The sequence below is a fragment of the Salinisphaera orenii subsp. halophila YIM 95161 genome, from assembly GCF_003732545.1.
Lineage (GTDB): Bacteria > Pseudomonadota > Gammaproteobacteria > Nevskiales > Salinisphaeraceae > Salinisphaera > Salinisphaera orenii_A.
This window is the reverse complement of the sequence record NZ_AYKF01000132.1, coordinates 56,951-109,936: the sequence shown is the minus strand read 5'-3', so window position 1 is coordinate 109,936 and position 52,986 is coordinate 56,951. Positions and strand designations below refer to the sequence as shown.

Below are 52,986 nucleotides of genomic sequence, written 5' to 3'. Positions count from 1 at the left end.
GACACGCCGGACACGCCGGACACGCCGGACACGCCGGACACGCCGGACACGCCGGACACGCCGGACACGCCCGAGCCGTCCGAGCCGTCCGAGCCGTCCGAGCCGTCCGAGCCGTCCGAGCCGTCCGAGTCGCCCGAGTCGCCCGCGCCTTCGGATGACGATGCGGAGCTCGGGCCTCAGGCCGAGGCATCGCCGCGGGCATCGTCGGAAACCCCCGGCGGGGCGGGCGACGACGGCCTGCAACTGGACACCAGCGCGGACGATATCGGCGGCTACGACTGGCAGGCGCCCGAGGTGGCGGCGGGCGAGGCGCGCCAGCACGATCGCGGCGCCGACCCGGGGCTGTCCTTCGAGCTGGATACCTCGGATTCACCCGACAGCGAACCGCGGCCAGTGGCCGATGAGGGCGCGTCGCTGCCGCCGATCGACACCAGCGAGTTCGATCTGGACGATAACGGCGAGGCTGAAGACGGCGCTGCCGACACCGAAGACGATCGAATCGACATCCGTCTGGATCTGGCGCGCATGTATCTGGACATGGACGATCCGGAGGCGGCGCGCGAGCTGCTCGAAGAGGCGGCCGCGGACGGCAACGCCGACCAGCGCGAAACCGCGCGCGAGCTCATGCAGCGGCTGGGCTAGGCGGTGCCGATGGCTCGTGAGACACCACGCCGTGTGGTTGAAGGCACGGCTCGCCGATGAGCAGCGACGGAAACCATCACACCGCGTCGCGCGCTCCGAACGCTGCGCCGGAACCGGTGACGCCGATCGGCCGCATGGCCACCGCAGCCATTGCCTCGGCGGCGGCGCGACGCAGCGGCCGGGGCTGACATGCGCTGGGCGGCCTGCATCGAATACGACGGCAGCGACTACTCGGGCTGGCAGAGCCAGCCGCATGCGCCGAGCGTGCAGGACACGCTGGAGGCCGCGCTGTCGCGGGTGGCCGATACCTTCGTGCGCACGGTCTGCAGCGGGCGCACGGATTCCGGCGTCCACGCCCAGGGCCAGATCGTGCATTTCGACACCACGGTCGAGCGTCGCGAGCGGGCCTGGGTGCTGGGCACGAACCGGTATCTGCCCGACGATATCGCGGTGCAGTGGTGCCGGCCCGTGCCCGACACCTTTCACGCCCGCTTCGGCGCCTTCGCCCGCGAATACCGCTACTGGATCCTCGACCGCACCGCGCCGAGCGCGCTGTGGCGCAACCGGGCCTTTCACAGCCATTATCGGCTCGACGCCGACGCCATGCACGCCGCCGCCGCCCAGCTCGTGGGCGAGCACGATTTCAGCGCTTTTCGCGCTGCGGCCTGCCAGGCCCGCAGCCCGTGGCGGACGATCGAGTGGCTCACCGTCACCCGCACGGGCGACTGGCTGCGCCTGGACGTGCGCGCCAACGCCTTTCTACACCACATGGTGCGCAATATCGTCGGCAGCCTGCTGCCGATCGGCCGCGGCGAGCGTGATCCGGCGTGGCTGACGAGACTGCTGGCCGGTCGCGATCGGCGGGTCGCCGGCATGACCGCCCCGGCGCAGGGGCTGTCGCTGCGACGGGTGTTCCACGACCCGGCATTCGGCCTGCCGCCCCCGGCGCTGGACGATGGCGGCTGGTAGAATAAGGAATCGTTCCAACGCACGAGGCGTGCGCAGCAGCCGATGAAACGGGTTCGCGTCAAGATCTGTGGCATCACGCGTGAAGCCGACGCGCGCGCGGCGGTGGCCGCCGGCGCGGATGCGATCGGTTTCGTCTTCTACGCCGACAGCCCCCGTCACGTGGATCTCGACGAGGCGCTGGCGATCTCCCGCAGCATGCCCCCGTTCGTGGCCCGCGTCGCGCTCTTTCTCGACGCCGCGGCCGCCGACGTGCAGGCCGTGATCGACCGGCTGCGCCCCTCCATGCTGCAGTTCCACGGCCGCGAGACGCCGGAATACTGCCGCGCCTTCGATATGCCCTATATCAAGACCGTACCCATGGGCGAGGCCGACGCCGACCCCGCGGCCTGGGCCGGGGCCTATCCCGACGCGCACGGGCTGCTGCTGGACGCCAACCGCGCCGGCGCTGCGGGCGGGCAGGGCCAGCGCTTCGAGTGGCACAATGACACCTCGCTGCCCGACATGCCGCTGGTGATCGCCGGCGGCCTCGATGCCGACAACGTCGGTGCAGCCATTCGGCGTTTCTCGCCGTATGCAGTGGATGTGAGCAGCGGCGTGGAAAGCGCGCCGGGCGTCAAGGACCCAGAGCGCATGCACGCCTTCGTGGATGCGGTAACCAGAGCAGGATGAGCATGGCCACGATCGATCCCCAGCACGCCGCCGACCCCGCCACGCTGGCGCAGGCCTGGCGCGAGATGCCGGATGCCCGCGGCCATTTCGGGCCCTATGGCGGGCGTTTCGTCGCGGAAACGCTGATGGCGCCGCTCGAGGAGCTCGCCGCCGCCTACGAATCCGCGCGCAACGACCCGGCCTTCATCGCCGCGCTCGACGCCGACATGGCCGATTACGTCGGCCGGCCGACGCCGATCTACCACGCCGAACGGCTGTCGAAGAAGGCCGGCGGCGCGCAGATCTGGTTCAAGCGCGAGGATCTCAACCACACCGGCGCGCACAAGATCAACAACACCATCGGCCAGGCGCTGCTGGCCGACCGCATGGGCAAGACCCGCATCATCGCCGAGACCGGCGCCGGCCAGCACGGCGTGGCCACGGCCACCGTGGCGGCGCGCCTCGGGCTGGAATGCGTGATCTTCATGGGCAGCGAGGACATGCGCCGCCAGGCCACCAACGTCTATCGCATGCGTCTGCTGGGCGCCGAGGTCCGGCCGGTCGAGTCCGGCTCCCGGACGCTCAAGGACGCCATGAACGAGGCGCTGCGCGACTGGGTGGCGAACGTCGACGACACCTTCTACATCATCGGCACCGTCGCCGGACCGCATCCGTACCCGGCCATGGTCCGTGACTTCCAGGCCGTGATCGGACGCGAGTCGCGCCGCCAGATGCTCGAGCGCTGCGACCGCCTGCCCGACGCCATCGTCGCCTGCGTGGGCGGCGGCTCGAACGCCATCGGTCTGTTCCACCCGTTCCTCGACGACGCGTCGGTCGAGATCTACGGCGTGGAGGCCGGCGGTGACGGGGTGGCCACCGGCCGCCACGCCGCGCCGCTGTCGGCGGGGCGCTCGGGCGTGCTGCATGGCAACCGCACCTATCTGATGCAGGACGACAACGGCCAGATCAGCGCGACCCACTCGGTCTCGGCGGGTCTGGACTACCCCGGCGTCGGGCCCGAGCACTCCTGGCTCAAGGACATCGGCCGTGCCCATTACGTCGCCGTCGACGACAACGACGCGCTCGCCGCCTTCCATGAATGCACCCGCATCGAGGGCATCATGCCGGCGCTGGAATCCGCCCACGCGGTCGCCTACGCGCAGAAGCTCGCGGCCACCATGGCGCCGGACCGGATCGTGCTGGTCAACATGTCCGGTCGCGGCGACAAGGACATGGCGAGCGTCGCCGAGGCCGCGGGGGAAAGACTGTGAGCCGTCTGGACACGCGATTCTCGGCCCTGCGCGAGGCCGGCCGCACGGCGCTCATTCCGTATCTGACGGCCGGCGATCCGCGGCCGGACGCCACCGTCGGCTTCATGCACGCGCTGGTCGCGGCCGGCGCCGACGTGATCGAGGTCGGCGTGCCGTTCACCGATCCGATGGCCGACGGCCCGGTCATCCAGGCCGCCTGCGAGCGTGCCCTCGTACACGGCACCAGCCTGTCGCAGGTGCTCGACATGGTCGCCGAATTCCGGCGTGACGACGGCGATACGCCGGTCGTGCTCATGGGGTATCTCAACCCCATCGACCGGCTCGGTCTGGCCGGGTTCGCCGAGCGGGCCGCCGCGGTCGGCGTCGACGGCGTGCTGATCGTGGACATGACCGCCGAGGAGGCGCCGGAGATTATGCCCACGCTGAACGCCCACGGCCTGGACGCGGTCTGCCTGATCGCACCCACCACCAGCGAATCGCGCATGGCGCGCATCTGCGAGAACGCCGGCGGCTTCGTCTACTATGTGTCGTTCAAGGGCGTGACCGGGTCGTCCAGTCTGGATGTGTCCTCTTTGGGCGGCCAGATCGAGCGCATCCGCGGTTACAGTCGGCTGCCCGTGGCGGTCGGCTTCGGCGTGCGCACCGCGGCCAACGCGGCCGACGTGGCGCGGGTGGCGGACGCGGTGGTGGTCGGCAGCACGCTGGTGCGCTGCATCGCTGACGGCGGCGACGATCTGGCGGCCACGCGCGAGGCGCTGGGCACGACGCTGGCCGGGATGCGCTCGGCCATCGACGCACAGGATTCGAACAACAGAGAGGAACGCCGCGCATGAGCTGGCTCGAAAAGATCATGCCGTCGCAGATGCGAAACGACTCGGCGGCCAAGAAGAACGCGGTGCCGGAAGGGCTCTGGACCAAGTGCAACGACTGCGGCGCGGTGCTCTACAGCGCCGAGATGGAGCGCTCGCTGGAGGTCTGTCCCAAGTGCAACGCGCATCAGCGGCTGCGCGGGCGCAAGCGGCTGGACCTCTTCCTGGACGCCGACGGCCGCGAGGAGATCGCCACCGGCCTGGAGCCGAAGGACCCGCTGAAGTTCCGCGACAGCAAGAAGTATCGCGACCGTCTCGCCCAGGCCCAGAAGGATTCGGGCGAGCGCGAGGCGGTGCTGGTCATGCGCGGCTCGCTCAAGCAGATGCCGATCGTGGCCGGGACGCTGGATTTCGGCTTCATGGGCGGGTCGATGGGCAGCGTCGTCGGCGAGGCCTTCGTGCGCGGCGTCGACGCCGCTGTCGACAACGGCAGCCCCTTCGTATTCTTCTCCGCCAGCGGCGGCGCACGCATGCAGGAGGGTCTGTTCTCGCTGCTGCAGATGGGCAAGACGAGCGCGGCGCTCACACGACTGGCGGAGCGGCGCCTGCCGTTCGTCTCCGTGCTCACGCATCCGACGATGGGCGGCGTGGCCGCCAGCTACGCCATGCTCGGCGACATCAACGTCGCCGAACCGGAGGCGCTGATCGGCTTCGCCGGCCCGCGCGTGATTGAGCAGACCGTCAAGCAGACGCTGCCCGAGGGTTTCCAGCGCAGCGAGTTCCTGCTCGAGCACGGCGCGATCGACATGATCGTCGAGCGTCGGCATCTGCGTGACCGCATCCACCGCGTGCTCTCGGTACTCACGCACAGCCCGCAGCCGGCCCCGAACGACGCCGCCGACGCGTGAGCGCGGCGGCGCCGATCGGCGGCAGCGTCGACGATTGGCTGAACTGGCAGCTCGCGCTGCACGACACCGAAATCGAGCTCGGCCTCGACCGCGTGGCGGCCGTGGCGCGCACGCTGGAGGTGCTGCCGCCGCCTGGACGATCGGTCGTCGTGGCCGGCACCAACGGCAAGGGCAGCTGCGTGGCGCTGATCGAATCCCTGCTGTCGCACCACGGCCGGGTGGGCAGCTACACCTCGCCGCATCTCTGGCGCTACAACGAACGCATCCGGATCGACGGGGCGCCCGTGGCCGACGCGGATCTGTGCGCGGCGTTCGCCGCGGTGGAAGCCGCGCGGGGCGGGGTGGCGCTGACCTTCTTCGAGTTCGGCACGCTCGCGGCCCTGTGGCTGTTCGCCCGCGCCGCACTGGATTTCGTGGTCCTGGAAGTCGGGCTCGGCGGCCGGCTCGATGCCGTCAACGTCGTGGACGGCGACGTCGCGCTGGTGACCAACATCGGCCTCGATCACGTGGCCTGGCTGGGCGACGATCGCGAACAGATCGGCTTCGAGAAGGCCGGCATCTTCCGCGCCGGCCGGCCGGCGGTCTGTGCCGATCGCGACATGCCGGCGTCGATCGCCGAGCGGGCCGAGGCAAAGGGAACGCCGCTGGCGGTCATCGGCCGTGATTTCGACCTGCAGGTGCAGGACGATCGCTGGTGCTGGCGAGACGGTGACGCCGCGCTGGACATCCCGGCGCAGGCAGGCGTGCTCGTCGAGAATCTGGCCGCGGCGCTGAGTGTGGTGCGGCGGCTCGGCGTGGCCGTGCGCGGCGAGCACGTGATCGCCGCCGCGCGCGTCCAGGCGGCGCTGCCGGGACGGCGAGAACGGGTCGTCGACGGCGATGTGACGATCATCTACGATGTCGGGCACAACGCCGAGGCCATTGCCGTGCTCGTCGACGATCTGGCCCGCCAGCCGGTTCCCGGGCGCACGCATGTGGTGCTCGGGATGCTCGCCGACAAGCCGGTGGAGACCGCGGGCGGGCGGCTGCGCGACCTGGCCGATGCGCTCTACATCGCGGGTCTGGATACGGTCACCGATCGCGGCCTGCCCGCGGCCGCGCTCGCGAAGCGGCTGGCAAGCGATGCGCCCTGCCATCCGGATCCGGCAACGGCACTGGCGGCGGCACGCGCGGTCGGTGCCGCCGGTGATCACATCGTGGTCTGTGGTTCCTTCTTCACCGTGGCCAACGCCCGGAGGCAGACGCTGTCATGCAGGACGTGATGAAAAAACGCATCGTCGGTGCGGTGGTGCTCGTGATCATCGGCGTGCTCATTCCGCTTCTGCTGGCCCGCTGCCTGAACGGCGGCGACGGGGCCACGCAATCGATGCGCGTCTACGAGATCACGCCGGAGGGCGAGGCGCGTCGCGCCGGCGAGGGCGAAGGGCAGCAGGCGGACGCCGCGGACGAGGCCCGCGGCGCCGGCGGAGACGCGACGGGCGATGGCTCCGGCGACGCGCAATCGGCGCCGCCCCCGGAGCCGGTATCGCCGGAGTCCGATGCGGATGCGACGGCCGCCGGCGAAGCCGAGCCCGACGAGCCGCAGCCCGAGTCGACGCCGACGCCGGAGTTGCCGCCCGAACCGGCGGCCGACACTCAGACCGCGTCGGCGCCGGATGGCCCGTCCGACGCGGCGCCCGAAGCCGAGGCCGACTCCGAACCCGAACCGCCGCAGGCCGGGGCCGCGGACGCCGAGTCCACCGCCTCCGAGGGCGGCGCGCTGCGCCGCGACAGTGCCCCGGCCGGCGGCGGCTGGGTCGTGCAGGTGGCCAGCTTCCGACAGGAATCGAACGCACAGGGCGTGGCCGACGCGCTGTCGGGCGACTTCGACGCCTACTACCGCGCCGGCGACGTCGACGGCACCACTTATTATCGCGTGCGAATCGGCCCGTTCGAGAGCGAGGACGCCGCCCGGGCCGCGGCCTCGACACTGCGTTCGCAGGGACGATCGGCGCTCGTGCAGCGCAACAGGTGACGGCCACGCAGCGGCCGATCGCGCCGGCGGTCGCGGGGTTTGCTAGACTGTCCGCGCGCGCAGGGCACGAGCGAGTGCGATGATCTGGGTCGATGTGGCTATTCTCGCGGTGATCGCGCTGTCGGCGATCATCGGCTTCTTTCGCGGATTCCTGCGGGAGGCTTTGGGTCTGGCAACCTGGATTCTGGCGCTCTATCTCGCCTTCACCTTCGCGGAAGTCGGCGCCCGCTTTCTGCAGAACTGGATCTCGGTCGACTCCGCGCGCCTGGCGGTCGCCTTCGGTGTCGTCTTCGTCGCGGTGCTCGTGCTCGGTGCGATCGTCAACTACATCATCGGGCGGCTGGTCAGCGAGACCGGTTTCGCGGGCACGGACCGAGCGCTCGGCGGCGCCTTCGGCGTGCTGCGCGGCGTGGCCGTGCTGGTACTGCTGGTGCTGCTCGCGGGGGTCACGCCCGTGCCGCGCGACGCCTGGTGGCAGCGTTCGATGTTCATCGGCCATCTCGAGGACGGCGCGCTCTGGGCGCGGGACTTCCTGCCGCCGGATCTGGCCGGCGCGGTGACCTACCCGGACGCGCCGCCCGCGGACGCCTCGGCGGCGCCCTGATCACTCATTCACTCCAAGCGGTCTCGCTATGTGCGGCATTGTTGGCATCGTCTCCCACTCCCCGGTCAACCAGGAAATCTATGACGCGTTGACCGTCCTCCAGCACCGCGGCCAGGACGCTGCCGGCATCGTCACCACGCACGAGGGCCGGCTGTTCCTGCGCAAGGACAACGGTCTGGTGCGCGACGTGTTCCGGACCGACCACATGCTGCGACTGCAGGGCAACGCCGGGGTGGGGCACGTGCGCTATCCCACCGCGGGCGTGGAGAGCAGCGCCGAGGCGCAGCCGTTCTACGTCAACACGCCCTACGGGATCTGCCTGTCGCACAACGGCAATCTCACCAACGCCGAACAGCTCGCCGAAGACCTGTTCCGGACCGACCGCCGGCATCTGAACACCGACTCGGATTCCGAGATCCTGCTCAACGTGTTCGCCCACGAACTGATGCGCACCGAGGCGCTGCAACTCTCGCCGGGCGATATCTTCCGGGCGGTGACCGGCCTGCATCGCCGCTGCAGCGGTGGTTATGCGGCGACCGCGCTGATCACCGGCTACGGACTCGTCGGCTTTCGCGATCCGCACGGCATCCGCCCGGTGGTCTACGGCAAGCGCGAGACCGAGGCCGGCACCGACTACATGATCGCCTCCGAGTCGGTGGCGCTGGACGCGCTGGGCTACGAGATCATCGACGACATCAACCCCGGCGAGTGCGTGGTCATCACCCTGGACGGCGAGATCCACGTCCAGCAGTGCGCCGACCAGCCCAGCTACGCGCCGTGCATCTTCGAGTATGTCTATCTCTCGCGCCCGGACTCGGTCATCGACGACGTCTACGTCTACAAGGCGCGCCTGCGCATGGGCACGTATCTGGCGGACAAGATCCGCCGCGACTGGCCCGATCACGACATCGATGTCGTCATCCCGATCCCGTCGACCAGCCGCACGGCGGCGGTCGAACTGGCCAGCCAGCTCGACGTGAAGTACCGCGAGGGCTTCATCAAGAACCGGTACATCGGCCGCACCTTCATCATGCCCGGTCAGCAGCAGCGGGCGAAGTCCGTGCGCCAGAAACTCAATCCCATCGACCTGGAGTTCGCCGACAAGAACGTGCTGCTGGTCGACGACTCGATCGTGCGCGGCACGACCTCGCGCCAGATCATCGAGATGGCGCGCGAGGCCGGGGCGCGCAAGGTCTATTTCGCCTCGGCTGCGCCGCCGGTGCGCTATCCCAACGTGTACGGCATCGACATGCCCAGCGCGACCGAGCTCGTGGCCCACGGCCATACCGAGGAAGAGGTCGCCCAGGTCATCGGCGCCGACAAGCTCATCTATCAGGACATGGCCGACCTCGAGCGCGCGGTCAGCGCCGGCAACGCCGAACTGACCGCGTTCGAGGACTCGGTGTTTTCGGGCCAGTACATCACCGCAGACGTCAGCGCCGACTATCTCGAGCAGCTCGAGCTCTTCCGTGCCGATGCCAAGCGGGAGGAGCGGCGCAATCAGGACAATGCGGTGCTCGAACTGCACAACGCCGAGTAGATGCGGTATGCCGGGCCGTGCGGAGCGGTTGATCGCCTCGCGCGGCCGCTGCATACTGCCCGCGCGCCGATTTGAAACAGCTTGCGGGCGCCCCAGGGCCGGACCACGGCACGCACAGCGTGAACCGGCCTGAAATTCCGCTAAACGGGTCGAGGGTGGCAGGCCTGCTTTCGCATGCGCGACAGCGGGTTTTTTTGTGCCCGGACCCAGCCAGGAGACAGCCATGAGCGACGATTTCGACCCCGACTGGGGAACCGCCACCCGCGGCGTGCGCGCCGGGACGCACCGTACGCCCGAAGGCGAACACAGCGGCGCCATCTACATGACGTCCAGCTTCGTGTTCGAGTCCGCCGACGAGGCCGCGGCGCGCTTTGCCGGCGATGCACCCGGCAACATCTATTCACGCTTCACCAACCCCACGGTCGACGCGTTCTCGAAGCGTCTGGCGGCCATGGAGGGCGGCGAGTGCTGCGTGGCCACCGCATCGGGCATGTCGGCGATTCTGGCGACCTGTCTGGCCACGCTGGAATCCGGCGACCATATCGTGGCCGCGCACACGCTGTTCGGCTCCACCATCGGCCTGTTCAACAACTATCTCGGCAAGCTCGGCATCACCACCAGTTATGTGGCGCCGGACGATCTCGACGCCTGGCGGGCGGCGATCACTCCGGTGACGCGCATGCTGTTCGTGGAGACGCCGTCGAACCCGCTGACCGAGGTCGTCGACATGGCGGCGCTGGCCGAACTGGCCGATGACAACGACGCACTGCTGGTGGTCGACAACTGTTTCTGCACGCCCGCGCTGCAGCGGCCGCTGGATTTCGGCGCCCACGTGGTCGTCCATTCGGCGACCAAGTTCCTCGACGGCCAGGGGCGGGCGCTCGGCGGCGCGGTGATCGGCGACGCGGACGTCGTCGGCGATCGGGTGTTCCGTTTCCTGCGCACCTGCGGGCCCACCATGAGCCCGTTCAACGCGTGGATATTCCACAAGGCGCTGGAGACGCTGGAAGTGCGCATGCGCGCGCACAGCGCGGCCGGCCAGCGAGTGGCGGAATGGCTGGCCGACCAGCCGGCGGTCGAGCACGTCTACTACCCCGGACTGGCCTCGCACCCGCAGCACGAGCTCGCCGCGCGCCAGCAGCCCGGCGGCTTCGGCGGCATTCTCTCGCTGCGTCTGGCCGGCGGGCGCGAGGCCGCCTTCCGGCTGATCAATGCGACGAACATGATCTCGATCACCGCCAATCTGGGCGACACGCGAACCACCATCGTGCACCCGGCGAGCACCACCCACGCCCGCATCTCCGCCGAGGAGCGCGCGCGGGCCGGCATCACCGACGGTGTGGTGCGCATAGCCGTGGGACTGGAGAACGTGGAGGACATCATCGCCGACCTCGAGCCGGGGCTGACCTGATGCACCCGGACGATGTCCACGCCGCGCTCATGACCCGCGACCCGGCGGCCAAGTGCGCGGCGGCACGCGCGCTCCACGCCGCCGACAGTGCGCCGCTGGCCGCGGCCGGCGACACGCCCGTGGATGTCCCCGTGCCCGGCCGGCCGGAGCGGCCCGCGCTCGTGCATCCGGCGAAGCTGTCCAAACGCGGGCTCGGCAGCCCGGAAGGCCGGGCGGCACTCATCCACGCCATCGCCCATATCGAGTTCAACGCCATCAACCTGGGATTGGACGCCGCCTACCGCTTTCGCGGCATGCCGGTAGCATTCTATGCCGACTGGCTGCGGGTGGCCGCCGACGAGGCCCGCCACTTCGAACTGCTCGACGCGCGCCTGGCCGATCACGGCTTCGCCTACGGCGACTTCGATGCCCACAACGGCCTCTGGGAGATGGCGGTCAAGACCGCGCACGACGTCATGATCCGCATGGCGCTGGTGCCGCGCGTGCTCGAAGCGCGCGGACTGGACGTCACGCCCGGCATGATCGACAAGCTGAGCCAGGCCGGCGACGACGAGACGGTGGCGATCTTCGAGATCATCCTCGAAGAGGAGGTGCCGCACGTGGAGATCGGCACGCGCTGGTTCCGCCACTGCGCCGAGCCGCGCGGCCTGGACCCGGATACCACCTTCACCCGTCTGCTCGACGAATACATGAACGGCGGCCCGCCCGGACCCTACAACTTTCCCGCGCGCCGCGAGGCGCGGTTTTCGGAACCGGAACTGGACTGGCTCGCCGAGCGCGAACGCCGTTGATCCCGGGTCCGCTGTGAGATCGACAACGGCTCGCGCCCCGGTCTGGCTCGCGTGACGCACTGCGACGTGGCGGTGTCAGCAGTAGATCGGGAAGGAACGGGGCGGTCGGCGCCACAGGCGGACCAACGGGCTCGCCTGGCGTGATGGTGATCGCCCAGAGCCTATTAGTACCTCAGAGCCCCCGAGCCAAACGCTTCCAAGAATCGACTACGGGCGGCAAGACGAGGCGTCGTGCGCGCCGTTCGGTCATTCTGCGTCAGCATTCGGCGGCAACGCTGGATTGCCACCAACGAGACTTGTCCCGAAGGCTTGGGCCGCGCAAGAAACAACCATGGGCGCGCTGCGGCATTGCACGTCTTGATCGTGACGTGCCACGACCCGCGACTCGCGCCTTGACGCGCACGATGTGCGATCTCCAACGCAGCGTTCGAATGAAGTGCTGAGGCCCAAGCTCAAGGACAGGACCCCGGCGCGACGCGCGCCGGGGTGTCATCCGATGACGGTGCGGGCCGTGATCAGGCCTGCACCGCACCTGCGGCCGAATCATCGCGCCGACGGCGGAAACCGACGACGGCGATGGCGGCCATTGCCAGTGCGGACAACGGCCAGATCGCGGGCTCGGAGATCGCGCGTGGCGGATCGTTCGGTACCGGCGACGGGAAGTCGCCGTCGAGCAGCGGCTGATGCACTTCCCCGCGCTGCGTGAAGCCGGCGGCGACGACGCTGCCGTTGAGGCTGTTGCGGTTGGTCAGCTGGGCGTCCGGGGCAAGTATGGAGCCCCAGAATTCGGTGCCGAAATCGATCGCGCCGATGTCGCCGAAGTTCCAGATCACGTTCGAGGCGATGGTCGATGTCGGCGCAAGGAAGTTGGCCGAGAGCGACAGAATGCTGCCACTGGCCAGCGACGATCCGTCGACGTTGATCAGGATGTGGTCGTCGGTGCCGAGCGAGAAGCCGATCTCGCGGCTGCTCGAGAGCAGGTCGGCGCCGATCGAGAACACCGACAGATCGGAACCGCCGGCAGTGAAGCGGATACCCTGGCTGTTCTGGCTGAACGTGGTGTTGCTGGCCTGGCCGCCGAGCGAACCGGAATAGTCCTGGAAGACGGTTCCGAAGTTGGGAATCGTGACTGCGGCACCGGTCTGCTTCGAGCCGTTGACGTTGCCGGTGACCGTGCCGCCGATGCGCGCACTGCCGCCGTTCAGATTCATGTTCTCGACGTTGCCGCCGACCACGACGTTGCCGCCGCCGTTGATGTTCTTGTAGCCGCCGGTGATGTTGCCGCCCACGGTGACCGCGTCGTAGCTCGAGGCCGGTGCCTGGCTGCCGCGGGTGTAGTAGGTCGACGAGGAACCGCCGAGATTGCCACCGACATAGGTGCGACCCTCGACCTCGGAGGTCGAATCCAGATCGCCCAGCACGATCAGATTGAACTGCTGCATCAGCGCGTCGCCGGTGATCGGCGCGGCCGAAGCGCCGCCCGCAGTTGCCAGAAACACGCCCCCGGCCAAGGCTGCGGCCAGCGAACCAAACTTGCCTTTCATGGATGTCCCCTCGTTGCCAAGCCATCGCCGGCACGACATGCGCCGACCCGTTGGTAACGCGCGTATTAGAAGCCGTCCTTTTGCAGAAAGCAACCGTCCAGCGCGGGGACCGATTCAAGTGTCGATATAGTTGACAATTGCTGTTATCAGCCGGGGTCGTCGCGGCGGAATAAGGTCATCGCGGCCTGTCGTCCGGCCACGGGAAATCCGTTCTGTCATGAGCGGTTGAGGGCGCCCGATGGCCGTGGTTCTGCGCCAGACGCTGCAGGGAGGATCATCGCCGGCGAGACGCGATATGGACGCGGGGCCGAGCGGCTCGATCAGTGTAATGCGCACCGACAGTCCCGGTGGCGACCACGCGTCGCGGCTTGCGCAAAAACCGGTGTCGCCGGCCGGTCGACGCGCCGGTCGAGGACTGCACCGAAGCAGGCACGGCTCGGGCGCAGGCGCGGCCGCCTGCGCCGGGGGCCGTCTCGAACGGGGCCGACCGGCGGCTGGGCCAGGGTGCAAGCCAGCCGGGCAGACGGTCGGCGTCGCTCTGTCGCGCGAGCGGCTGCCGACAGGCGCGCTCGGCGCGATCCGCGGCGATGCACCACGGTGCGTGCCTTCGGAGGCCCGCTTCTTGTGGGTCGATGTGTCGCCTTGGCGTCAGCCCGTGGCGTCGGCCGGGCGCCGGGCGTGCTCGGCATCGAGCAGCGAATGCCGGTGGACACCGCGCGCATCGACTGTCATCACCTCCGCCTGATCCGCGCGCCAGTCGGCGATCACGTGGCGCGCTCCGGCCTCGCCGTCCAGATCGACGTGGTGCGAGGCCGGCCGATGCGTGTGGCCGTGGATCAGGCGTGCGACCCCGTGGCGGCGCATCGCCTCGACCATGGCATCGGCGTTGACGTCCATGATGCGGGCCGCCTTGCGGGCCTTGCCCGCCGCGCTGCGCCGCCGCGCCCGCACGGCGATCAGACGCCGCAGCCAGAGTGGGATGCGCAGCATCCGCGCCCGCCAGGCGGGATCGGTGTATTTCGCCCGGAACGCCTGATGCGCGTGGTCGTCGGTGCACAGGCCGTCGCCGTGGGTGAGCAGCGTCGGGGTGCCATGGAGGTCGACGACGGTGGGGTCGTCGAGGATGCGCAGGCCGGTGGCCTCGGCAAACGCCGCGCCGACGGCGAAGTCGCGGTTGCCGCGCATGAAGGCGGCCGGCACGCCGGCGGCGGTCAGCTCGGCAAAGGCGGCGACGGTGGCGCGATGGCGGGGCAGCGAGCCGTCGTCACCGATCCAGACGTCGAACAGATCGCCGAGGACGTAGAGGGCGTCCGCGGCCCGCGCCGGCCCGGCCAGATAGGCCGCGAGCCGATGCGCGTTGACGTCGTCGTCGCCCTGCAGATGCAGGTCGGCGATGAAGTGCGTGGCCACGCCGTCCTGTCAGTCGGCGACGATCTCGGCGGATTCGATGACGACCGGCTGCTGCGGTGCGTCCTGCCGGAACGGCCCGGCCGAGCCGGTCGGCACATCCGCGATCTCGTCGACCACGTCCATGCCCGAGGTCACCTCCGCGAACACGGCGTAGCCGGCCCGGTCCCGGCCCGCGTTCAGCGGTGGGTTGTCGGACAGGTTGATGAAGAACTGCGAGGTGGCGGAGTCCGGGTCGTTGGTGCGCGCCATCGACAGGGTGGCGCGGTCGTTGTTCAGACCGTTGTCGGACTCGTTCTCGATCGGGTCGCGAGTCTTCTTGCGGTCATAGTCCTTGGTGAAACCGCCGCCCTGGATCACGAAGCCGGGGATCACGCGATGGAAGATGGTGCCGTCATAGAAGCCGTCGCGGACGTATTTGAGGAAATTCTCGGCGGTGACGGGCGCCTTGTCCTCATGAACGGCGATCTCGATGTCGCCGCGATTGGTGTGCATGACAACCATGGGGTCTTCCTTGTTTTTGGACTGGGACGTGGTGTCGTCGGCCAGCACGACCGACGGTGCGGCGACGGTGACGGCTGCGAGCAGAATCAGGGCGAACGGGCGGAGTCGGTGGCGCATCAGGCGGGGGCCTCTTCGAATTCGGGTTCGACCCGCGCCAGCGCGCGGTCGACGACGGACAGGTCGGCTTCGGGGCGGTGCCCCTCCTCGGACAGCACGCGCCGCCAGGCCCGGCCGCCCGGGCGGCCATGATACAACCCCAGCATGTGCCGGGTGACGTCCTTCAGGGCGCCACCGGCGGCTAGGTGACGGCCGATGTAGTCGCGCATGCCGGCCACGATCTCCGCCCGCGTCGGCGCGGTTGCGTCACGGCCGAACAATCGTCGATCGACGTCGGCCATGACGTAGGGGTTGCGGTAGGCCTCGCGGCCGATCATCACGCTGTCGACGTGTTCGAGCTGCGCGGCCGCGGATTCCAGTGTGGTCACGCCGCCGTTCAGGCCGATCGGCCAACCCGCGAATTCCGCCGCCAGGCGATGGACGCGGTCGTAATCCAGCGGCGGCACCTCGCGGTTCTCCTTCGGGCTCAGGCCGGACAGCCATGCCTTGCGCGCATGCACGGTCAGGTGATCCGCGCCCGCGGCGCGCACGGCCGCGGCGAAGGTCTGCAGAAAGGCGTAACTGTCCTGGTTGTCGATGCCGATCCGGGTCTTGACCGTGACCGGGATCGCAACCCGGGCCTTCATCGCCGCCACGCAGTCGGCCACGCGGGCCGGCTCGGCCATCAGACAGGCGCCGAAGGCGCCGTTCTGCACGCGGTCGCTCGGGCAGCCGACGTTGATGTTGACTTCGTCATAGCCGGCGGCCTCGGCCAGCGCCGCGCAGTGGGCCATGTCGCCGGGTTCGCTGCCGCCGAGCTGCAGGGCCACGGGGTGTTCGTCGGCGTTGAAGGCCAGCAGGCGTGCGGTATCGCCGTGAATGAGCGCACCCGTGGTGACCATCTCGGTGTAGAGTAGGGCATCGCGCGTGATGCGCCGCATGAAGTAGCGCTGGGCCGGTGTGGTCCAGGCCATCATCGGCGCCACCGAGACCCGGGCGCCGGGCGTGCGTCGGATGGAATTCGGGGCTGCGGAGACCGTCATGGCGGGCATTATCGCAGACCCGGCGCCGGCTTTGGGCCGGCCGCGCGCCGCCGGCCCGGAACTTCGCACGCCACGACCACCGCATCCGAGGAGAGGCCGAATGTACGCGCTGCTTCGCCCCGCACTGTTCAACCTCGAGCCCGAGCGCGCCCACCATCTCACGCTGACGGCGCTCGGCCGCGGCCGGGCGGTCGCGCGTCGCTGCTTCGGTGATCGCGTGCCCGAGGCGCCGGTCGAGGTCATGGGGCTGCGGCTGCCGAATCCGATCGGCCTCGCCGCCGGCCTGGACAAGGACGGCACCTGCATCGACGGCCTCGCCGCGCTCGGTTTCGGGTTCGTCGAGGTGGGGACGGTCACCCCGGTCGCCCAGGCCGGCAACGAACGGCCGCGGCTGTTCCGTCTGACCGAGCAGCGCGGCCTGCTCAACCGCTTCGGCTTCAACAACGCGGGCGTCGAGGCGCTGGTCGCGCGTATCCGAGCGGCGGACTACGACGGCGTGCTGGGCGTGAACATCGGCCGCAACGCGGCCACGCCGCCGGAGCGCGCGATCGACGACTACCGGGCCGGCCTGCGCGCGGTCCACGAGGTCGCCTCCTACGTCACGATCAACGTGTCGTCGCCCAACACCGCCGGGCTGCGCGACATGCAGGGTGGCGCCGGGCTGGATGCGCTGCTGGCGGCGCTGGTGGCCGAGCGCGACAGCCTCGCCGCCGAGCACGGCCGGCGGCTGCCGCTGGCGATCAAGGTGGCGCCGGACCTGGACGCGGCCGCACTCGACGCATTCGCCGAGCGCGTGCGCCAGCACGGCATCGACGCGGTGATCGCGACCAACACGACCACCGCCCGGGACGGCCTGCCGCCGCGCTGGCGCGATCAGGCCGGTGGGGTCAGCGGGGTGCCGCTGCGCGAGCGGGCCACCGAGGTGATCGCCGCGCTTCACCGGCGGCTCGGCGACGACATCCCCATCATCGGCGTCGGTGGCATCCAGAGTGCCCGCGACGCCGAGGCCAAGCTCGCGGCCGGGGCGCGCGCGCTCCAGCTCTACACCGGACTGATCTATCGCGGCCCGCGCCTGATCCGCGACTGCGTCGAGGCGGCCCGGGTCCATACCGCCCGCGAGCGCATCCGGGCCCAGGCCGCGGTGGTCAGCGGTGACCGAGCGCGCGCTCGAGCTGGCGCTGGAACAGCGCACCGATAAGGTCGAGCGAATCGGCCAGACGATGGCCGTCGTCCACGATGTGCAGCGCCGCGCTGCGGGCACGGGCGAAATCCAGGCTGGCGGACAGCGGCACGATGTCATCGTGCCAGCCGTGGACCACGACGGTATCCGCCGGGCAGTCGCGCGGTTCGCCCGGGTAGCCCTCGAGATACAGCGCCGGCGCCATCAGCAGCAGCGCCGCCGGCCGCAGGGCCGCGCAGGCCATCGCCGAGACATAGCCGCCCATGCTGGAGCCCACGAGCAGCAGCGGCGTACCCGCGGGCGCGAGCGTCTCCAGATGACGCAGGCGCTCGAGCGGATCCATCATCGCGCTGTAGTCGGGGCTGTCGACGGCGCAGCCCGCGGCCTCGGCGATCGCCGCCAGGTGGCGGATCTTGCTGCCCCAGGGGCCGCTTTCCTTGCCGTGCGCGAACACGACGCGGGGGGCGTGCTCTGCCTGATTCATGCATCGACCTCGCAGGGGAACGCGGCGTACTATGCCATGCAAGACACGGCGCGCGTGGCGAATCCGAGGTGACGTTCTGAAGATCCTGTCGTTTCTGAATTGGCTCGTGCTGGGCAGCAGCGCGGTGCTGGCGCTGCTCTATGCCGTGGTCTGCCTGATGATGCTGCCGTATCCCGAGCTCGTGGCCGACGCGGGCGGCGGCCTGGCCGAAACCGTGCGTCTGACGCTCGTGCTGGCCGCGTTCACCGCGGTGGCGGCCGTGGCGACCTGGCTGCTGCAGAAGCGTCACCGTCGCTGGCCGCAGGGCCAGGCCGCGCTCGTGCTGGCCGTGATCGGGCTGCTCGTGTTCGTCGTGGCGACCCGCTAGCGTGGCCAACCCGGACGACCAGCGCATGCGGCGACAGCCGCGCTGGTTTATCGCGGCGCTGCTGCCGCTGGCGGTCGGCATCCTTTGGCTCAACCTCGGCTGGTCCGCGGGCCCGCTCGCCGGGCTCATCGCGACCCTGCCGGGGGCGATCCTCGCCGCCGCCGGCGGTGCCTTGCTGCTCTGGCCCGGCGATCGTCAGATCAGCCGCTACCTGGCGCTCGCGGCGGTGATCAGTCTGCCGCTGGCGTTATTCCTGTGGCCGACGTTCGGCGGGGCCGCCGCGCTGTTGCTGATCGCCGGCGGCGTCGCCGCGTTTCTGGTCGCGGGTCTCGCGGCACTGTTCCAGAATCCGGTGCCGCGTGCCGTGCCGATGCCGGTCGTCTCGGCGACACTAGCCCGCAAGGCGGCCACCGACGAGGCCCTGCTGGGCTGGTTCGTGAACAGTGCGCGCATCCCGCGCGGCCGCATGGTGGCCCGCGACCACGTCGAGATCGAGGCCGCGGAGACGGCCGCCCGCAGGCACGGCTGGCGGGCGCAGCCGCAGACGCTGCACACGGCCCCGCCTGCGCCGCGACATTTCGATCTGCAGAGTGCACGCGGCGGGCGGCTGGTCTTCGAGTGGCTGACCTTCGACAGCGCCTTCCGGCCGCATCCGGCGCTGCCGGGCGGGGCGCGCTGGCACGGGCACGCGGCCAACCGCACGATGCGCGCCCGCGTGCTGCGTCATCCCGGCGCACCGCGGCCGTGGGTCGTGTGCGTGCACGGCTATCGCATGGGGCTGGACTGGCTCGATCTGCCGCTGTTCGACGTCGCGCATCTGCATCACCGGCTGGGCCTGAACCTGATCATGCCGACGCTGCCGCTGCACGGGGCGCGGACCTCGACCCGCCTAACCGGCGGGCTGTATCTGGACGGCCCGCTCGTGGATCTGCTGCACGCGCAGTCGCAGGCGCTCTGGGACCTGCGCCGCTGCATCGCCTGGGTGCGCGCGCAGCAGGGCGAGGACACGCCCATCGGCGTTCTCGGCTACAGCCTGGGCGGCTACAACGCCGCGCTGCTGGCGGCCTTCGAGCCAACGCTGGCCTGCGTGATCGCCGGTATTCCGCTGACCGATATCCCCGGGGCGCTGTGGCACCACATGCCGGGGTTGCATCTGCGCTTCATCGAGGCCCAGGGGATCACGCAGGCGCGGCTGTCGGAGCTGCTGGCGCCGGTCTCGCCGCTGGCGCTGACGGCCGCGGTGCCGTGGCAGCGACGCTATCTGTTCGCCGCCAGCGCGGACCAGCTCGTGCCGCCGGCGCAGCCGCTGCGTCTGTGGACGCACTGGGACCGGCCGACGATGCACTGGTATCACGGCTCGCATCTGTCGGTGCGCCACGAGCGCTCGCTGCGACCGTTCGTCACGCGCGCTCTGCGCGAGAGCGGGCTGGCCGCTGATGCCTGAATCGCGGTGGGACGCGGCCTGCGCGGCGGGCGGTTGTGGCGCCCGCGCCTGCGCGAGAGAATGCCGGCGATGCGTTTCGCGTCGTCGCCAAAGCAAGGGGAAACACGGTGAGTAATGTCGTCCTGTCCGCCTCCGGGCTGTACACGCCGCCCGAGGCGATCTCCAACGAGGAGCTCGTCGAGGCCTACAACGCCTACGTCGAGAAATACAACGCGGCGCACGCGGACGCCATCGCCGCGGGCGAACTCGACGCCCTGTCGACCTCCGACGCCGACTTCATCTACAAGGCCTCCGGCATCAAGAGCCGCTATGTCGTGGACAAGGCGGGTATTCTCGATCCGGACGTCATGCATCCGCGCATCCGCACCCGGACCAACGACGAGCCGTCGATCCAGTGCGAAATGGCGCTGGAGGCGATCGGCCAGTGCCTGGCCCAGGTGGACTGCGAGGCCGCGGGCATCGACGCCGTGCTGGTGGCCTGTTCCAACCTGCCGCGGCCCTATCCGGCGCTGGCCGTGGAAGTGCAGCACTATCTGGGCGGCGGTCGCTTCGGCTTCGACCTGAACGTCGCCTGCGCCTCGGCCGCCTTCGGCATTCAGACCGGCGCGAACATGATCGACAGCGGCAGCGCCCGCCGCGTGCTGGTGGTCAATCCCGAGATCTGCTCGGCGCATCTGAACTTCCGTGACCGCGACAGCCACTTCATCTTCGGCGACGTCTGCACGGCCGCGCTGCTCGAGCACCGCGACGAGGTCGCGGCCGGGCGCGGCTTCGACGTGCTGGGCACACGGCTGATCACCCAGTTCTCCAACAACATCCGCAACAACTTCGGCTTTCTCAACCGCGCCGAGACCGAGCCGCGCAGCGAGGCCGACCGGCTGTTCGTGCAGAACGGGCGGCGGGTGTTCAAGGACGTCGGGCCGATGGTCGCCGAACTGATCGTGAACCATCTGGGCGAGCATGACCTGGGCGCGGACGCGCTCAAACGCCTTTGGCTGCATCAGGCCAACATCAACATGAACACGCTGATCTGCAAGCGGGTGCTCGGCCGACCGGCGGAAGAGGCGGAAATGCCCTCGGTGCTCGCCGAGTACGCCAATACCAGCTCGGCCTCGCCGGTGATCGTGTTCCACAAGTATTCGGACGATCTGGAGCGCGGCGATGTCGGCGTGCTCTGCGGCTTCGGCGCCGGCTACTCGGCCGGCAGCGTCATTCTCAAGCGGCGCTGAACGCGCGGCGACACACAGGACAACAGGCCATGACGGGCAATCCGCAGCGCAAGTACCGCGCCGACTACCAGCCGCCGGCGTGGCTGATCGACGACGTGGAGCTGGATTTCGACATCGGCAGCGCGCAGACGCATGTCCGCGCCACGCATTCGGTGCGCCGCAACCCGGATGGGCCGGCCGCCGAAGACTGGCGCCTGGACGGGCGCGACATGACGCTGGTTTCGGTGGCCATCGACGGCCGGCGTCTGGGCGAGAGCGAATACAGCTGCGGTGACAGCGCGCTGGTGCTGCACGGCCCGCCGGAGGCGTTCACGCTGACGGTCGAGACGCGCATCGATCCGGAGCACAACCTCTCGCTGGAGGGGCTGTATCGCTCCGGCGACATCCTCTGCACCCAGTGCGAGGCGACCGGCTTCTCGCGCATCACCTATTTCCCGGACCGGCCGGACGTGATGTCGCGCTACGTCACGCGCATCACCGCCGACGCGCAGGCGCATCCGGTGCTGCTGTCCAACGGCGACTGTGTGGAGATCGGCAGTGCCGGTGCGGGCCGGCACTACGCGGTCTTCGAGGATCCGTTCGTCAAACCCTGTTATCTCTTCGCGCTGGTTGCCGGCGACCTGGGCGTGCTGCGTGACAGCCACACGACGCCCTCCGGCCGGACGATCGACCTGCGGCTGTACACCGAGCACGGCAACGAGGACCAGTGCGCCCACGCCATGGCCTCGCTCAAGCAGGCGATGGTCTGGGACGAGGCCACCTACGGCCTCGAATACGATCTGGACAGCTACGCGATCGTGGCGGTGGGCAGCTTCAACATGGGGGCGATGGAGAACAAGAGCCTCAACGTGTTCAACACCGCCTGCATCTTCGCCGCCCCGGAGACGGCCACCGACGACGACTTCGCCCTGGTGCGGGATGTCGTCGCCCACGAATACTTCCACAACTACACCGGCAACCGCGTGACCTGCCGCGACTGGTTCCAGCTCTCCCTCAAGGAGGGGCTGACCGTTCATCGCGAGCATCAGTTCGCCATCGATCAGGGCTCGCCGGGCGTGACCCGCATCGAGCAGGTGCGCGCGATCCGCGAGGTCCAGTTTCCCGAGGACGCCGGCCCGCGCGCCCATCCCGTGCGCCCGGAGTCGTACGTGGAGATGAACAACTTCTACACCATCACGGTGTATCACAAGGGCGCCGAGCTGATCCGCATGATGGAGGCGATGGCGGGTCGCGATGCTTTCATCGCCGGTGTGCGTCACTATCTCGCCAAGCACGACGGCCAGGCGGTGACCATCGAGGACTTCGTGGTCGCCATCGAGGAGTCCACCGGTCTGGACCTGGCCCAGTTCCGGCGCTGGTATGCCCAGGCTGGCACGCCGCGCGTTGGCGTGCAGACGGACTACCGCGAAGGCGCGCTGGCGCTCACGCTGACGCAGAGCACGCCGGCCACGCCCGGTCAGCCGGACAAGGCGGACTTCGATATTCCGGTATCCGTCGCGTTGTTCGACGACGCCGGACGCATGGTCCGCGAGCCGGAGGTGCTGCGCCTGGACACGGCGCAGGCCGAGTGGCGCTTCGAGGGCCTCGCCGGCGAGCCGACCGTATCGGCGCTGCGGGGCTTCACCGCGCCCGTGCGCCTGGATCACGCGCCCGACGACGCCGCGCTGGCCCGGCTGATGGCCCACGACAGCGATCCGGTCTGCCGTTGGGATGCCGCGCAGTCGCTTTTTCTCAAGACGCTGGTCGCCGGGGTCGCGGCCCGCTCGGGTGGTGAAGCGCTGCCCGAGCCCTCCGAGCGGCTGTTCGAGGCGATCGCGCATCTGCTGTCGAACCCGCCGGCGGATCGCGCCCTGCTGGCGGCGATGCTCACGCTGCCGAGCGTGACCCGCATCGGCGAGGAGTTCGACGCCATCGACATCCACGCCGTGTGTGCGGCGCGCGACCATCTCAAGCAGGCCATCGCCACGCGTTTTCTCGAGGAATTCGAGGCGCTGCGGGCTGATCACGCCGCGCTGCAGGCTTATGTCTTCGACGTCGAGGAGGCCGGCCGGCGGCGGGTGTTCCGTCTCGCCCTGGACTATCTCGCGGCGGTGGACGCGCCGGGACTGCGCGAACGCGCGCTCGAGCTCTCGCGCACCGCCGACAACATGACCGACCGCATGGCCGCGCTCGAGGCCCTTCGCGATCTGCCGGGCGCGGCCCGCGATACCGCGCTGGCGGAGTTCGCCGAACGCTGGGCGGACTATCCGCTGGTCATGGACAAGTGGCTGCGGCTGCAGGCCGGCACACGACGCGCGGACAGCGTCGAGCAGGTCACCGCGCTGCTCGACGACGCGCGCTTCGATTTCACCAACCCGAACCGGGTCCGTGCGCTGCTCGGGGGCTTCGCCCGCGGCAATCCCGCCGGTTTCCATCGCGCGGATTCGGGCGGTTACACGCTGATCGCCGATCAGGTCGTGCGTCTGGACGCGCTCAATCCGCAGCTGGCGGCCGCGCTGGCGGGCCTGCTCACGCCGTGGCGACGCCACGCCGAGCCGGAGGCGTCGGCGATGCGGGCCGCGCTGGCGCGCGTGGGCGAGGGCGTGCACTCGGACAACACGCGCGAGATCGTCGAGGCCGGACTGGCCGAGGCGCCGCGATCGGGCTGAGCAGGGCAGCGCTGAAGCGAAACCGTCATATTGCGGTAATATCCGTTGCATAGCGTTGTCGCGTCACAAACCGCATGAAACGCAGTGTCATGGATGACAAGCATGTTCTGATCGTCGAGGACGAGGCGCCGATCCGCGACATGATCCGCTTTGCGCTGGAACGGGCGGATTTCTCGGTCGCCGAGGCCGAGGACGCGCAGAGTGCGCGCCTGGCCATGGCCGAGCGCCGACCGGATCTGATCCTCATGGACTGGATGCTGCCGGGCGTCTCCGGGGCCGAGCTCGCGCGCGAGCTGCGCCGCGACGAGCTCACCGCCGATGTCTCGATCATCATGGTCACCGCCCGCGTCGACGAGGACGATCGCGTGCGCGGCCTGAACCTCGGCGCCGACGACTATGTCACCAAGCCGTTCTCGTCTTCCGAACTGGTCGCGCGCGTGCGCGCGGTGCTGCGACGCAGCCTGCCCGGCGGCCGCGACGAGACGCTGGAGCTGGAGGGCTTGACCCTGGACGCGGCCAGCCAGCGCGTCGCCGCCGGCGACCGCCCGGTCAAGCTCGGGCCGACCGAGTACCGGCTGCTGCGGTTCTTCATGAGTCATCCCGAGCGGGTCTATTCGCGCGAGCAGATGCTCGACCGCGTCTGGGGGCAGAACGTGTTCGTCGAGGAGCGTACGGTCGACGTGCACATCCGGCGGCTGCGCAAGGCGCTGGCGCCCTACGGTTTCGATCACTTCATCCAGACGGTGCGCGGCAGCGGCTATCGTTTCTCCAGCAAAGGCGTCTAGCATCCGACCATGAGCATGCCCTCGCAGGCCATGCGCCGGACCTGGCGTCGCGAAGTCGTGCTCATGCTCGCCGTACTGGCTGCAGGTGCCGTCGCGGGGTTGATCAGCGGCCACGTGCTGGTCTGCGTGCTGCTCGGCGTCTGCGCCTATCTGGCGATGCATCTCGTCTATGCCTACCAGCTCCACCGCTGGCTGCTGTCCGACCGGCACGAGCCGTCGGAGGGTATCGGTGTCTGGCAGGAGATCTACACCGAGCTCTACCGCCTCAAGCAGCGCAACCGCAAGCGCAAGAAACGGCTCAAGCGCATCCTCGACGAGTTCCAGGCCTCGACCGCCGCGCTGCCGGATGGTGCGGTCGTGCTCGATGCCCAGGGCCGCATCGTCTGGTTCAACAGCGCGGCCGGTGCGCTGCTGGCCCTGCGCACGCCGCAGGATCTCGGCCAGCGCATCGCCAACCTGCTGCGTCATCCGCGTTTCTCCGCCGCGCTGTCGCAGCGGCGACGGGAGATCGGCGAACTCGAGATTCCGTCGCCGGCCAGCGATACGGACACCGTGCTGGTGCGCCTGATTCCCTATGGCAACGACCAGCGTCTGCTGATCGCGCGCGACGTCAGCGAGCAGAAACGGCTCGAGGCCACCCGCCGGGACTTCGTCGCCAACGCCTCGCATGAACTGCGCACGCCGTTGACCGTGCTGCGCGGCTATCTGGAGATGATGGAGGAGGAGGCCGCGGGCGACGGCCCGCTGGCCGAGTGGCGCAGCCCCGTGACGGAGATGGGCGAGCAGGCGCGCCGCATGAACTCGATCATCGAGAGTCTGCTCAAGCTGGCCCGGCTGGAGGCCGAAGGGCTGCAGCAGCGACAGGAGCGCATCGACGTGCCGGCGATGATCGACGACCTCGCCGACGACATCCGTCGGGCCGACGACGAACGACACGACATCACTCTCCATCTCGACCGCGAGGTGGGGCTGTTCGGCCGGCCGAACGAACTGGAGAGCATCTTCTCGAACCTGCTCGCCAACGCCGTGCGCTACACGCCCGACGGCGGCCCGATCGCGGTCCACTGGTGGCAGGACGACCAGGGCGCGCACTTTTCCGTCCACGATGCCGGCGCCGGCATCGAGGCCCAACACATCCCCCGGCTGACCGAGCGGTTCTATCGCGTCGACGCCGGCCGCAAGGCCAGCGACGGCGGCACCGGGCTGGGGCTGGCCATCGTCAAGCACTGTCTCGAACACCACGAGGGCGAGCTGGACATCGACAGCACGCCGGGCGAGGGCTCGACGTTCACCTGCCACTTCCCGCTCCAGCGCCGACTGCTTCAACGCGCGGCCTGACGACGCCTGCGAGCGTCATCGAATCGTCACATGGGCGACACCGACCGGTAACACGCACTGCGTAACGTTTCCCGCGGCTGACAAGCCGAGACACACTCCAGGGAGACCTACGCATGAAACGCTTTTACACGCGCGCCGGCGGCGCAGTCGCAGCCGTGGCCGTGGCCGCGATGCCGGTGCTCGCCTCCGCGGGCATCACGCTCTACGACGAGGGCGAGAAGTCGCTCGAGATCGGCGGTCGCCTGCAGCCGCAGTACCTGATGGTCGACGCCGACAGTGGCGAGAACGATTCCGGCGACGATTTCTTTCTGCGTCGGATGCGTTTCTACATCGAGGGCACGCTGACCGAGAACATCTACGGCATCTGGCAGGTCGACTTCGGCGGCGTGTCCGACGACCCCGAGGTCAAGGACGCCTTCATCAACTACTCCGGTCTGCCGATGGGCAGCATCACGATCGGCAATCACAATGCGCCGTTCTCGCGCGAGCTGCTGACCTCCTCGAAGCGCCAGCAGTTCGTCGAGCGCACGGTCGTGGGCGATCATAACTACGGCGTGCCGGACCGTCAGATCGGTGTGAGCTACACCCTCGATGACAACGACATGGTGCAGGGCCAGCTCGGGTTCTATCAGGCCGGTCTGGAATCGGATCTTTCCAAGCTCGACTTCGAGTCGCGCGTGAGCTCCGACCCCGACTACTTCGGCAACATGCTCGTCGGTCGTCTCGATTGGACGCCGCTGGGCAGCCTCAAGAAGGCGCAGGGCGCGTTCGGCGACGAGACGCGTTTCGGCATCGGCCTGAACGCCTATACGTGGGGCAACGACGACGATATCGACAACAGCTTCTCGGTCGATCCCGCGAACGGTGACTTCATCGCCAACGATGTCGCCAGCCAGTACGACAGCGTCAATGCCTACGGCGTGGATGCGGCTTTCCGTGCCGGCTATTTCTCGGCGGATGCCGCGGCCCAGTTCTACGACGCTGAAGTCACCGACGAGACCCGTGACTTCATCGGCGGCCCGACCGGGCTGGTCAACGCGGATGGCGACGCCCAGTTCGCCACGTACATGGTCAAGGGCGGCTACATGCTCGTGCCCAGCAAGCTCGAGTTCGTCGCCGGCTTTTCGGCGCTGGATCCGGACGACGGGTTCTATGCCAACGGCCAGAACTATGACGACATGGACAAGCGCTACTCCGCCGGTCTGAACTACTTCTTCAACAAGCATAACGCCAAGATCCAGCTCACCTACGAGATGGGCCGTGACGTGCTCTACACCAACGATGCCGGCGGTCAGGTGCAGTCGCCGTCGAACATCGGCGACGATCAGAACACGCTGTATCTCCAGTTCCAGCAGGTGCTCTGAGGCAATCCCCCAAAACCACAATCCCTTTGCTCCCCAAATGACCCCGGTACGCCGGGGTCTTTTTTGTCCGGGAGCGGATTCCGAACACGACTATCAACGAGGTTCTCCCATGCGTGAATGGTTTCTGGCCGGTGCCCTGGTACTGGCGGTATGCGGACTCGCCGCCTGTAGCGACGACGATGACGACAACGATGTGGCGCCGGACGATGGCGACGCCGCCGCGGCCGAGCTGAGCGTCACCCCGGCCGGGCGTTACCAGGTCGACCCGTTCGTATTCGACGAAGGCGCGGCCGAGATCGTGAGCTACGACGCCGAACAGCGCCGGCTCTATGTGGTCAACTCGAACGCCCGCACGGTCGATGTGCTCGACGTCAGCGATCCCGACAACCCGATGAAGATCGCGGCCATCGACGCCAGTGCCGAGGGCGATTCGGCCAACAGCGTCGCCGTGGCCGAGGGCGTGGTCGCCGTCGCGATCGAGGCCGACGACGCCCAGGCCAACGGCAAGGCCGTGTTCTACTCGAGCACCGACTACAGCAAGTTGGGCGAGGCCGAGGTCGGCGCGTTGCCGGACATGCTGACCTTCACCCCGGACGGCAGTCGCGTGCTGGTCGCCAACGAGGGCGAGCCGAGCGACGACTACGACAACGACCCGGAGGGCTCGATCAGCGTCATCGACCTGGGCGGCGGCTATCAGATGCCGCCGGTGACCACGCTCGACTTCCGAGGCTTCAACGACGACGCCGAGGCGCTGCGCGAGGCCGGCGTTCGCATCTTCGGCCCGGGCGCGACCCCGGCGCAGGATTTCGAGCCCGAGTACATCGCGGTGTCGGCCGACGGCACGCGCGCCTGGGCCAGCCTGCAGGAGAACAACGCCATCGCCGTGATCGATCTGGAGGCGCTCGCGATCACCGACGTGCGTCCGCTGGGGTTCAAGGATCACAGCGTCGCGGGGCAGGGCATCGACCCCAGCAACAGCGACGGTTTCGACGTCCGGACCGTCCCCGTGCTCGGCATGTATCAGCCGGACACGATCGCGGCCTTCGAACAGGACGGCGAGCGCTATCTGCTGACCGCCAACGAAGGCGATGCGCGCGACTACGACGCCTTCAGCGAGGAGGTCGACGTCAAGGATCTGGCGCTGGATCCCGACGCCTTTCCCGACGCCGAGGCGCTCCAGGCCGACGAGGCCCTGGGTGACCTGAAGGTCACCAGCACGCTGGGCGCTACCGGTGTCGAGACGGCCGAGGGCGAGCCGGTCTATGACACGCTCTACGCCTATGGGGCGCGCTCGTTTTCCATCCGCCGCGCGGACAGCGCCGAGCTCGTCTACGACTCGGGCGACGATTTCGAGCGCATCACCGGCGAGCGCTACGGTGATGCGTACAACAACGACAACACCGAGAACGACGGCGATTCGCGTTCGGACAACAAGGGCCCGGAGCCGGAGGCGATCGCTTACGGCGAGATCGACAATCGCGCCTATGCCTTCATCGGCCTCGAGCGTATGGGCGGTTTTCTCGTCTACGACATCAGCGACGTCACCGCGCCCGCGTTCGTCACCTATGTGAACAACCGCGACCTCGACGCCGATCCGGAGGCCGGCAGCGCGGGTGATCTCGGCCCGGAGAGCATCGTGTTCATCGCCGCCGCGGACAGCCCAGAGCCGGGTACGCCGATGCTGGCGGTCGGCAACGAGATCAGCGGCTCGACCACGCTCTATCGGCTCGGCGGCGAATGATGTCGGCCTGTCATACAAATGTCATCCGGGCGTCATACGATGTTCATCGTTGCTCTCCACAGTCCGGTCAGGCCATCGAGGATGGCCTGAAACCATCAACCGGGAGAACCGAATGAAACCACGTGCGCAATCGTCGCTCCGTGTCGCTGTTACGACCGCTGCCGTGCTGGGCGCCGCCGGCGCCGCCCACGCGCAGGACCAGATCCGGGTCGTCGGATCGTCGACGGTCTATCCGTTCTCGTCCTACGTCGCGGAGGAGTTCGGCGCCACCACCGATTACAGCACGCCGGTGGTCGAATCCACGGGCTCCGGCGGCGGCTTCAAGCTGTTCTGCCAGGGGGTGGATGAGGATACGCCGGATGTCACCAACGCCTCACGGCGCATGAAGCCCTCCGAGCTCAAGATGTGCCAGGAGAACGGCGTCGAGGACGTCACCGAGAACGTGATCGGCGCCGACGGCATCGTGTTCGCCCAAAGCAAGCAGGGCGAGACGATCGACCTCTCCCGCGAGCAGATCACGCTGGCGGTCGCGGCCAAGGTGCCCAAGGACGGCGAACTGGTGGACAACCCGTACAACCGCTGGAGCGACATCGATTCGTCGCTGCCGGACCGTGAGATTCTGATCTACGGCCCGCCGACATCCTCGGGCACGCGCGATGCGTTCGAGGAGCTGGTCATGGAGTACGGCTCCGAACACATCGACGGGTACGACGAGGGTTACACCACGATCCGTCAGGACGGCAAGTACGTGCCCTCGGGCGAGAACGACAACCTGATCGTCCAGAAGCTGGCCCAGAACGAGGCCGCCTTCGGTATCTTCGGGTTCTCCTTCCTCGAGGAGAATCGCGACAAGGTTCAGGCGGCGACGATCGACGGCGCGGAAGCCAAGCGCGACCAGATCTCCTCGGGTGAGTATCCGATCTCGCGGTCGCTGTTCTTCTATACCAAGAACGCGCACCTCGAAGAGGTCGACGGCATGGAAGAATACGTCGACATGTTCCTGTCCGATCAGATGATCGGCGATCGCGGCTACCTCAAGGGTATCGGCCTCATCCCGATGCCCCAGGACCAGATCGAGAAGGAACGCAGCGAATGGGAAGAGCGCGTCAAGGTCTCGGCCTCGGATCTCGAGGGCTGACCTATCGCGGGCACTGCCCACCAGCCGGCCGCGGCGGTGCCGCGGCCGGCTTCTGTTTTCTCGTATCATGACCGGCCAAGCCGATCGATCCGCAGTCTAGGGACGCGCTTTGGATACCAGCCAGATCATGCTCGTTTTCTTCGGCGGTCTGCTGCCGTTGGCAACCGTTGCCTACGTCATGGGCCGCCGCAAGGCGCTCGTTGCCGATGCGCGCGGCGACCGGCTGCATTCGCTGCCGGGCCAGTACGGCGTCTACGTCGCCACGTGGATGGCGCTGCCCGCGATCGCTATCGGGGTCGTCGCCGCGGGCGCGGCGCTACTCGGCGTACAGGTCCCCGCGGCGCCGTTCGTGCTCATCTTCGCGCTGGTCGGGGCCGCGGTCGGCGGTGCGATGGCGCTCAGGCGGGTGGAGCCCGGTCTGCGCGCGCGCAACGCGATCGAGAAGTTCGTCTACTGGACGCTGTTCACCGCTTCGCTGGTCTCGATCCTGACCACGCTCGGCATCATCCTGTCGATCGTCTTCGAGGCGCTGAAGTTCTTCAATCAGGTCAGCGTCTGGCATTTCATCACCGGGACCAACTGGAGCCCGGTCGCCCAGTTCCGGCCGGATCAGCAGACCGCCGAATCCCAGTTCGGCTCGGTGCCGCTGTTCGCCGGCACCTTCATGATCAGTGCGATCGCCATGCTCGTGGCGATTCCCATCGGCGTGCTGTCGGCCGTCTACATGTCGGAGTACGCGCCGTACCGCGTGCGCACCATCGCCAAGCCGCTGCTCGAGATCCTCGCCGGCATTCCGACGGTGGTCTACGGTTTCTTCGCCGCCATCACGGTCAGCCCGCTGGTGGTCGACGTGGCGGCGCTGTTCGGGCTGAATGCGTCCTACACCAACGCGCTGGCCCCGGGGCTGGTCATGGGCATCATGATCATTCCCTTCATCTCGTCGCTGTCGGACGACGTCATCAACTCGATTCCGAACAGCCTCCGTGAGGGCGCCTACGCGCTCGGCTCGACCCGCTCGGAGACGATCAAGAATATCGTGCTGCCGGCGGCTTTCCCCGGGATCATGGCCGCGTCGCTGCTCGGCGTGTCGCGGGCGCTGGGCGAGACCATGATCGTGGTGATGGCCGCCGGCCTGCGCCCGAACCTGACCTGGAACCCGCTGGAGGACATGACCACGGTGACCGTGCGCATCGTCGACGGGTTGACCGGCGACCAGGCCTTCGACAGCCCCGAGACCCTGGCGGCGTTCGCACTCGGCCTCGTGCTGTTCGTGGTCACGCTCACGCTGAATCTGGTCTCGATCATCGTGATCCGCAAGTTCCGTCAGTCCTACGAATAACGCGAGCCGCTCATGACCGACCGCATTTCGCTCACGCCCTCTCGGCACCTGAAGAAGCGCTACCGCGCCGAGAAGCGATTCAAGGCCTGTTGCATCGGCGCGCTTGTGCTCGCGATGGCGTTCCTGGTGCTGTTCTTCACCGACATGATTCGGCAGGGCTACTCGGCGTTCTACGAAACACAGATTCGTGCCGAGGTGACCTACAACGAAGACACGGTGGAGTTCGCGATGGACTCGGTCAGCGAGGAGGTCTTCCCGCTGGTCTCCAGAGCGTTCTTCCGCGGCGTTCCGCGCCAGGTCGAGAACAATCCGGATCTCATGGATACGACCCAGACGCAGTGGCTGACCGCCAAAGCCGACGTCGATCAGTATCTCAAGGGTCACAGCGAAAGCCTCGATCCGGAGATGAAGGCTTCGCTCGAGCAGCTTCAGGCTGACGGCGATGTCGGTTACGGCTTCAACACGGGGCTGTTCTTCTCGGGTGATTCCAAGATCCCGTCGAACGCCGGGCTGTGGTCGGCGTTCGTGGGGACCTTCTATCTGATGCTCGTGGTGCTGGCGATCAGTTTCCCGATCGGCGTGGCGACGGCCATCTATCTGGAGGAGTTCGCCCCCGACAACCGCTTCACCCAGGCGATCGAGATCAACATCAACAATCTCGCGGCGGTGCCCTCGATCCTGTTCGGTCTGCTTGGCCTGGCGATATTCATCAACTTCTTCGGTGTGCCGCGCTCGTCGGCGCTCGCGGGCGGCCTGACGCTGTCGCTGATGACGCTGCCGGTGATCATCATCAGCACCCGCGCCGCCCTCAAGGCCGTGCCGCAGAACATCCGCCAGGGCGCGCAGGCGGTGGGCGCCTCGCGCTGGCAGGCGGTGCGCGATCACGTCCTGCCGCTGGCGCTGCCGGGCATTCTCACCGGCACCATCATCGGCATCGCCCAGGCGATCGGCGAGACGGCGCCGCTGCTGCTGATCGGCATGATCGCCTACATCCCGGACGCGCCGGGGAATCTGACCGATGCCGCCACCGTGCTGCCGGCGCAGATCTTCACCTGGGCGGGGATGCCGGAACGCGCCTACGTGAGCCTGACCGCGGCCGGCATCCTCGTGCTGCTGTCGCTGCTGATCGTGCTCAACGCCACCGCCGTCATCCTGCGCAACCGCTTCGAGCGGCGCTGGTAGGCCATGATCGATTCACCCCCGCTTTGTCTTCAGAAACCGGAGATTTAGGATGCGCACTCGAGACTTGACTGGCGATACCGCGGAAGTGGTGCGGACGCCGACAACGGAGCGGTCCCCGGTGAGACAGGCCACGAAAATGCAGGTGAACGATCTCGCGGTCTGGTACGGCGAGACGCAGGCGCTGCACGGTGTCTCCATGGATGTGCTGGAAAACGAGGTCACGGCGCTGATCGGCCCCTCGGGCTGCGGCAAGTCGACGTTCCTGCGCTGTCTCAACCGCATGAACGATCTCATCCAGGACGTGCGTATCGAAGGCGAGGTCACCTTCGACGGCGACAACATCTACGCCCCGCACGTGGATGTGGTGGAACTGCGTGCACACATCGGCATGGTCTTCCAGAAACCCAATCCGTTTCCGAAGAGCATTTACGAGAACATCGCCTACGCGCCGAAGATCCTCGGCCAGGTGCGCAAGCGCACGGACATGGACGAGCTGGTGGAGCATTCGCTCAAGCGCGCGGGCCTCTGGGACGAGGTCAAGGATCGGCTGCAGGCGCCGGGACTGACGCTGTCGGGCGGCCAGCAGCAGCGTCTGTGCATCGCCAGGGCGATCGCCGTGAACCCGTCGGTGCTGCTCATGGACGAGCCGTGCTCGGCGCTCGATCCGGTGGCCACGGCGACCGTGGAGCAGCTCATCGACGAGCTCAAGGACAACTACACGATCGTGATCGTGACCCACAATCTGCAGCAGGCTGCCCGCGTGGCCGGCTATACGGCCTTCTTCCACCTCGGCGAGATCGTGGAATTCTCCGATACGGATTCGCTGTTCACGCACCCGCGGGAGAAGAAGACCGAGGACTACATCACCGGCCGCTACGGCTGAGACCGGGCCACAGGAGCGCACAACAATGGAAAAGGTTGGTCTGGAGAAACACACTTCGAAGCAGTTCGATGCGGACCTGGAGGACGTGCGCGAGCTGGTGCTGTCGATGGGTGGCCTCGTGGAGCAGCAGATCGCGGACGCGGTCCGCGCGCTGGTCGACGGCGACGGCGGCCTCGGCGAAGACGTCGTGCGCGGCGACACCGAGGTCAACCGCATGGAGATCGAGATCGACGAGGAATGCACCCGCATCCTCGCGCGGCGAGCCCCCCAGGCCGGCGACCTGCGTCTGGTCATCGCCATCGCCAAGACCATCACCGACCTCGAGCGCATCGGCGACGAAGCCGAGAAGATCGGGCGCATGGCCACGCATCTGGCCAGCTACGAGCGGCCCAAGAGCGCTTTTCGCCAGATCGAGACGCTCGGCCGTCACGTGCGCGAGATGGTCCGCGACGTACTCGATGCCTTCGCGCGCCTCGACTCGGAGAGCGCGGTCCACGTGGCCCGCAACGACGAGGAGGTCGATCGCGAGTACGAGGGCATCGTGCGCCAGTGCATCACCTACATGATGGAGGACCCGCGCACGATCCGGCACATGCTGGACGTGCTCTGGGCGGTCAAGGCGCTCGAGCGCATCGGCGATCATTCGACCAACATCGGCGAATACGTGGTCTATTTCGTCGAGGGCAAGGACGTGCGCCACATCGGCCTGGAGGCCATGGAGAAGGAGCTCGCGAAGAGCACGCGCACGCGCGACCGCACGCCCGAGGCCGACTGATCGTAACAGCAGACGTGGCCTTTGCTACTATTTGCGCCCTCGTTTGGCGCGGAAGCTGAATTGGCCGCAAGAAAGCGTACCCCCGGCCGCCGGCCCTCCAGCAAGGCACCCGTCAAGCGGCGCGGTTTTCTGCGCCGCCTGCTGCCTTACGTCTTTCTGCTGTGCTGTGTCGGCGCGGCCGTGCTCGCGCTGTACACCGTCCAGCTCGACACCGCGGTGCGGGCCCAGTTCGAGGGCACGCGCTGGACGCTGCCTGCCAAGGTCTATGCGAGTCCGCTCGAGCTCTACGCGGGGCAGGATCTGGCCCGCGACGCGCTCGTGGCCCGCCTGCAGCGGCAGGGCTATCGGGCCAGCGGCGGTATCCCGGAGCCGGGCACCTACAGCGCCGGTGGCGGGCATCTGGACATTCACACCCGTGCCTTCACCTTCTGGGATGGCGAGCAGGCCGCGCGCGAGATCCGCCTGAATTTCAACGGTTCCGGCGTGGCCGGGCTGTCCGCGCTCGACGATGACGGCAGCCTGGCGCTGCTCCGGCTCGATCCGCTGCTGCTGGGCAGCATCTATCCGACCCAGGGCGAGGACCGCATCCTCGTCGAACTGGGCGAAGTCCCGCCGATGCTGCCTGCCGGCCTGATCACGGTCGAGGACCGCGACTTCATGAATCACTGGGGCGTCTCGCCTAAGTCGATCCTGCGCGCGGCTTGGGCGAATCTGCGTGCCGGTCGGGTTGTGCAGGGCGGTTCGACCATCACCCAGCAGCTGGTCAAGAACTTCTATCTCGACAACCAGCAGACGTTCGTGCGCAAGGCCAAGGAAGCGCTGATGGCGATTTTGCTGGATGCGCATTATTCCAAGCCCGAGATCCTCGAGGCCTATCTCAACGAGGTCTATCTGGGCCAGGACGGGGGACGTGCCATCCACGGCTTCGGACTCGCCAGCTATTTCTATTTCCAGAAGCCGATCCAGGAACTCCAGCCGCAGGAGATCGCGCTGCTGGTGGCGATGGTCAAGGGGCCGAGCTACTACGATCCGCGTCGTCATCCCGAGCGCGCCCGGAACCGGCGTGATCTGGTGCTCGACATGTTCCACGACGCCGGTTTTCTCGAGGATGACGCCTGGCGGGCCGCCAAGGAGGCCGAGCTCGGCGTGGCCGCGCGCAGCGTGCACAGCACCACGCAGTATCCGGCGTTCATCGACCTGGTGCGGCGTCAGCTCCATGGCCAGTATGCCGACGAGGATCTGACCGAGGAGGGGCTGCGCATCTTCACCACGCTCGACCCGGGCGTGCAGTCGACCACCGAGGCCCGGGTGGCCGACGGCCTCGATCGGGTGGAGACCGCGCGAGGCATCGAGGGTGACAGCCTGCAGGCCGCGGCCGTGGTGACCAGCGTGGAAGGCGGCCGCGTGCTCGCGCTGGTGGGCGGTCGCGACGGCGGCATGGCCGGCTTCAACCGGGCGCTGGACGCCAAGCGGCAGATCGGTTCGCTGATGAAGCCGGTGGTCTATCTCACCGCGCTCTCGCGGCCCGACGAGTACAGCCTCGTCACGCCGCTGGACGACAGTGCGCTGGCGGTCGAACTGCCCAACGGCGATACCTGGCGTCCTGAAAACTACTCGCGGCGAAGCCACGGCGACAGCGTCCCGCTGCACTACGCGCTCACCCACAGCTACAACCTGTCCACGTCGCGGCTGGCGCTGGAACTCGGTATCCCGAACGTCATCGACACCCTGGGTAGGCTCGGCTACACCGGCGATCCGCTGGCCGTGCCGTCACTGGCGCTTGGGGCCGTCAACATGGCGCCGTTCGAGGTCGCCCAGATCTACAACACGCTCGCCGCCGGCGGCTACTACACGCCGCTGCTGTCCATTCGGGCCGTGACCACCAGCGACGGCGAGCCGCTGAACCGCTATCCCCTGGAGATCGAGCGGGCGGTCGACGAGGCACCGGTCTATCTCACCGACTGGATTCTCCAGCGCGTGGCGCGTCACGGCACCGGTGCCGCGGCCTACGACGTGCTCCCGAACGATCTGCAGGTGGCCGGCAAGACGGGGACGACGAACGATCTGCGCGACAGCTGGTTCGCCGGCTTCTCGGCCAATCGCCTGGCCGTGGTCTGGGTCGGTCGCGACGACAACCGTTCGGCCGAGCTTACCGGCGCCACCGGGGCGCTGCCGCTCTGGTCGCGGATCATGGCCGATATCGAGCCGCGCGGCATCATCGACACGCCGCCGGAAGGCGTGGTGACCGTGCCGCTGCGCCTGAATTTCGATCCGAGCGGCGGTCGCGGCGCGCGCGGCTGCGGCGATACCGTGGCGGTGCCGTTCATCCGCGGTTACGTTCCCGACGGGCTTTCCGACTGTGATAGCGATATCATGCAGGACAACGCCGAACGCCGGCGCAACGAAGAAGAAGGCAACTGGCTGCAACGACTGTTCCGATGATCATCTTCAAGCGAATCGCCATACTTGTGGCGCTGCTGGCGCTGGCCGGCTGCGCGAATCTGCAACGGACCGATTTCCCGCCGCCGGAGGGGCCGGCCGAGCCGGCACCGCCCGAGCCGCCGAGCGAGCCGGACCGCGAGCCGGAACCGGATCGGCAGCCGCCGAGTCCGCCCCAGCAGCCGCCGGCCGAGATGCCGCCGCGCAGCGCCCAAGAGGCCAGCAGTCCGGCCGTGCTCTCGCTGCTCGGCCGGGCGGAGACGCTGGCCCGGGGCGGCCACATGGAGATGGCGGCCGCCACGCTCGAGCGGGCGCTGGACCTGGAGCCGCGCAACCCATTCATCTACCAGCGTCTGGCCAGCGTGCGTCTGGCTCAGGATCAGGCCGGCCAGGCCGAGGCGATGGCGCGCAAGTCCAACAGCGTCGCCGGTAACAATCCGTTCGTGCGCGCCGACAACTGGCGCCTGATCGCCGAGGCCCGCCAGAGCACGGGCGATGGCAACGGCGCGCGCGACGCACGCGCACGCGCCGACGAATACCGCAGCGCCAGTCAGCAGTTGGGTCGATGACGGCGGCGGCCGGCGCCGCCCTGTTCGAGGACGACGCGAGCCTGCGCGAGAGCCTGCCGGGCTACGCCGCGCGTGCCGGGCAGGCCGAAATGGCCGCCGCGGTCGGCCAGGCGATCGACGAGGGTGGCCGGCTCGTGGTCGAGGCGGGTACCGGTACCGGCAAGACGCTGGCGTATCTGCTGCCGGCGCTGGCCTCGCGTCGCAAGGTGATCGTGTCCACCGCCACGCGCTACCTCCAGAGCCAGCTCGACGAGAAGGACGTGCCGCTGGCCGAGACGGTGCTGGGCCGGCGGGTGCGCTCCACGGTGCTCAAGGGCCGCGCGAACTATCTGTGCCTGCATCGTCTGAACCTGACCGAAGCCAGCGGCGACCTCTATCTGGCCCCCAAATTGCGGGCGGTGCGCGACTGGGCAGCGCGCACGAAGACCGGTGATCTGGGCGAGTTCGGCGACATCGGCGACGGCGACGCGCTCTGGCCGCGCATCACCTCGACCACCGACAACTGCCTGGGCCAGGAGTGCCCGCTCTACGATCAGTGCTGGGTCGTCGCGGCGCGCCGCGAAGCCCAGGCCGCGGATCTGGTCATCGTCAACCACTACCTGCTGTTCGCCGACCTGACGCTGCGTGAAAGCGGTTTCGGGGAAGTGCTGCCCGGCGCGGACGCCGTGGTTCTGGACGAGGCGCACAAGCTGCCCGACATCGCCGGGCGTTTCTTCGGGCAGGCGCTGTCCGGGCGCCAGCTGGCCGATCTGGTGCGCGACGGCGTTGCGGAGCTGGACACGCTCGGCGGCGACATGCCCTCGGCCCGGCAGGCGCTGGGCGACGTCGGCGACGCCGAGAGCGCGTTCGCGGCCGCGTTGGGCACGGACAGCGGCAGCCGCAGCTGGGAGGCGCTCGACACGCCGGCGATCCGCGAGGCCGTGGCCGCGTTGCAGACCGCGCTCGATACGCTGAAGGGGCTGCTCGAGCCGGCCGCCGACCGCAGTGATCGCCTCAAGGCACTGACGCGTCGCTGTGCGGATCTGGCCGCCCGTCTGACCGCCGTGAGCGCGCCCGAGACCGGGCAGGTCAGCTGGCTGGAGAAACGCGGCCGCGGCTGGATCTGGCACAGCACGCCGCTGGACGTGGCCACGCCGTTCGCACGCGCGATCGAGGCGTATCCGGGCGCCTGGGTGTTCACCTCGGCGACGCTGGCCGTCAACAACGACCTGGACTATTTCTGCCACCGGCTGGGTCTCGGCGAGATCGAGCGTCGTGTCCTGCCCAGTCCCTTCGACTACGAGAACAATGCGCTGCTCTACGCGCCGCCGCGGATGCCGGCGCCGGGCACCCCGGACTTCGACGCCGCTGCGATCGAGGAGATCCGCGCACTGGTCGCCGCAGCCGAGGGCGGGGCGTTCGTGCTCTGTACCAGCTACCGGGCGGTGGCCCACTACGGTGAGGCGCTCACGCGGGCCGGGTTCGAGCCGCTGATCCAGGGCAGTGCGCCGCGCGCGGCGCTGCTCGAGGATTTTCGCGCCGATGCCGGTGCCGTGCTGGTCGCGACCAGCAGCTTCTGGGAGGGCGTGGACGTGCGCGGCCACGCCCTGCGCCTGGTGATCATCGACCGCCTGCCGTTCGCCTCGCCCGCCGACCCGGTGCTGGCCGCACGCTTCACGGCGATGAAGGAGGCCGGCGAGAACCCGTTCATGGACTACCAGCTGCCGCAGGCGGTGATCGCGCTCAAGCAGGGCGTGGGCCGGCTGATCCGCGACGCCGACGACCGCGGCGTGCTGGCGATCTGCGATCCGCGCCTGTTCACTGCCCGCTACGGGCCGATCGTGCGCAAGAGCCTGCCGCCGATGCCGGTCACCCGCGATCGCAATGCGGCCTGCGCCTTTCTGGACGCCCTGAGTCCGGCATGAAGCTGCTGGCTCTCGATGCCTCGACCCAGGCGCTCTCGGTCGCGCTGTTCGACAGTAACGCGCCCGCAGACGTGCGCGAGCACTTCGAAGTTGCGCCGCAGGCCCACGCCCGGCGGCTGCTGCCGGCGGCCGAGCGTCTGCTCGCCGAGGCCGGCTGGCCGCTGGCCGCGCTCGACGGCCTGGCCTTCGGTCGCGGGCCCGGCGCCTTCACCGGGCTGCGGATCGCCGCCGGTCTGATCCAGGGCCTGGCGGCCGGTCTCGACCGACCGGTGGTGCCGATCTCCACGCTCGCGGCGCTCGCCGCGCAGGCCTTTGCCGGCGATAGCGCCGACGCGGTGCGTGTGGTCCAGGACGCCCGCATGGGCGAGGTCTACGTCGGCGATTTCAGCCGCGGCGAATCCGGGCCCTCGGCCGTCGGTGACGAGCGCGTGATCGAACCCGCGCGTCTCGATGCGGATCCGTCCGCCATCGCGCGCGCCGGCAACGGCTGGCCGCTGCTCGCCGCGGCCCGCGGTCTGTCCGCGGGCCACTACGCGGTGGCTGCCGAGGCACCGCACGCCGCGGATATCGCGCGTCTGGCCGCGGTCGCGCTGGCCGCGGGCGACGGCGTGCCGGCGTTTCGGGCACTGCCGGTGTACGTCCGCGATGACGTCGCCCGAAAGCCGGCACGCGCGACGCATTCACAATCATAGGGAGAGGTCATGCTGTATCGACTCGACGATCGGGCGCCCGTCACGCCCGAAGCCGGCGCCTTCTTCGTCGCCGACAATGCCACCGTGCTCGGCCGTGTCCGGCTGGCGCACGAGGCCAGCGTCTGGTTCAACGCGGTCCTGCGCGGCGACAACGAGGAGATCGTCGTCGGCGAGGGCAGCAACGTGCAGGATGCCAGCGTGCTGCACACCGATCCCGGCTACCCGCTGCATATCGGCGTGGGGGTCACGGTGGGCCACCAGGCGATGCTCCACGGCTGCACGATCGGCGACAACAGCCTCGTCGGCATCAAGGCGGTGGTGCTCAACGGTGCGACCGTTGGTCGCAACTGCCTGATCGGCGCGGGCGCGCTGGTGCCGGAGGGCAAGACGATTCCGGACAACAGCATGGTCATCGGCGTACCCGGGCGCGTCAAACGCGAGCTCGAAGCCGCGGAGATCGACAGACTGCGCCAGGGAGCGGAACGTTACGTGGCAAACTTCAAGCGTTACCTGAAGTCGTTCGAGGCGCTCTAGTGATCTCGATTCGGTGTGAGATAGACATCGTAACGCACGGATTTGGAACCGAATGAAAGATCAGCAGGCGCCAGTGGTTCGGCGCGGGCGTGCTGCTTGACCACGCAACGCCGTACGGCCATGTCCCGCGCTGAGGCAAGCAGGTGGGCGGCGTCGGTGTCGGCGCCGAGCAGGCGGTGGAGCCAGTCCAGCGCCTTCTGGGGCCGCGCCTTGCGCCGCGGCGCCTCGAACATGGGATCGATGTAGACGACGTCGAACGCGCCCGGATCGACGCCGGCGAGCCAGGCCGTGGCGTCGGCGTGCACGAGCGTCGGCCAGTGCGCCAGCCAGGCCGGCGGGTCGATCGCGGCACGGCGACGCGCGTCCTCGAGCAGCGCGTAGAGCAGGGGGCTGCGCTCGAGCGCGCTCACACGACAGCCGATCGCGGCCAGCGTGGCGCTGTCGCGGCCCAGGCCGCAGGTGGCGTCGAGCACCCGCTGTCCGGGGCGGCGCTGGAGGCCGATGGCACGGGCGAGCGGCGAGCGGCGTCCGCCCGCGGCGCGTCTTTCGACCTCGCCGTCGCACAGGTCCAGCCGCAGGCCGCGGTCGCGGCGCGCGGCATCGGCGTTGCAGAGCGTGAGCCCCGCATCGTGCGACTGCAGATAGAAACCGGTGTCCGGCACGGTCTCGACCGTCGGAATGGCCAGTGTCCGTGCGCACGCGCGATCATCGTCGGATTCGGCGAACCACACGACGGCCGCGTTCATTCGGTTCGCGTGGTGGCTGTGATGCTGCCGACGCGTGGCCGAGCACGGTCCAGGGGCGCATGACGAGCGCACGAAGCGTGAAATACCGACCTGCCGAGACGGAGCGCGCCGACCCGCGCATCCGACGGCGTGGGCCGACTCGTGCGATCACCGGCCGGCGCGGTGCCGCCGCTCGGGGTGGCGACGGTGGGCGCGTTCCGGCCCACGACGGTTCGCCGCATCGTCGCGGGCGTCAGGCGAGGCTCGCTCATGTCCGATTCAGGCGCTGGTTGGGAGAATCGGCGGCATGTTGAGCGACCGTACGCCGTTTGGCCAATGGCCATTGGCGGGCACAATGGCGTTGAATGCACGTTTGAACCCCAGCACAGGGCACCCCATGGCCGATACCGCAGCAACCACCGCCGCCGCCGAGACCGCACTGGATGCATTGCGCGCGCGCACCACGATTGTGGCCGATAGCGGCGACTTCGAGACCATCCGCGCGTTCGAACCGACCGATGCGACCACCAATCCCAGCCTGGTGCTGCAGGCCTCGCGCGACCCGCGCTATCGCCATGTCGTGGACGAGGCGCTGGCGGGCCCGCCGGTCGCCGGCGTCACCCGGGCGGAGCGGGTGATGACGCTGTTCGGGCGCGAGCTGACGCGGGTCGTGCCGCGCTATGTCTCGACGGAGGTCGACGCCCGGCTGTCGTTCGACACGGACGCCACCGTGGCCAAGGCGCGCGCGCTGATCGCCGACTACGCGGCCCTCGGCGTGCCGGCGGATCGCATTCTCATCAAGATCGCCAGCACCTGGCCCGGCATCGAGGCCGCGCGGGTGCTCGAGGCCGAGGGCATCGCCTGCAACATGACGCTGATCTTCTCGCTGGCCCAGGCCCAGGTCTGCTTTGACGCGGGGGTGACGCTGATCTCGCCGTTCGTCGGGCGCATCACCGACTGGTACAAGAAGGCGGAGGGGGTCGAGAGTTACGCTCCGGCGGACGATCCGGGCGTGGCCAGCGTGCGCGCGATCGACGCCTACGCCAGAAGCTACGGCTATCCCACTCAGGTCATGGCCGCGAGCTTTCGCAGCCGCGACCAGATCCTGGCGCTGGCGGGAGCCGACCTGATGACCATCTCGCCGGCGCTGCTCGAAGAGCTCGCCGGGCTGGAGAGCGCGGCGGCCGACGGCCTGATCCGGCGGCCGACCGACGTGCCGCTGACGCGGCTCAATCGCGCGGGTTTCGAGTGGGCGATGGCCGCGGATGCCATGGCCGGCGAGAAACTCGCCGAGGGTATCCGACGCTTCGCCGACGATCAGGGCGCGCTCGAGGAGGGCATCGCGGCCGTCTAGCGAAGGCGCCGGTGGGCGGCTCAGCCGTCCAGATAGTCGAGCACGGAGCTGTAGCCGGCTTCGGTCAGCAGGATGGCGTTGACCGTGGTCTCGTAGATGCGACCGCTGCGGCGCAGCTGCTCGATCTCGCGGGCGTCCTGATCGGAACTCAGATAATAGAAGTCCCGGCCTTCGTCGAAACTGTCCTTGAGCTGCTTGAAGGCGCGGAACGCGGTGCCCTTGGTGTCGCCGCGGGCCGTGTCGATTTCCTTGAGACTCCAGGTCTTTTCGCGCTTGGCCATGGGTCGCTCGGGGTGAACGGTGGCGTCAAGCTAGCAGGCACCCCCGGGCGGGTCAACGCGCGCCGAAAAGGGCGTGAAGATGCTGTTCGTGCGCATGAAGATTGCGTAACGTAATACCGGAAATCGCCGTCGATCGACACAAAACGGGTGGTGTAATGAAAGTCAATGAACTCGTGGCACAGTGGCAGTCCAATGCCAGCGAGGTGCGGACCGACGAGACCTACGAGATTCGTCTGCCCCTCTATGATGCGGCCAAGATCGCCGCGCTCTGCGATCTGTTCCCCGGCCTCACGCGGGAACGGATTCTCACGGACCTGTTGGCCGCGGCATTGGACGAGCTGACCAGCTCCTTCTCCTATCAGCCCGGCGACGAGATTGCGGCCTACGACGAGGAGGGCGACCCGATGTATGCCGATGCCGGCCTGACGCCGCGTTTCCAGGCACTGGCCAAGGCCTATGCCGAGCAGCTTAAAAAGCAGCACGCGGATGGATGACGCCGCGATCCCCGAGCGCGACAACGACACCGCATGGCGGTCGCGTCTGCGCCGGGCGCTGGAGGGCGCGCCCCCGGCGGCCGTGGGCGGCGACCACCCCGGCTTGACCGGCGAGCGCAGCGCGGCCCACGCTGCGGCCGTGCTGATCCCGGTGGTGGCCGCACCCGAACCGTTCATCTGGTTCACCCAGCGCAGCGCGGCGCTGCGCCACCACCCCGGCCAGATCAGTTTTCCCGGCGGCCGGGTCGAGGCCTTCGACGCCGACGCCAGGGCCGCCGCGCTGCGCGAAGCGCAGGAAGAGATCGGGCTGGCGCCGCACCACGTCGAGATTCTCGGCGAGCTGCCGGAATACCGCACGGTGACCTCGTTCGCGATCCGCCCGTACGTCGGCTGGGTGGACCCGCTGGCGGCGGCCGAAGTGGCGCCTGACGAGATGGAAGTGGCACGGCTGTTCGGCGTCCCGCTCGAGTACGCGCTCGACCACCGCCATTTCCGGCGCGAGCCGATCGAGCGCGGCGGGCGGCGCTATCGCGTGTATTCCATCGACTACGCCGACAACCACATCTGGGGGGCGACCGCCGGCATGCTCTACGGTCTGCTCGATCGGCTCGCGACGCTCGAGGCCGGCGACGACGGCCGCTGCGCCGGCGGCTAGAGCACGAGCCGCCCCGATGACTGGCGGCGGCCGGGACGGGCGTGGCCCGACGTCCGGCGTCGGCGCTACCCGCCCGGCCCGCGATCGGCGTCGGTTTCGGTCCCATTCGTCGGGGTCGTGCGGTTCGCTTCGTCCGGGCCGCCGGTCGCGTTGAACGCATCGCCCAGATCCATGAGCGGCCGGATCAGGTCCATCGGCAGGGGGAAGACGATGGTGGAGTTGTTCTCGCCTGCGATGTCGACCAGCGTCTGCAGATAGCGCAGCTGCAACGCCTGCGGTTCGCGCGCGAGCTGCTCGGCCGCGCCGCGCAGGTTCTCGGCGGCCTGCATCTCGCCCTCGGCGTTGATGACCTTGGCCCGGCGGGCGCGCTCGGCCTCGGCCTGACGGGCGATCGCACGGGTCATGCTCTCGTCGAGATCGACCTGCTTGATCTCGACGTTGGCGACCTTCAGGCCCCAGGCGTCGGTATGCCGGTCGAGAATCTCCTGGATGTCGGCGTTGAGCTTGTCGCGTTCGGCGAGCATCTCGTCGAGCTCGTGCTTGCCGAGCACGCTGCGCAGCGTGGTCTGGGCGAGCTGGCTGACGGCGTCATAGAAATGCTCGACCTCCACGATCGCCTTGTCGGCCTCGATGACGCGGAAATAGACCACGGCGTTGACCCGCACCGAGACGTTGTCGCGCGAGATGACGTCCTGCGGCGGCACGTCGAGCACCACCACGCGCATGTCCACCTTGATCATCTTCTGGATGAACGGGATGACCAGGAAGAGGCCCGGCCCCTTGACGCCCGTCATGCGCCCGAGCGTGAACATCACGCCGCGCTCGTACTCGGGCAGTATCTTGATGGCCGCGAACAGGAAGATGGCGATCAGAACGAGGATCGCTGCACCGAAGTTGAGCATCATGGGTCGACTCCGTGCCGGTTCTCGACCGGCGACTGGTTTGCGAAAGTGCGGTCGGTCGCGGGCTCCACGGTAACCGTGAGCCCGTCGACCGCGGTCACGACGAGCGTCTGCTCGCGGACGACGGGGGTGGCGCAGACGGCGAGCCAGGATTCGCCCTGGAGCCGGACGCGGCCCTCGCCGTCGAAATCCTCCAGTGCCACGCAGCGGGTGCCGATCAGGCCCTCGCGACCGGTATGCACCCGCTGCCGGCGCGAGCGCATGAACATGACCACGATCAGCAGCAGGAGCAGCGCGCTCGCGGTGGCCAGGCCCCCGATCAGGCCGAGCGGAATCTCGTAGCCGGGTACGTCCGTGTCCATGAGCATGATCGATCCGAATACGAAGGCGGCCATGCCGCCCAGCCCCAGCATGCCGAAACTCGGCGCGAAGGCTTCGGCCACGATCAGACCGATGCCGAGCACGATCAGTGCCAGCCCCGCGTAGTTGACGGGCAGGATCTGGAAGGCGAACAGCGCACAGAGCAGACTGATGCCGCCGACCACGCCCGGAACCGTCGCGCCCGGGTTGAGCGCCTCCAGAATCAGGCCGTAGATGCCGATCATGAACAGCAGGTAGGCCACGGTCGGCTGGGTGATGATCGACAGGAAGCGGGTACGCCAGCCCGGCTCCCGGACCTCGATCGCGCGATCGGCGACCGCGAGGCGGCGGGTGCCGCTGCGGGTTTCGACCGAGGTGCCGTCGATGGCGGCCAGCAGCGCGCGGCTGGCCGGCACGACGTGTTCCACCACACCGGCTTCCAGCGCGGCCTCGGCGGACAGGCTCACGCCCTCGCGGACCGCACGTTCGGCCCAGTCGGCGTTGCGGTCGCGGCGCTCGGCCAGACTGCGGATGTAGGCCACCGCATCGTTGACTACCTTGCGGCGCTTGGCGGTGGCGTTGTCGGCCGTTTCCGGCGGCGAGGTCGTTTCCTCGTCGGCGTCGTTCCGATCGGCCTCGCTGTCGCCATCGCGGGTCTCGCCGTCCGAGTCGCCCTCGGGCGCGGCCGGGCTGTCGCCGCCCATGCTGACCGGCGTGGCCGCGCCGAGATTGGTGGCCGGCGCCATGGCCGCCACGTGGCTGGCATAGAGGATGTAGGTGCCGGCGCTGGCAGCCCGCGCGCCGGCGGGGCCGACGTAGGCTGCCACCGGCACCGGCGAGGCGAGAACCGCCTGCACGATCTCGCGCATGGCGCCGTCGAGTCCGCCCGGCGTATCCAGCCGCAGGATGACCAGCGGCGCGCCAGCGGCCGCCGCGTCGGTCAGCGCGCCGCGGATATAGTCGCTGGTCGCCGGGCCGATGGCACCGTCGATCGCGATCTCCTGTACGGCGGTGGTCTCGTTCTTGGCCGCGTCGTAGGCGCCGTCGTTCTGCGCGAGCACGCCGCCCGCGGCGAGCAGGCCGAGGGCCAGCAGGCACAGCGCCATTCCGATGTGAGAGGCCCGCAGTCGCATGATCAGACTACGCGCGCCGGGCGGCTGGCGATGCCTGCCGGCGGCGGACGGATCCGTCGCCGGCTAGTCGAGGCGCTCATAGAGGGCGATCAGCTGCTCGGTGACCTTGTGCTTCGGCGCGTAATGGATCAGCGGAACCGAGGCATCGTGCGACTCGCGCACCTTCACCGAGGCGGTGATGCGGGTGTCGATCAGCGGATGGCCCTCGGCGCGCAGTTCCTCGAGCATGCGGGCCGGCAGCCGCGCCCGCGGCTGGAACTGGTTGACGACGATGCCGTCGATGACGAGGTCGGGGTTGTGGTCGTCCTGGATCTCGTGGATGTTGTCGAACAGCGAATAGAGCGCCTGACGCGCGAAATCGTCGCAGTCGAAGGGCACAAGGCAGCGATCGGCGGCGATCAGCGCCGACTGGGAATAGAAATTCAGCGCCGGCGGGGTATCGATGAAGATCGCGTCGAACTCCTGGAGCTGGTCCAACGATTGCCGCAGCTTGTAGATCTTGTGCTTGGCCTCGAGTTTGACCCGCAGCGCCTCCAGATCGGGATGCGCGGCCATCACCGAGAGATTGTCGAACGGGGTGGGCGTGACGTAGTCGCCGAGACCGCCGCTGCGACGGCCGCGGGTCAGCGTGGCCTCGAAGAAGTCCGCGCTGCCGGCCTCGGCCTGGCGGCCGTCGGAGGACAGCAGGTACTGGCTGGCGTTGCACTGGGCGTCGAGATCGATCACCAGCGTGCGCCGGCCGCGGGCGGCCGCAATGGCCGCGAGATTGCACAGCAGCGTGGTCTTGCCCACGCCGCCTTTCTGATTGAACACGACCCGACGCGTCATTCCCGGCTCCTTTGGCGATCGTCGCCCGTATCCACTATGGCGAAACGACGTGTTTTCCGAATACGCTCAGACTATCGGCGCGCGGGCGCGGCGTCGAGCGCGGCGACCAGCGCGGGCAGGGCGTGGCTCGCGGAGGCGCGCAGGGCGACATCGACGGCGGTCGACACCGGCGTGGCCTCGGGGTTGACCTCGATCACTGTCGCCGGCCCGGCGATCGCCGTCTCGACCAGCGCGGCGGCCGGATAGACGCGATTGGAGGTGCCCACGACGAGCACGCAGTCGGCCTCGTTGAGCCCCTGTTCGGCCCGGGCCAGGGCGTCGGCCGGGAGCATTTCGCCGAACCAGACGATATCCGGCCGTGTCGGCGCGCCGCAGCGCGAGCAGGCCGGCAGTGGCGCGTCCTCGTCGGCCGGCGCCACGGCGGTGGTGGTGTTCGCGGCACAGGCGCTGCAGCGCTCGCGCCAGATGTTGCCGTGCAGTTCGGCGATGTCGGAACTGCCGGCCGCGGCGTGCAGGCCGTCGACGTTCTGGGTCGCGATCCGCACATCCCGGTGGCGTTCGAGCGCGGCGAGTGCCTCGTGGCCGGCGTTGACGCCGCCGCGGGCGATCAGCGTCCGCCGCCAGCGATACCAGCCCCAGACCCGTTCCGGATCGCAGGCGAAGGCCTCCGGTGTGGCCAGATCCTCAGGCGAGAACCGCGCCCACAGGCCCGTCTGCGCCTCGCGGAAGGTCGGGATGCCGGACTCCGCCGAGATGCCGGCGCCGGTGAGCGCGAGTATGCGCCGCGCATCGGCCAGAGCCCGCACGGCGGCGTCACGCGCATGGGTGTCGAGTTCGTTCATACGGCTGCCTCGTGTGCCGGAAGCGGGGTGCGGGCCGGCCGCCTCAGCGGGCCTTGGCGCCCTTGACCGCCCGCCGGCGCGGCTTCCACTGCACATGGTAGAGGTCGTGCCGGCGATCGAGCATGTTCTGTACCGACCCCGTGGTGCGGGCGTCGGCGAGCACGTCGAGGCGCACGTCGGCGATCGCGACCATCTCCACGTTCGGGGTGGTGTCGGCGGCGATGCCGTCGCGGGCGAAGGCGAAGTCGCAGGGGGTGACGATCGCGGACTGGGCGTAGTGCAGGTCCATGGCGTGGACGCGCGGCAGGTTGCCGGTGTTGCCGGCGGTGGCGACGTAGATCTGGTTCTCCACCGCGCGGGCGTGGGCCGAATAGCGTACCCGCAGGTAGCCGTTGCGGTCCTCGGTGGAGAACGGCACGAATAGCATGTTGATGCCCTGGTCGACTAGATGCCGCGACAGCTCGGGAAACTCGCTGTCGTAGCAGACGAGCACGCCGATGGGGCCGCAGTCGGTCTCGATGGCGTTGAGCGAGTCGCCGCCCACGATGTTCCAGTAGTGGCGTTCGCCGGGCGTCGGGTGGATCTTGGGCTGCTGGTACTCGGAGCCGTCGCGCAGGTAGATGTAGCCGATGTTCTGCAGATCGTCGCCGACCCAGGTCGGGTGCGAGCCGGCGATGATGTTGATGTTGTACTTGACGGCCAGCGAGGCCATCAGCTCGCGGAACTCGTCCACGAAATCCGCCAGTCGCTGGATCGCGGCGCGGTGGCGCAGCTCCTCGTTCTTGATCGAGAGCAGCTGGACCGTGAACAACTCCGGAAACACCACGAAGTCGGCCTTGGCGTCGGCGGTCTCCTGAACGAAGTAGGTCACGATCTGGGCGAATTCGTCGAAGGAGTCGATCGCCCGCTGCATGTACTGCACGACCGCGATGCGCACGGTGGCCGGGCGCTGCAGGTGCACGTGCGAGTCGCCGGCGACGTCCTCGCGATACTTGTATTCGGGGTTGCGCCACAGCAGGTGCGCGCCGTAGCCCATGGAGGCCACGTCCGGCGGCAGGTAGTTGGGCATCACGCCGAGCAGCTCGTAGCCCTGGCCGAGCTGGAAGGACAGCACCGAGTCGCGGATCTGCTTGTCCTTGACCGCCTCGACGTAGGCCTCCGCGCTGCCAAACTGCTTGAAGCGCCGCCTGAGGCCCGGCAGACGGCCGGAGAACACGATGCCCTTGAGGCCGAGCTTGACGCAGAGCGCCTCGCGCTCCCGATACAGCCGCTGGCCGATGCGCAGGCCGCGATAGCCGGGATCGACGCAGATCTCGTAGCCGTAGAGATAGTCGCCGTCGGTGTCGTGGGTCGAGCCGTAGCCGTTGCCGGTGATCTTGGCCCAGGTATGCGGGCGCATGACCTGCTCCTCGGGCAGGCACAGCGTGGCGCAGTAGCCGACCACCGTGTCCTCGTAGACCGCGACGAGCTGGCCTTCGGGGAAGTTGTTGATCTGGCCGCGCAGTTCATCGTAGGTGTAATCGTCCAGATTCGGATAGGTGCGCTGGACGACGCGGTTGATCGCCGGAATGTCGGCGAGCCGAGCAGTACGGACGATCAGACGGGAACGGCTGTTGCGGGACATGGGCAAACCCCTCGATCGATCGGAACGGAAACGGCCGGCGACCGCCGACCCGTGAAGCCGGCGGCCGCCTCGCACAAGGCGGCGAGTCAGCCGTTGGCGCGGCCGGCCTTCTTGCGCTCGTGCTCCTTGAGCCAGCGCTTGCGCACGCGGACGGCGCTGGGCGTAACCTCGACCAGCTCATCGTCGTTGATGAACTCCAGGGCCTGTTCGAGCGTCATTCGCGTGGCCGGCGTGAGCTGGATGTTCTCGTCGGTCCCGGCGGCGCGCACGTTGGTGAGCTGCTTGGCCTTCTGGACGTTGACGGTCAGGTCGTTCTCGCGCGAGTGGATGCCCACGACCATACCTTCGTAGATCTCGTCGTTGGGGGCGATCATCATCTCGCCGCGGCCCTGCAGATTGAAGATCGCGAACGCCACGGCCTTGCCTGGGGCATTGGCGATCAGCACGCCCTTGTTGCGCTGGCCGATCGCGGCGTTGCCGATCTTGCCGTAGTGATCGAACACATGCGTGACGATGCCGGTGCCCGAGGTCAGGCTCATGAACTCAGTCTGGAAACCGATCAGCCCGCGCGAGGGGATGATGAATTCGATGCGCGTGCGGCCCTTGCCGTCCGGGACCAGGTTTTGCATCTGGCCGCGGCGTTGCTGGATATTTTCGATCACCGGGCCCTGATGATCGTCCTCGACGTCACACATCAACAACTCGTAGGGCTCCTGGAGTTCGCCATCGACTTCCCGGGTGACGACTTCCGGGCGCGACACGGACAGCTCATAGCCCTCGCGCCGCATCGTCTCGATCAGTACCGACAGATGCAACAGGCCGCGCCCGGACACCTTGAAACGGTCCGCGTCGCCGCCTTCCTCCACGCGCAGCGCGACGTTGGACTTGAGCTCCCGCTCCAGACGCTCCCGGATCTGGCGGGAGGTCAGATAATTGCCTTCCTTGCCGGCCATGGGCGACTTGTTGACCTCAAAGGTCATGCTCATGGTCGGCTCGTCCACCGTCAGGCGCGGCAGCGATTCCGGCTGCCGCGGATCGCAGAGCGTATCCGAGATGTCGAGGTCGTTCATGCCGGTGATGGCGACGATATCGCCGGCCCGGGCCTCGTCCACCTCGACGCGGTTCAGGCCGAGAAAGCCGAAAACGCTGGCCACGCGAGCGTTGCGAGTGCCGCCTTCGCGATCGACGATGGTGATGTTGGTGGCCGGCTTGATCATGCCGCGGGCGATCCGCCCGATGCCGATCTGGCCGACAAAGCTGTTGTAGTCCAGCGTGGTGATCTGCATCTGGAACGGCCCGTCCAGGTTTACCGGCGGTGCCGCCACGTTCTGGGTGATGGTCCGGAACAGCGGCAGCATGTCGCCATCGCGCACGTCCTCGTCCATGCCGGCATAGCCGCCGATCGCCGAGGTATAGACGACTGGGAAGTCGAGCTGATCCTCGGTCGCGCCGAGCGAATCGAACAGGTCGAAGGTTTCGTTGAGCACCCAGTCGGGGCGTGCACCATCGCGGTCGATCTTGTTGATGACCACGATCGGGTTCAGACCGAGCTCGAAGGCCTTGCCGGTGACGAACCGGGTCTGGGGCATCGGACCATCCACCGCATCGACCAACAGCAGCACCGAGTCGACCATCGACAGCACGCGCTCGACCTCGCCGCCGAAGTCGGCGTGGCCGGGGGTGTCGACGATATTGATGTGATAGACATCGTCGGCATCCGGGTCGCGCCACTCGATCGCCGTATTCTTGGAGGTGATCGTGATGCCGCGCTCTTTTTCCAGATCGTTGGAATCCATGATCCGGTCGGCGACGTCGTCGCGCGCCTCGAAGGTACCGGACTGGCGGAGCAGGCAGTCGACGAGCGTGGTCTTGCCGTGGTCGACGTGGGCGATGATCGCGATATTGCGAAGATTATCGATCATAAAGTGTGGGCCGCGGGGGTCGGAGGAAAACGCGCGCATTATCGGGCATAGATCGGCCCCCGGCCAGCCGTGTGCGGCATCGATTTTCAGAATCGGGTCGCGACGGGCCGCCCGCGAGCGGGTGCATGCGATAATTCGGCGATGAATGAGGCTTCACGCGACGGTACCGGTCTGGCCCGCGGCACACCGGGCGCGCGGCGTGCGCTGGTCGCGCTGTTCGCCGCCGGTTTCGCGACATTCTCGTCGCTGTACAGCGTACAGGCGCTGATGCCCCTGTTTTCGCAGACTTTCGGCGTCTCCCCGGCCGAGAGCAGCCTGTCGCTGTCGCTGACCACGGGCGTGCTCGCTCTGACGCTGTTCGTGGCCGGGCTGATGTCCGAGGCGATCGATCGCAAACGGATGATGGCCGCCTCCCTGCTGATCTCGGCCGGCCTGTCGATCGCGGCCGCGTTCTCGCCCGGATGGCATGCCCTGCTGGCCGCGCGCGCCCTCGAAGGGATCGCGCTCGGCGGCGTGCCGGCGCTGGCGATGGCCTATCTGTCGGAGGAGATGCGGGCCGGCGATCTCGGCTTCGCCATGGGCCTGTATATCGGCGGCAGCGCCTTCGGCGGGATGTCCGGGCGCGTGCTCGCCGGCGTGGTCGCCGATATCGGCGGCTGGCGCGCGTCGATGGCGATGATCGGCGGGCTGGGGCTGTTCTGTGCCGCGGTGTTCATCCTGCTGCTGCCGCCGTCGCGTCATTTCCGGGCCCGGCGCGGGCTCGCGCTGTCGGAGCACTTCGAGCCGATCGCCCGCCATCTGCGCCACCCGGCACTGCCGTGGCTGTTCGCCTGCGGCTTCATCCTCATGGGCGCGTTCGTCACGGTCTACAACTACATCGGCTATCGGCTGGCGGCGCCGCCGTTCGGGCTGAGCCAGAGCGCGATCGGCGCGATCTTCGTGGTCTATCTGCTGGGGATCGCGGCTTCGGCGCTGTTCGGGCGCCTGGCCGATCGCTACGGGCGTGCGCCCGTACTGGTGGCCGCGCTGTCGGTCATGAGCCTCGGCTTGCTGCTGATGCTGCCGGCGTCGCTGCCGTTCATCGTGGCGGGGATCGCTCTGGTCACCGTGGGCTTTTTCGCGGGCCACTCGGTGGCCAGCGGCTGGGTCGGTCCGCTCGCGGGAGCCGGCAAGGGCCAGGCCGCCGGGCTGTATCTGCTGGCCTATTACCTGGGATCGAGCATCGTCGGCGCGCTCGGCGGGGTGGTCTGGTCGCGCTACGGCTGGCCCGGCGTGGCAGCCATGGTCGGCACGCTCACGGCGCTGGGCATGCTGGCGACCATCCGCCTCGCACTGTGGCAGAGACGCGGCTGAGACTGGGCGCTTCAGATACCGAACAGCGTGCGGTAGAGCAGAAACACGTTCAGACCGATGATGAGGCCGGCTACGGTCCAGGCCGCGATTGACGTCGCGCGGCGATTGACGAGCGTGCCCATGAGTTCCCGATCCGAGCAGAAGATCAGCAGCGGAATCAGTGCGAACGGGATGCCGAAGGACAGCACGACCTGGCTCATGACCAGTGCCGTGGTCGCATCCACGCCGAGCGCCAGAATCAGCAGGGCCGGGCCCATGGTGATCAGCCGTCGCAGGA

General features: G+C 68.5%; 49 protein-coding genes (1 of these 49 running past the window's edge). 35 read left to right on the top strand and 14 right to left on the bottom strand.

Annotated features, from left to right (window positions below; genetic code table 11):
- The 12 genes from SAHL_RS17915 to SAHL_RS16260 all read left to right on the top strand — a co-directional run.
- The coding region (locus SAHL_RS17915; protein ID WP_221178007.1) for a FimV C-terminal domain-containing protein at positions 1–642 on the top strand (642 nt) is incomplete at its 5' end.
- Positions 643–831: 189 nt separating this feature from the next.
- Complete coding sequence (gene truA / locus SAHL_RS16310; RefSeq protein WP_123592477.1) at positions 832–1,611, top strand: tRNA pseudouridine(38-40) synthase TruA; 780 nt, start codon at positions 832–834, stop codon at positions 1,609–1,611.
- A gap of 42 nt (positions 1,612–1,653) precedes the next feature.
- Positions 1,654–2,280 (top strand): phosphoribosylanthranilate isomerase, encoded by a 627-nt coding sequence (locus tag SAHL_RS16305; protein ID WP_123592476.1) that lies wholly within the window; start codon positions 1,654–1,656, stop codon positions 2,278–2,280.
- Between the two features lie 2 nt (positions 2,281–2,282).
- Positions 2,283–3,530 carry a tryptophan synthase subunit beta gene (trpB, locus tag SAHL_RS16300; RefSeq protein ID WP_123592475.1) on the top strand — a complete coding sequence of 416 codons (1,248 nt, stop codon included), beginning with the start codon at positions 2,283–2,285 and terminating at the stop codon, positions 3,528–3,530.
- A complete protein-coding gene (gene trpA, locus SAHL_RS16295) occupies positions 3,527–4,363 on the top strand; it encodes a tryptophan synthase subunit alpha (RefSeq protein ID WP_123592474.1) in 837 nt (278 codons plus the stop codon). Before trpB ends, trpA begins: the two co-directional genes overlap by 4 nt.
- Positions 4,360–5,247, top strand: coding sequence for an acetyl-CoA carboxylase, carboxyltransferase subunit beta (accD, locus tag SAHL_RS16290; protein ID WP_123592473.1), 888 nt, complete (start codon positions 4,360–4,362; stop codon positions 5,245–5,247). Before trpA ends, accD begins: the two co-directional genes overlap by 4 nt.
- Positions 5,244–6,509, top strand: a complete 1,266-nt coding sequence (folC, locus tag SAHL_RS16285) for a bifunctional tetrahydrofolate synthase/dihydrofolate synthase (RefSeq protein WP_221178006.1) — start codon at positions 5,244–5,246, stop codon at positions 6,507–6,509. The genes accD and folC overlap by 4 nt, the downstream gene beginning before the upstream one ends.
- Positions 6,497–7,261 (top strand): SPOR domain-containing protein, encoded by a 765-nt coding sequence (locus SAHL_RS16280; RefSeq protein WP_123592472.1) that lies wholly within the window; start codon positions 6,497–6,499, stop codon positions 7,259–7,261. The genes folC and SAHL_RS16280 overlap by 13 nt, the downstream gene beginning before the upstream one ends.
- A gap of 79 nt (positions 7,262–7,340) precedes the next feature.
- Entirely contained in the window at positions 7,341–7,865 is a 525-nt protein-coding gene (locus SAHL_RS16275) for a CvpA family protein (RefSeq protein WP_123592471.1), read from the top strand.
- 28 nt (positions 7,866–7,893) lie between these two features.
- Positions 7,894–9,405 (top strand): amidophosphoribosyltransferase, encoded by a 1,512-nt coding sequence (gene purF / locus SAHL_RS16270; RefSeq protein WP_123592470.1) that lies wholly within the window; start codon positions 7,894–7,896, stop codon positions 9,403–9,405.
- A gap of 223 nt (positions 9,406–9,628) precedes the next feature.
- A complete protein-coding gene (locus tag SAHL_RS16265) occupies positions 9,629–10,816 on the top strand; it encodes an O-succinylhomoserine sulfhydrylase (RefSeq protein WP_123592469.1) in 1,188 nt (395 codons plus the stop codon).
- Positions 10,816–11,607 carry a ferritin-like domain-containing protein gene (locus SAHL_RS16260; protein WP_123592468.1) on the top strand — a complete coding sequence of 264 codons (792 nt, stop codon included), beginning with the start codon at positions 10,816–10,818 and terminating at the stop codon, positions 11,605–11,607. Before SAHL_RS16265 ends, SAHL_RS16260 begins: the two co-directional genes overlap by 1 nt.
- Positions 11,608–12,122: 515 nt before the next feature.
- On the opposite strand, the gene SAHL_RS16255 is transcribed toward SAHL_RS16260, so the two are convergent.
- From SAHL_RS16255 to dusA, 4 genes are all read right to left on the bottom strand, one after another.
- Complete coding sequence (locus SAHL_RS16255; protein ID WP_184947781.1) at positions 12,123–13,151, bottom strand: choice-of-anchor A family protein; 1,029 nt, start codon at positions 13,149–13,151, stop codon at positions 12,123–12,125.
- Between the two features lie 648 nt (positions 13,152–13,799).
- The gene (locus SAHL_RS16250; RefSeq protein WP_123592466.1) at positions 13,800–14,561 is read right to left on the bottom strand and encodes a UDP-2,3-diacylglucosamine diphosphatase; all 762 of its coding nucleotides are present in this window, start codon (positions 14,559–14,561) and stop codon (positions 13,800–13,802) included.
- A 9-nt stretch (positions 14,562–14,570) separates the two neighbouring features.
- Positions 14,571–15,179, bottom strand: a complete 609-nt coding sequence (locus SAHL_RS16245) for a peptidylprolyl isomerase (RefSeq protein ID WP_123592465.1) — start codon at positions 15,177–15,179, stop codon at positions 14,571–14,573.
- A complete protein-coding gene (dusA, locus tag SAHL_RS16240; RefSeq protein ID WP_123592464.1) occupies positions 15,179–16,201 on the bottom strand; it encodes a tRNA dihydrouridine(20/20a) synthase DusA in 1,023 nt (340 codons plus the stop codon). Before dusA ends, SAHL_RS16245 begins: the two co-directional genes overlap by 1 nt.
- 100 nt (positions 16,202–16,301) lie before the next feature.
- Between dusA and SAHL_RS16235 the strand changes: the two genes are divergently transcribed.
- A complete protein-coding gene (locus tag SAHL_RS16235) occupies positions 16,302–17,399 on the top strand; it encodes a quinone-dependent dihydroorotate dehydrogenase (RefSeq protein ID WP_123592463.1) in 1,098 nt (365 codons plus the stop codon).
- On the opposite strand, the gene SAHL_RS16230 is transcribed toward SAHL_RS16235, so the two are convergent.
- Positions 17,347–17,865: an alpha/beta fold hydrolase gene (locus SAHL_RS16230; RefSeq protein ID WP_123592462.1), complete on the bottom strand. Its 519-nt coding sequence runs from the start codon at positions 17,863–17,865 to the stop codon at positions 17,347–17,349. The two genes, SAHL_RS16235 and SAHL_RS16230, sit on opposite strands and share 53 nt — an antisense overlap.
- Before the next feature lie 31 nt (positions 17,866–17,896).
- On the opposite strand from SAHL_RS16230, the gene SAHL_RS16225 reads away from it, so the two are divergent.
- The 18 genes from SAHL_RS16225 to SAHL_RS16140 all read left to right on the top strand — a co-directional run bounded on the left by SAHL_RS16225 (position 17,897) and on the right by SAHL_RS16140 (position 40,236).
- Positions 17,897–18,232, top strand: a complete 336-nt coding sequence (locus tag SAHL_RS16225; RefSeq protein ID WP_123592461.1) for a hypothetical protein — start codon at positions 17,897–17,899, stop codon at positions 18,230–18,232.
- Between the two features lie 25 nt (positions 18,233–18,257).
- Positions 18,258–19,676 (top strand): alpha/beta hydrolase family protein, encoded by a 1,419-nt coding sequence (locus SAHL_RS16220; RefSeq protein ID WP_148045592.1) that lies wholly within the window; start codon positions 18,258–18,260, stop codon positions 19,674–19,676.
- Positions 19,677–19,783: 107 nt separating this feature from the next.
- Positions 19,784–20,905, top strand: a complete 1,122-nt coding sequence (locus SAHL_RS16215; protein WP_123592459.1) for a beta-ketoacyl-ACP synthase III — start codon at positions 19,784–19,786, stop codon at positions 20,903–20,905.
- Positions 20,906–20,934: 29 nt separating this feature from the next.
- The gene (pepN, locus tag SAHL_RS16210; protein ID WP_123592458.1) at positions 20,935–23,553 is read left to right on the top strand and encodes an aminopeptidase N; all 2,619 of its coding nucleotides are present in this window, start codon (positions 20,935–20,937) and stop codon (positions 23,551–23,553) included.
- A gap of 89 nt (positions 23,554–23,642) precedes the next feature.
- Positions 23,643–24,338, top strand: coding sequence for a phosphate regulon transcriptional regulator PhoB (phoB, locus tag SAHL_RS16205; RefSeq protein ID WP_123592457.1), 696 nt, complete (start codon positions 23,643–23,645; stop codon positions 24,336–24,338).
- Positions 24,339–24,347: 9 nt separating this feature from the next.
- Positions 24,348–25,676 carry a phosphate regulon sensor histidine kinase PhoR gene (gene phoR, locus SAHL_RS16200; RefSeq protein ID WP_123592456.1) on the top strand — a complete coding sequence of 443 codons (1,329 nt, stop codon included), beginning with the start codon at positions 24,348–24,350 and terminating at the stop codon, positions 25,674–25,676.
- 113 nt (positions 25,677–25,789) lie between these two features.
- Positions 25,790–27,040: a porin gene (locus tag SAHL_RS16195; protein ID WP_123592455.1), complete on the top strand. Its 1,251-nt coding sequence runs from the start codon at positions 25,790–25,792 to the stop codon at positions 27,038–27,040.
- A gap of 109 nt (positions 27,041–27,149) precedes the next feature.
- Complete coding sequence (locus SAHL_RS16190; protein WP_123592454.1) at positions 27,150–28,781, top strand: choice-of-anchor I family protein; 1,632 nt, start codon at positions 27,150–27,152, stop codon at positions 28,779–28,781.
- A 112-nt stretch (positions 28,782–28,893) separates the two neighbouring features.
- Positions 28,894–29,919, top strand: coding sequence for a PstS family phosphate ABC transporter substrate-binding protein (locus SAHL_RS16185; protein WP_123592453.1), 1,026 nt, complete (start codon positions 28,894–28,896; stop codon positions 29,917–29,919).
- Positions 29,920–30,028: 109 nt separating this feature from the next.
- Entirely contained in the window at positions 30,029–31,258 is a 1,230-nt protein-coding gene (pstC, locus tag SAHL_RS16180; RefSeq protein ID WP_123592452.1) for a phosphate ABC transporter permease subunit PstC, read from the top strand.
- A gap of 12 nt (positions 31,259–31,270) precedes the next feature.
- Positions 31,271–32,440, top strand: a complete 1,170-nt coding sequence (pstA, locus tag SAHL_RS16175; RefSeq protein ID WP_123592451.1) for a phosphate ABC transporter permease PstA — start codon at positions 31,271–31,273, stop codon at positions 32,438–32,440.
- Between the two features lie 136 nt (positions 32,441–32,576).
- Positions 32,577–33,323 carry a phosphate ABC transporter ATP-binding protein PstB gene (gene pstB, locus SAHL_RS16170; RefSeq protein WP_221178005.1) on the top strand — a complete coding sequence of 249 codons (747 nt, stop codon included), beginning with the start codon at positions 32,577–32,579 and terminating at the stop codon, positions 33,321–33,323.
- A gap of 25 nt (positions 33,324–33,348) precedes the next feature.
- Positions 33,349–34,098: a phosphate signaling complex protein PhoU gene (gene phoU, locus SAHL_RS16165; RefSeq protein ID WP_123592449.1), complete on the top strand. Its 750-nt coding sequence runs from the start codon at positions 33,349–33,351 to the stop codon at positions 34,096–34,098.
- A 60-nt stretch (positions 34,099–34,158) separates the two neighbouring features.
- Positions 34,159–36,540, top strand: coding sequence for a penicillin-binding protein 1B (gene mrcB, locus SAHL_RS16160; protein ID WP_148045591.1), 2,382 nt, complete (start codon positions 34,159–34,161; stop codon positions 36,538–36,540).
- Positions 36,537–37,106 (top strand): hypothetical protein, encoded by a 570-nt coding sequence (locus SAHL_RS16155; RefSeq protein ID WP_123592448.1) that lies wholly within the window; start codon positions 36,537–36,539, stop codon positions 37,104–37,106. Before mrcB ends, SAHL_RS16155 begins: the two co-directional genes overlap by 4 nt.
- Positions 37,103–39,010 carry an ATP-dependent DNA helicase gene (locus SAHL_RS16150; protein ID WP_123592447.1) on the top strand — a complete coding sequence of 636 codons (1,908 nt, stop codon included), beginning with the start codon at positions 37,103–37,105 and terminating at the stop codon, positions 39,008–39,010. The genes SAHL_RS16155 and SAHL_RS16150 overlap by 4 nt, the downstream gene beginning before the upstream one ends.
- Positions 39,007–39,702, top strand: coding sequence for a tRNA (adenosine(37)-N6)-threonylcarbamoyltransferase complex dimerization subunit type 1 TsaB (gene tsaB, locus SAHL_RS16145; RefSeq protein WP_123592446.1), 696 nt, complete (start codon positions 39,007–39,009; stop codon positions 39,700–39,702). Before SAHL_RS16150 ends, tsaB begins: the two co-directional genes overlap by 4 nt.
- A 9-nt stretch (positions 39,703–39,711) precedes the next feature.
- A complete protein-coding gene (locus tag SAHL_RS16140; RefSeq protein ID WP_123592445.1) occupies positions 39,712–40,236 on the top strand; it encodes a gamma carbonic anhydrase family protein in 525 nt (174 codons plus the stop codon).
- On the opposite strand, the gene SAHL_RS16135 is transcribed toward SAHL_RS16140, so the two are convergent.
- Positions 40,233–40,982 (bottom strand): class I SAM-dependent methyltransferase, encoded by a 750-nt coding sequence (locus SAHL_RS16135; protein WP_123592444.1) that lies wholly within the window; start codon positions 40,980–40,982, stop codon positions 40,233–40,235. The genes SAHL_RS16140 and SAHL_RS16135 overlap by 4 nt on opposite strands.
- A gap of 376 nt (positions 40,983–41,358) precedes the next feature.
- Here SAHL_RS16135 and SAHL_RS16130 point away from each other — a divergent pair, with 376 nt between their 5' ends.
- Complete coding sequence (locus SAHL_RS16130; RefSeq protein WP_123592443.1) at positions 41,359–42,315, top strand: transaldolase family protein; 957 nt, start codon at positions 41,359–41,361, stop codon at positions 42,313–42,315.
- 20 nt (positions 42,316–42,335) lie between these two features.
- On the opposite strand, the gene SAHL_RS16125 is transcribed toward SAHL_RS16130, so the two are convergent.
- Positions 42,336–42,596, bottom strand: a complete 261-nt coding sequence (locus SAHL_RS16125; RefSeq protein ID WP_123592442.1) for a hypothetical protein — start codon at positions 42,594–42,596, stop codon at positions 42,336–42,338.
- A 155-nt stretch (positions 42,597–42,751) separates the two neighbouring features.
- Here SAHL_RS16125 and SAHL_RS16120 point away from each other — a divergent pair, with 155 nt between their 5' ends.
- Positions 42,752–43,090, top strand: a complete 339-nt coding sequence (locus tag SAHL_RS16120) for a type 1 pili tip component (RefSeq protein WP_123592441.1) — start codon at positions 42,752–42,754, stop codon at positions 43,088–43,090.
- Complete coding sequence (locus SAHL_RS16115; RefSeq protein ID WP_123592440.1) at positions 43,083–43,745, top strand: CoA pyrophosphatase; 663 nt, start codon at positions 43,083–43,085, stop codon at positions 43,743–43,745. The genes SAHL_RS16120 and SAHL_RS16115 overlap by 8 nt, the downstream gene beginning before the upstream one ends.
- Positions 43,746–43,810: 65 nt before the next feature.
- Here SAHL_RS16115 and SAHL_RS16110 read toward each other — a convergent pair whose 3' ends face one another.
- The 6 genes from SAHL_RS16110 to typA all read right to left on the bottom strand — a co-directional run bounded on the left by SAHL_RS16110 (position 43,811) and on the right by typA (position 51,356).
- Entirely contained in the window at positions 43,811–44,650 is an 840-nt protein-coding gene (locus SAHL_RS16110) for a slipin family protein (RefSeq protein WP_123592439.1), read from the bottom strand.
- The gene (locus SAHL_RS16105; protein ID WP_245968582.1) at positions 44,647–46,140 is read right to left on the bottom strand and encodes an NfeD family protein; all 1,494 of its coding nucleotides are present in this window, start codon (positions 46,138–46,140) and stop codon (positions 44,647–44,649) included. The genes SAHL_RS16110 and SAHL_RS16105 overlap by 4 nt, the downstream gene beginning before the upstream one ends.
- A 63-nt stretch (positions 46,141–46,203) precedes the next feature.
- Positions 46,204–46,968: a ParA family protein gene (locus SAHL_RS16100; RefSeq protein ID WP_123592437.1), complete on the bottom strand. Its 765-nt coding sequence runs from the start codon at positions 46,966–46,968 to the stop codon at positions 46,204–46,206.
- Positions 46,969–47,039: 71 nt separating this feature from the next.
- Complete coding sequence (locus tag SAHL_RS16095; protein ID WP_123592436.1) at positions 47,040–47,810, bottom strand: SIR2 family NAD-dependent protein deacylase; 771 nt, start codon at positions 47,808–47,810, stop codon at positions 47,040–47,042.
- A gap of 43 nt (positions 47,811–47,853) precedes the next feature.
- Positions 47,854–49,434 carry a bifunctional GNAT family N-acetyltransferase/carbon-nitrogen hydrolase family protein gene (locus tag SAHL_RS16090; RefSeq protein WP_123592435.1) on the bottom strand — a complete coding sequence of 527 codons (1,581 nt, stop codon included), beginning with the start codon at positions 49,432–49,434 and terminating at the stop codon, positions 47,854–47,856.
- Positions 49,435–49,520: 86 nt separating this feature from the next.
- Positions 49,521–51,356: a translational GTPase TypA gene (typA, locus tag SAHL_RS16085; protein ID WP_123592434.1), complete on the bottom strand. Its 1,836-nt coding sequence runs from the start codon at positions 51,354–51,356 to the stop codon at positions 49,521–49,523.
- A 141-nt stretch (positions 51,357–51,497) separates the two neighbouring features.
- Here typA and SAHL_RS16080 point away from each other — a divergent pair, with 141 nt between their 5' ends.
- Positions 51,498–52,709, top strand: a complete 1,212-nt coding sequence (locus tag SAHL_RS16080) for an MFS transporter (RefSeq protein ID WP_123592433.1) — start codon at positions 51,498–51,500, stop codon at positions 52,707–52,709.
- Positions 52,710–52,720: 11 nt separating this feature from the next.
- On the opposite strand, the gene SAHL_RS16075 is transcribed toward SAHL_RS16080, so the two are convergent.
- Positions 52,721–52,986, bottom strand: the 3' portion of a protein-coding gene (locus tag SAHL_RS16075; protein WP_221178004.1) for an Nramp family divalent metal transporter. The gene runs 1,045 nt beyond the window's last position; the window shows 266 of its 1,311 coding nt (coding positions 1,046–1,311); its start codon lies beyond the right edge, outside the window; it ends in the stop codon at positions 52,721–52,723.

Coding starts and splice junctions, on each gene's coding strand:
- truA (WP_123592477.1), top strand. CDS start 832: ATGCGCTGGGCGGCCTGCATCGAATACGACGGCAGCGACTACTCGGGC.
- SAHL_RS16305 (WP_123592476.1), top strand. CDS start 1,654: ATGAAACGGGTTCGCGTCAAGATCTGTGGCATCACGCGTGAAGCCGAC.
- trpB (WP_123592475.1), top strand. CDS start 2,283: ATGGCCACGATCGATCCCCAGCACGCCGCCGACCCCGCCACGCTGGCG.
- accD (WP_123592473.1), top strand. CDS start 4,360: ATGAGCTGGCTCGAAAAGATCATGCCGTCGCAGATGCGAAACGACTCG.
- SAHL_RS16280 (WP_123592472.1), top strand. CDS start 6,497: ATGCAGGACGTGATGAAAAAACGCATCGTCGGTGCGGTGGTGCTCGTG.
- SAHL_RS16275 (WP_123592471.1), top strand. CDS start 7,341: ATGATCTGGGTCGATGTGGCTATTCTCGCGGTGATCGCGCTGTCGGCG.
- purF (WP_123592470.1), top strand. CDS start 7,894: ATGTGCGGCATTGTTGGCATCGTCTCCCACTCCCCGGTCAACCAGGAA.
- SAHL_RS16265 (WP_123592469.1), top strand. CDS start 9,629: ATGAGCGACGATTTCGACCCCGACTGGGGAACCGCCACCCGCGGCGTG.
- SAHL_RS16260 (WP_123592468.1), top strand. CDS start 10,816: ATGCACCCGGACGATGTCCACGCCGCGCTCATGACCCGCGACCCGGCG.
- SAHL_RS16255 (WP_184947781.1), bottom strand. CDS start 13,151: ATGAAAGGCAAGTTTGGTTCGCTGGCCGCAGCCTTGGCCGGGGGCGTG.
- SAHL_RS16245 (WP_123592465.1), bottom strand. CDS start 15,179: ATGCGCCACCGACTCCGCCCGTTCGCCCTGATTCTGCTCGCAGCCGTC.
- dusA (WP_123592464.1), bottom strand. CDS start 16,201: ATGACGGTCTCCGCAGCCCCGAATTCCATCCGACGCACGCCCGGCGCC.
- SAHL_RS16235 (WP_123592463.1), top strand. CDS start 16,302: ATGTACGCGCTGCTTCGCCCCGCACTGTTCAACCTCGAGCCCGAGCGC.
- SAHL_RS16230 (WP_123592462.1), bottom strand. CDS start 17,865: ATGAATCAGGCAGAGCACGCCCCCCGCGTCGTGTTCGCGCACGGCAAG.
- SAHL_RS16225 (WP_123592461.1), top strand. CDS start 17,897: ATGCCATGCAAGACACGGCGCGCGTGGCGAATCCGAGGTGACGTTCTG.
- SAHL_RS16220 (WP_148045592.1), top strand. CDS start 18,258: ATGCGGCGACAGCCGCGCTGGTTTATCGCGGCGCTGCTGCCGCTGGCG.
- pepN (WP_123592458.1), top strand. CDS start 20,935: ATGACGGGCAATCCGCAGCGCAAGTACCGCGCCGACTACCAGCCGCCG.
- phoB (WP_123592457.1), top strand. CDS start 23,643: ATGGATGACAAGCATGTTCTGATCGTCGAGGACGAGGCGCCGATCCGC.
- phoR (WP_123592456.1), top strand. CDS start 24,348: ATGAGCATGCCCTCGCAGGCCATGCGCCGGACCTGGCGTCGCGAAGTC.
- SAHL_RS16195 (WP_123592455.1), top strand. CDS start 25,790: ATGAAACGCTTTTACACGCGCGCCGGCGGCGCAGTCGCAGCCGTGGCC.
- SAHL_RS16190 (WP_123592454.1), top strand. CDS start 27,150: ATGCGTGAATGGTTTCTGGCCGGTGCCCTGGTACTGGCGGTATGCGGA.
- SAHL_RS16185 (WP_123592453.1), top strand. CDS start 28,894: ATGAAACCACGTGCGCAATCGTCGCTCCGTGTCGCTGTTACGACCGCT.
- pstA (WP_123592451.1), top strand. CDS start 31,271: ATGACCGACCGCATTTCGCTCACGCCCTCTCGGCACCTGAAGAAGCGC.
- pstB (WP_221178005.1), top strand. CDS start 32,577: ATGCAGGTGAACGATCTCGCGGTCTGGTACGGCGAGACGCAGGCGCTG.
- phoU (WP_123592449.1), top strand. CDS start 33,349: ATGGAAAAGGTTGGTCTGGAGAAACACACTTCGAAGCAGTTCGATGCG.
- SAHL_RS16155 (WP_123592448.1), top strand. CDS start 36,537: ATGATCATCTTCAAGCGAATCGCCATACTTGTGGCGCTGCTGGCGCTG.
- SAHL_RS16150 (WP_123592447.1), top strand. CDS start 37,103: ATGACGGCGGCGGCCGGCGCCGCCCTGTTCGAGGACGACGCGAGCCTG.
- tsaB (WP_123592446.1), top strand. CDS start 39,007: ATGAAGCTGCTGGCTCTCGATGCCTCGACCCAGGCGCTCTCGGTCGCG.
- SAHL_RS16140 (WP_123592445.1), top strand. CDS start 39,712: ATGCTGTATCGACTCGACGATCGGGCGCCCGTCACGCCCGAAGCCGGC.
- SAHL_RS16135 (WP_123592444.1), bottom strand. CDS start 40,982: ATGAACGCGGCCGTCGTGTGGTTCGCCGAATCCGACGATGATCGCGCG.
- SAHL_RS16130 (WP_123592443.1), top strand. CDS start 41,359: ATGGCCGATACCGCAGCAACCACCGCCGCCGCCGAGACCGCACTGGAT.
- SAHL_RS16125 (WP_123592442.1), bottom strand. CDS start 42,596: ATGGCCAAGCGCGAAAAGACCTGGAGTCTCAAGGAAATCGACACGGCC.
- SAHL_RS16120 (WP_123592441.1), top strand. CDS start 42,752: ATGAAAGTCAATGAACTCGTGGCACAGTGGCAGTCCAATGCCAGCGAG.
- SAHL_RS16115 (WP_123592440.1), top strand. CDS start 43,083: ATGGATGACGCCGCGATCCCCGAGCGCGACAACGACACCGCATGGCGG.
- SAHL_RS16110 (WP_123592439.1), bottom strand. CDS start 44,650: ATGATGCTCAACTTCGGTGCAGCGATCCTCGTTCTGATCGCCATCTTC.
- SAHL_RS16105 (WP_245968582.1), bottom strand. CDS start 46,140: ATGCGACTGCGGGCCTCTCACATCGGAATGGCGCTGTGCCTGCTGGCC.
- SAHL_RS16100 (WP_123592437.1), bottom strand. CDS start 46,968: ATGACGCGTCGGGTCGTGTTCAATCAGAAAGGCGGCGTGGGCAAGACC.
- SAHL_RS16095 (WP_123592436.1), bottom strand. CDS start 47,810: ATGAACGAACTCGACACCCATGCGCGTGACGCCGCCGTGCGGGCTCTG.
- SAHL_RS16090 (WP_123592435.1), bottom strand. CDS start 49,434: ATGTCCCGCAACAGCCGTTCCCGTCTGATCGTCCGTACTGCTCGGCTC.
- typA (WP_123592434.1), bottom strand. CDS start 51,356: ATGATCGATAATCTTCGCAATATCGCGATCATCGCCCACGTCGACCAC.
- SAHL_RS16080 (WP_123592433.1), top strand. CDS start 51,498: ATGAATGAGGCTTCACGCGACGGTACCGGTCTGGCCCGCGGCACACCG.